At 65.5% G+C, this 42,310-nt stretch carries 33 protein-coding genes, 1 tRNA gene and 1 riboswitch; of the genes, 22 read left to right on the top strand and 12 right to left on the bottom strand.

Annotation, left to right across the window (positions count from 1 at the left end):
• A partial coding sequence (locus AO684_RS12895) for an MBL fold metallo-hydrolase (RefSeq protein ID WP_054303160.1) occupies positions 1–817 on the top strand: 817 nt, incomplete at its 5' end.
• A 76-nt stretch (positions 818–893) separates the two neighbouring features.
• Here AO684_RS12895 and wrbA read toward each other — a convergent pair.
• Both wrbA and AO684_RS12905 read right to left on the bottom strand, forming a co-directional pair.
• Positions 894–1,487: an NAD(P)H:quinone oxidoreductase type IV gene (gene wrbA / locus AO684_RS12900; protein WP_054303161.1), complete on the bottom strand. Its 594-nt coding sequence runs from the start codon at positions 1,485–1,487 to the stop codon at positions 894–896.
• Positions 1,488–1,595: 108 nt separating this feature from the next.
• Complete coding sequence (locus tag AO684_RS12905; protein WP_054303162.1) at positions 1,596–3,257, bottom strand: NAD+ synthase; 1,662 nt, start codon at positions 3,255–3,257, stop codon at positions 1,596–1,598.
• Between the two features lie 112 nt (positions 3,258–3,369).
• Here AO684_RS12905 and AO684_RS12910 point away from each other — a divergent pair, with 112 nt between their 5' ends.
• Positions 3,370–4,842 (top strand): MORN repeat-containing protein, encoded by a 1,473-nt coding sequence (locus tag AO684_RS12910; RefSeq protein ID WP_054303163.1) that lies wholly within the window; start codon positions 3,370–3,372, stop codon positions 4,840–4,842.
• A gap of 37 nt (positions 4,843–4,879) precedes the next feature.
• Here AO684_RS12910 and AO684_RS12915 read toward each other — a convergent pair whose 3' ends face one another.
• Both AO684_RS12915 and AO684_RS12920 read right to left on the bottom strand, forming a co-directional pair.
• Positions 4,880–6,220 carry an ATP-binding protein gene (locus AO684_RS12915; RefSeq protein ID WP_054303164.1) on the bottom strand — a complete coding sequence of 447 codons (1,341 nt, stop codon included), beginning with the start codon at positions 6,218–6,220 and terminating at the stop codon, positions 4,880–4,882.
• Positions 6,217–6,765, bottom strand: a complete 549-nt coding sequence (locus AO684_RS12920; RefSeq protein ID WP_054303165.1) for a heme NO-binding domain-containing protein — start codon at positions 6,763–6,765, stop codon at positions 6,217–6,219. The genes AO684_RS12915 and AO684_RS12920 overlap by 4 nt, the downstream gene beginning before the upstream one ends.
• A gap of 96 nt (positions 6,766–6,861) precedes the next feature.
• Between AO684_RS12920 and AO684_RS12925 the strand changes: the two genes are divergently transcribed.
• The 3 genes from AO684_RS12925 to AO684_RS12935 all read left to right on the top strand — a co-directional run bounded on the left by AO684_RS12925 (position 6,862) and on the right by AO684_RS12935 (position 11,466).
• A complete protein-coding gene (locus AO684_RS12925; RefSeq protein WP_054303166.1) occupies positions 6,862–7,890 on the top strand; it encodes a lysine-2,3-aminomutase-like protein in 1,029 nt (342 codons plus the stop codon).
• Positions 7,891–7,949: 59 nt separating this feature from the next.
• On the top strand, positions 7,950–9,680 hold the full coding sequence (locus AO684_RS12930) for a hypothetical protein (RefSeq protein WP_054303167.1): 1,731 nt from the start codon (positions 7,950–7,952) through the stop codon (positions 9,678–9,680).
• Between the two features lie 208 nt (positions 9,681–9,888).
• Complete coding sequence (locus AO684_RS12935) at positions 9,889–11,466, top strand: 2-isopropylmalate synthase (RefSeq protein ID WP_054303168.1); 1,578 nt, start codon at positions 9,889–9,891, stop codon at positions 11,464–11,466.
• Positions 11,467–11,520: 54 nt separating this feature from the next.
• On the opposite strand, the gene AO684_RS12940 is transcribed toward AO684_RS12935, so the two are convergent.
• Entirely contained in the window at positions 11,521–15,267 is a 3,747-nt protein-coding gene (locus AO684_RS12940; RefSeq protein WP_161806014.1) for a calcium-binding protein, read from the bottom strand.
• Positions 15,268–15,432: 165 nt separating this feature from the next.
• Between AO684_RS12940 and AO684_RS12945 the strand changes: the two genes are divergently transcribed.
• The 12 genes from AO684_RS12945 (at position 15,433) to AO684_RS13000 (ending at position 28,619) form a co-directional block, all read left to right on the top strand.
• Positions 15,433–16,824 (top strand): MATE family efflux transporter, encoded by a 1,392-nt coding sequence (locus tag AO684_RS12945; protein WP_054303170.1) that lies wholly within the window; start codon positions 15,433–15,435, stop codon positions 16,822–16,824.
• 8 nt (positions 16,825–16,832) lie between these two features.
• Positions 16,833–16,935: riboswitch (glycine riboswitch) on the top strand.
• Between the two features lie 165 nt (positions 16,936–17,100).
• Complete coding sequence (gene gcvT / locus AO684_RS12950) at positions 17,101–18,219, top strand: glycine cleavage system aminomethyltransferase GcvT (RefSeq protein WP_054303171.1); 1,119 nt, start codon at positions 17,101–17,103, stop codon at positions 18,217–18,219.
• A 16-nt stretch (positions 18,220–18,235) separates the two neighbouring features.
• On the top strand, positions 18,236–18,595 hold the full coding sequence (gene gcvH, locus AO684_RS12955; RefSeq protein WP_054303172.1) for a glycine cleavage system protein GcvH: 360 nt from the start codon (positions 18,236–18,238) through the stop codon (positions 18,593–18,595).
• Positions 18,596–18,702: 107 nt separating this feature from the next.
• Positions 18,703–21,540, top strand: a complete 2,838-nt coding sequence (gene gcvP / locus AO684_RS12960) for an aminomethyl-transferring glycine dehydrogenase (protein ID WP_054303173.1) — start codon at positions 18,703–18,705, stop codon at positions 21,538–21,540.
• 130 nt (positions 21,541–21,670) lie between these two features.
• Positions 21,671–22,363, top strand: coding sequence for an AzlC family ABC transporter permease (locus tag AO684_RS12965; RefSeq protein WP_054303191.1), 693 nt, complete (start codon positions 21,671–21,673; stop codon positions 22,361–22,363).
• Positions 22,360–22,671: an AzlD domain-containing protein gene (locus AO684_RS12970; RefSeq protein WP_054303174.1), complete on the top strand. Its 312-nt coding sequence runs from the start codon at positions 22,360–22,362 to the stop codon at positions 22,669–22,671. The genes AO684_RS12965 and AO684_RS12970 overlap by 4 nt, the downstream gene beginning before the upstream one ends.
• 65 nt (positions 22,672–22,736) lie before the next feature.
• Positions 22,737–23,174, top strand: coding sequence for a thioredoxin TrxC (gene trxC, locus AO684_RS12975; protein WP_054303175.1), 438 nt, complete (start codon positions 22,737–22,739; stop codon positions 23,172–23,174).
• 93 nt (positions 23,175–23,267) lie between these two features.
• Positions 23,268–25,403 (top strand): calcium-binding protein, encoded by a 2,136-nt coding sequence (locus AO684_RS12980; RefSeq protein WP_054303176.1) that lies wholly within the window; start codon positions 23,268–23,270, stop codon positions 25,401–25,403.
• A 112-nt stretch (positions 25,404–25,515) separates the two neighbouring features.
• Positions 25,516–25,591: transfer RNA gene (locus AO684_RS12985), tRNA-Ala, on the top strand.
• A 135-nt stretch (positions 25,592–25,726) separates the two neighbouring features.
• Entirely contained in the window at positions 25,727–26,839 is a 1,113-nt protein-coding gene (locus AO684_RS12990; protein ID WP_054303177.1) for an NADH:flavin oxidoreductase, read from the top strand.
• Between the two features lie 137 nt (positions 26,840–26,976).
• Positions 26,977–28,137, top strand: a complete 1,161-nt coding sequence (gene rnd, locus AO684_RS12995; RefSeq protein ID WP_054303178.1) for a ribonuclease D — start codon at positions 26,977–26,979, stop codon at positions 28,135–28,137.
• A gap of 5 nt (positions 28,138–28,142) precedes the next feature.
• The gene (locus AO684_RS13000) at positions 28,143–28,619 is read left to right on the top strand and encodes a gluconokinase (protein WP_229825432.1); all 477 of its coding nucleotides are present in this window, start codon (positions 28,143–28,145) and stop codon (positions 28,617–28,619) included.
• A 60-nt stretch (positions 28,620–28,679) separates the two neighbouring features.
• Here the strand turns inward: AO684_RS13000 and AO684_RS13005 are convergent, their stop codons facing one another.
• Positions 28,680–29,135 carry a hypothetical protein gene (locus AO684_RS13005; protein ID WP_054303180.1) on the bottom strand — a complete coding sequence of 152 codons (456 nt, stop codon included), beginning with the start codon at positions 29,133–29,135 and terminating at the stop codon, positions 28,680–28,682.
• Positions 29,136–29,274: 139 nt separating this feature from the next.
• Here AO684_RS13005 and AO684_RS13010 point away from each other — a divergent pair, with 139 nt between their 5' ends.
• On the top strand, positions 29,275–29,694 hold the full coding sequence (locus tag AO684_RS13010; protein WP_054303181.1) for a SufE family protein: 420 nt from the start codon (positions 29,275–29,277) through the stop codon (positions 29,692–29,694).
• Between the two features lie 3 nt (positions 29,695–29,697).
• Here the strand turns inward: AO684_RS13010 and AO684_RS13015 are convergent, their stop codons facing one another.
• On the bottom strand, positions 29,698–29,949 hold the full coding sequence (locus tag AO684_RS13015) for a BolA family transcriptional regulator (RefSeq protein ID WP_054303182.1): 252 nt from the start codon (positions 29,947–29,949) through the stop codon (positions 29,698–29,700).
• Positions 29,950–30,036: 87 nt separating this feature from the next.
• Between AO684_RS13015 and AO684_RS13020 the strand changes: the two genes are divergently transcribed.
• Complete coding sequence (locus AO684_RS13020) at positions 30,037–30,666, top strand: J domain-containing protein (protein WP_054303183.1); 630 nt, start codon at positions 30,037–30,039, stop codon at positions 30,664–30,666.
• Here AO684_RS13020 and AO684_RS13025 read toward each other — a convergent pair.
• From AO684_RS13025 to msrB, 3 genes are all read right to left on the bottom strand, one after another.
• Positions 30,651–32,348, bottom strand: a complete 1,698-nt coding sequence (locus AO684_RS13025) for a glycosyltransferase family 4 protein (protein ID WP_161806015.1) — start codon at positions 32,346–32,348, stop codon at positions 30,651–30,653. The genes AO684_RS13020 and AO684_RS13025 overlap by 16 nt on opposite strands.
• Entirely contained in the window at positions 32,345–33,148 is an 804-nt protein-coding gene (locus AO684_RS13030) for a class I SAM-dependent methyltransferase (RefSeq protein WP_054303185.1), read from the bottom strand. The genes AO684_RS13025 and AO684_RS13030 overlap by 4 nt, the downstream gene beginning before the upstream one ends.
• A gap of 89 nt (positions 33,149–33,237) precedes the next feature.
• On the bottom strand, positions 33,238–33,696 hold the full coding sequence (gene msrB, locus AO684_RS13035; protein ID WP_054303192.1) for a peptide-methionine (R)-S-oxide reductase MsrB: 459 nt from the start codon (positions 33,694–33,696) through the stop codon (positions 33,238–33,240).
• Positions 33,697–33,913: 217 nt separating this feature from the next.
• Between msrB and cobS the strand changes: the two genes are divergently transcribed.
• From cobS to AO684_RS13050, 3 genes are all read left to right on the top strand, one after another.
• The gene (gene cobS / locus AO684_RS13040) at positions 33,914–34,900 is read left to right on the top strand and encodes a cobaltochelatase subunit CobS (protein ID WP_054303193.1); all 987 of its coding nucleotides are present in this window, start codon (positions 33,914–33,916) and stop codon (positions 34,898–34,900) included.
• A 198-nt stretch (positions 34,901–35,098) separates the two neighbouring features.
• Positions 35,099–36,970, top strand: coding sequence for a cobaltochelatase subunit CobT (gene cobT, locus AO684_RS13045; protein WP_054303186.1), 1,872 nt, complete (start codon positions 35,099–35,101; stop codon positions 36,968–36,970).
• Positions 36,971–37,056: 86 nt separating this feature from the next.
• On the top strand, positions 37,057–38,856 hold the full coding sequence (locus AO684_RS13050; RefSeq protein ID WP_054303187.1) for an aminopeptidase P family protein: 1,800 nt from the start codon (positions 37,057–37,059) through the stop codon (positions 38,854–38,856).
• A gap of 160 nt (positions 38,857–39,016) precedes the next feature.
• Here the strand turns inward: AO684_RS13050 and AO684_RS13055 are convergent, their stop codons facing one another.
• On the bottom strand, positions 39,017–41,173 hold the full coding sequence (locus AO684_RS13055; RefSeq protein ID WP_054303188.1) for a malate synthase G: 2,157 nt from the start codon (positions 41,171–41,173) through the stop codon (positions 39,017–39,019).
• A gap of 142 nt (positions 41,174–41,315) precedes the next feature.
• Positions 41,316–42,310, bottom strand: a 995-nt coding sequence (locus AO684_RS13060; protein WP_082400965.1) for an FAD-binding domain-containing protein, incomplete at its 5' end; no start/stop codon positions are given.

Here is a 42,310-nt window from a genome sequence, read left to right on the forward strand (position 1 = left end):
GGGCGCCGCCCAGCCCGGTTTTCATCGTTTTCCCCTTGGCGAGATGGAGGTGACGACGCTGCTGGTCGGCACCCGTCCGATGGAAAATCCCAACGGCACCTTCGGCCTGAACGCCAGCCCCGAAGATTTCGCCGCCCTCGCGCAAGCGAATTTCCTGCCCGCCGACATGTCGGTGAACTTCTTCACCCCGACGCTGGTGAATACCGGGGCGGAACTGGTGCTGTTCGACACCGGCCTTGCGCCCGAAGCCATCACGGCCGCGCTGACGGCGGCGGGCGTCACGCCCGATCAGGTGGACGTCGTGGTGCTGACCCATATGCATGGCGATCACATCGGCGGGCTTGCGGGCGAGGCGCCGACCTTCACCAATGCCCGCTACGTCACCGGCGCGGTGGAGCACAACCATTGGTCCGGCGCGGGTAACGAGGGGTTTGACACCAAGGTCAAACCGCTGAGCGACAAGATGACCATGCTCGATGACGGCGGCAGCGTCGCGCCCGGCATCAGCGCCATCGCGGCCTTCGGCCATTCACCGGGGCATATGGCCTATCGGCTGGAAAGCGGCGGCAAATCGCTGGTCATCACGGCGGATACGGTGAACCACTACGTCTTTTCCATGCAGCGCCCCGACTGGGAGGTGCGGTTCGACATGGACAAGTCGGCGGGCGCGGCGACCCGGCGCAAGCTTTTGGGAATGCTGGCCGCTGACCGCACGCCCTTTATCGGATATCACATGCCGTTTCCGGCTGTGGGCTATGTCGAGGCACAGGGCGAGGGCTTTCGCTTCGTTCCTGCAAGTTACCAGCAGATGCTGTAACGCAAAGGGGCGGCAGCGCCGCCCCCAATTTTCTTGATCAAGGAATTGCAAGAGTTTTCAGGAAAGCTCGTGGCGCTCAGCCCAGCTTTGCGGCCACATCGACCAGACGACGCGCCTGATGGCCGATGGCGGCTTTCGCATTGTCATCGAACTCTTTGCCCTGGGTATGGCTGTAGCCATAGGGGTTGCCGCCCGCCGCGAAGATCGCCTGATCGGTAAAGCCCGGCGGCACGATGATCGACCCCCAATGCGCGAAGGTGGTGTAAAGTCCGAGGATCGTCGCCTCCTGCCCGCCATGCGGGTTCTGCGCCGAGGTCATCGCGGTGACGGGCTTGCCTGCCAGCGCGCCCTTGAACCACAGACCGCCCAGCGTGTCGATGAAGGCGCGCATCTGCGACGGCGCCTGGCCAAAGCGGGTGGGGGCCGAAAACAGATAGGCATTGGCCCATTCCATGTCGTCGGGCGTCGCAACCGGGATGTCCTGCATCTTGTCCAGCGTGGCTTTCCACGCATCCTGCCCGTTCACCACTTCGGCCGGTGCGGTTTCCGCGACACGGCGCAGACGGACCTCGGCGCCCGCAGCCTCAGCTGCTTCGGCGGCGATGCGGGCCATCTGAAGGTTGGTCGAATAGGTCGAGTAAAATACGATTGCGAGCTTGACGGCGGTCATCCTGTCCTCCTGTCGGGTGCAGTTATGCAGCTAACATAGTGCGCAGGCGGCCCTGCGCCCATTCGGTGCGGCGGCAGGGCGGATGTTCGCTGATGCACGGAACCCGGTTCAGCCCGGATCGCGGAAGCGGTTGGCGATGGGGTAGCGGCGGTCCAGCCAGAAGGCGCGGGGGGTCAGTCGCACGCCGGGCGCCGACTGGAAGCGCTTGTATTCGCTGATATACAGCAGATGCTCAACCCGTTTCACCGTGGCGTGGTCATAACCCTGTGCCACAATCTCGGCCACCGAAAGTTCCTGATCGACCAGCCCCTCCAGGATCGCATCCAGCACCTCATAAGGGGGCAGGCTGTCCTGATCCTTCTGGTCAGGGCGCAATTCGGCGCTGGGTGGTTTGGTGATGACCCGTTCGGGGATCACCGCGCCCGCCGGACCCTTCATCCAGGGCCGATGGTTGTCATTGCGCCAGCGGCAGGTTTCGAACACGCGGGTCTTGTACATATCCTTGATCGGATTGTAGCCGCCGTTCATGTCGCCATAGATGGTGCAGTAGCCCACCGCCACTTCGGATTTGTTGCCGGTGGTCAGCAGCATCTCGCCAAACTTGTTCGACAGCGCCATCAGCATCAGCCCGCGCAGCCGGCTTTGCACGTTTTCCTCGGTGATGCCCGGTTCGGTGTCTGCAAACAGGTCGGCCAGCGCCTCGCCGACCGCCGCCTGCGCCCCGCCGATCGGCACGGTATCCAGCCGACAGCCCAGATTGCGCGCGACCTCACCCGCATCTTCCAGCGAATGCTCCGACGTATAGTCCGAGGGCAGCATGACGCAGCGCACATTCTCGGGCCCCAGCGCATCGGCGGCGATGGTGGCAACGATGGCGCTGTCAATGCCCCCCGACAGGCCCAGCACGACCCTGCGGAAGCCGGTTTTCGCCATGTAATCCTGCAAACCCATGACGCAGGCGCGATAATCCGCCTCCCAGATCCGGGGGATTTCGGCGATCATGCCGGGCTCCGCCCGCCAGCCTTCCGGCCCGCGCGTGAAATCCACATGGGTCAGGCAGGTGTCGAATTGCGGCATCTGCACCGCGAGCGCACCGCCGGGATTCAGCACCATGCTCGACCCGTCGAAAACCTGATCGTCCTGGCCACCCACCATATTGAGGTAGACCAGCGGCAGCCCGGTCTCGACCACGCGCGCCACCATCAGGTTCAGCCGCAGGTTCGGCTTGCCCCGGTGATAGGGCGAGCCATTGGGCACCAGCAGGATCTCTGCCCCGGTCTCGGCCAGCGTTTCGGCCACATCGGGGTGCCAGGCATCCTCGCAGATCGGCGTGCCGATGCGGATCGGCCCGATGCGGTAGGGACCGGAGACATCGGCGGGTGAAAAGATGCGTTTTTCGTCGAAGACATCGCTGTTCGGCAGATGGTGCTTCAACACCTTCGCCACCACCTTGCCGCCCTGCAAAACCCACCAGGCATTGTGAAGCCTGTCGCCTACCCGCGCCGGGCCACCGATGCCGATGGCCGGGCCTTCGGCACAATCGGCGGCCAGCGCCAGGATCGCCGCCTCTGCCGCATCGGCAAAAACCCGCTTCAGGATCAGATCCTGAGTCTGATAGCCGGTGATGAACATTTCGGTCAGCGCCAGCATGTCGGCGCCTGCGGCCTTCGCCTCGGCCCAAGCGCTGCGGGCCTTGGCGGCATTGCCCGCGATATCGCCCACAACCGGGTTCAGTTGGGCAAGTGTCAGGCGAAAGCGGTCTGCGGCCATGGGCGGCTCTCCGTCTGGCAGCGGGAGCAGCGTCCCGAGGATTTGTCTTGCTTTCTAGCAGACTGACGGCCAAGGAAAAGGAGGAAGCGGCACAGGGATCCGGGGGGCGAGGATGCGGAAGCGGTTCGGGATGGGCATGGGCGCAGCGGGGCTGGCGATGGCACTGGCCTTGCCGGTCGCGGCGCAGAACACCTCCGATGTGCTGGTCAAGCAATATGATGACGGTTCGGTCTACGAGGGGCAGTTCCTCAACGGGCGGCAGCACGGGCAGGGCACCTACCGGCTGACCAATGGATTCGAATACAGCGGCGAATGGGTCGAAGGTGAGATCCGTGGCCGCGGCACTGCCCGCTATCCCAATGGCTCGGTCTACGAGGGGGATTTTCTCGGGGGCAAGCCCTTTGGCAAGGGCAAGATCACCTATGCCGACAACAGCACCTATGAAGGCGACTGGTCGGACGGCAAGATCACCGGCAAGGGTGTCGCACGCTATGCCGATGGCTCGGTCTACGAGGGCGATTTCGTTGATGCGGTGCATGAGGGGCAGGGCAAGCTGACCTCGGCCGAAGGGGCGGTTTACGAAGGCGGCTGGCTCAGGGGCATGAAGGATGGGCAGGGCAAGCTGACCTACCCGGACGGCACCGTCTATGACGGGGGTATGAAGGCGGGCAACCGCGACGGCAAGGGCAAGCTGACCATGCCCGACGGCCTGACTTATGAGGGCGATTGGGCCAAGGGACAGATCAATGGTCTGGGCAAGCTGACCCAGCCCAATGGCTCGGTCTACGAAGGCGCCTTCGTGGAGGGCGAGCGTCAGGGTCGTGGCAAGATGACCTACAAGGACGGCTCGGTCTACGAAGGTGGTTTCAGGGGCGATCAGCGTGATGGCAAGGGCGTGTTTCGCACCGCTGATGGCTACAGCTATGATGGTGACTGGGTCGCGGGCCGGATGGAAGGTGCGGGGCGCATGACCTATGCCGATGGATCGGTCTATGAGGGTGCGTTCAAGGCCGACAAGCCCGAAGGACGCGGTCGCATCACCTATGCGGATGGTTCGGGCTATGAGGGCGACTGGGTCGCGGGCGAGATTGCGGGGCAGGGCCGGGCGACCTATGCCGATGGCGCAGTCTATGAAGGCGCCTATGCTGATGGGCAGGCGCAGGGCGAGGGTGTGCTGACCCGGCCTGACGGCTATCGCTACGAAGGTGACTGGGTGGCGGGCAAGCGCACCGGCGAGGGCATTGCGACCTATGCGGATGGCGCGACCTATACTGGCGGTTTTGTCGATGGTGCCCGGCAGGGCAAAGGCAAGATGACCATGGCCGATGGTTTCAGCTATGAGGGCGACTGGGTGGCGGGCGAGATGACCGGGCAGGGCATCGCGCGTTATGCCAATGGCGACGTCTATGAAGGCGCTTTCGTCAAAGGGCGGCGCGAGGGGCAAGGAATGTTGCGCTATGCCAATGGCCGTGAAAGCTCGGGCCAGTGGCTGAACGGGATTTTGGTGGCAGCACCGGAGCCCGCCCCGGCCGACGCCTCGACTGAGCCTGCGCCGGGTGACGCTGCCGCGCCAGCGGGCAACTGAGCCGCGCGCTTTCGGACTGGCGTGGGTGAGTGCAGCGTCAGCCATCTCTCGCCGCAATCTGACAAAGAGCAGCCAGAAGCCTTTGCCGTGAAAAGGGTTTTGCCACATGGCCGGCAAAGCCTTGCGCTGCATAAGCCTCGACCTGATGGCGCATGGCATTGGCGGTGATCGCCAGCGCAGGCACGGCGGGCCAGCCCGAGGCGCGCTCCGCCTCGCGGATCGCTCGCAAGGCGGTCACGCCATCTACGACCGGCATCGAAATATCCAGCAGAATCAGATCGAACCGCTTTTCCGATGCGCGGGCGATAGCCTGACGGCCGTCACAGACCAGCTCAACCGATATCCCGCAGGGGGCCAGCATTGCCGCAAGGATCTTGCGGTTGGTGGCATTATCATCCGCGGCAAGCACCTTCAAACCGGGCAGCAGGTCAAGCGGCAGATCTGGTGGTGCAGGCTCCGGCGGCACCATCGGCATATCCTCTGCCTCTGGCAGGGGGAGCGTCACGCGGATTCGGGTGCCGAAGCCGGGTTGCGACTGCGCGCTCACCTCGCCCCCCATCATCCCGACCAGTTTTTTGACGATGGCCATACCCAGCCCGGTGCCCCCGAAGCGGCGGGTGATGGTCGGATCGGCCTGCTGGAAATCCTCGAACATGCGGGCAAGCTGGTCTGCGGTCATACCGATGCCGGTATCAGTGACATCCAGCGTGACGGGTCGCCCCGGCGGGCAGGTCATCAGCACCCGGATCTCGCCGGTTTCGGTAAACTTGATCGCATTCCCCAGCAGGTTGTGCAGGATCTGCGCCATACGATGCGGATCGCCCAGTCGCAGCCGCGTGGCATCGGCGCTGGCGAGGATGGCGAAGGACAGCCCCTTTTCCTGCGCCCGCAGGGAATAGAGTGCCTCGACCCGCGCCACCACATCCGCCGGACGAAAGGCCGAGGTTTCCAGTTCCATATGGCCCGCGTCGATCTTCGACAGGTCCAGAATGTCGTTCAGCACCCGCAGCAGCGTTTCACCGGATTCGCGGATCGTGGCCACCATGGCGCGCTGTTCGGGCGGGTCGATGAGAGGCTCCAGCAGTTCGGCCATGCCCAGAACCCCGTTCAGCGGTGTGCGGATCTCATGGCTCATGTTGGCCAGAAACAGGCTTTTCGCCGCGTTCGCGGCCTCGGCCTGCTGGCGGGCGCGTTCCAGATCGGCGGTGCGCAACCGCACTTCGGTTTCCAGATTGCGGGCCTGGCCTTCCAGCGCACAATTCGCCTCGTAAAGCTCGCGGCTTTTCTGTTCCAGCAGCGCCTCGGCCTCCTCACGCGCGCGTCGTTCCCGGTCATAGCGGCGGCGTGATACTTGATCGGGCGGTGGAAGCACGGTCATGGCATGTCGTGGCGGATGGTGAATTCGGCCCGCGCCTGACCGGGGGTGGAAAGGTCGCGCGTGGTGATGGTGGCGGGTCTGCCAAAATGATCGACACAGCCCTCGATCAGCCCGGCACAGAACGGCACCAGCGGGCGGGTGGAGCTGTAATCCATCCGCAGCGCGCCTGGGCCGAGCCTTTCTGTGGCGAATGTCGGCAATTCGGCGCCGGGATAGATCTTGCGCACCTCCACATGCACCTCGCCCTCGATCGCCTCCAGCATGGCCAACACATCGGGTTTGTCCTCGAAGAAGGCGGGATAATAGGTTTTGAAGGTGTTCATCATCCAGTGGCCGAAGCGGCGTTGCAGTTCCTCGCCCGGCAGGCCGGTCACGCGCGAGAAGGCGCCCACCAGCGCGACCAGATCGGCGCAGGGGTAATCCCCCACGGCGGAAAATGCCCCCCCGGTGGACAGCGGCGTGTCGTCCAGCACCTGATCCACCGCAGCCTCGCCCAGCAGGTTTTCAGCCATCTTCAGCAGTTCGACAAAAACAATTCCCTTCATCGCCGTCACCCTTTCGTGCTTACCGCCCCAGTCCTGCATGGCAGAGGTTGACAAACCTCTAAGCCGCGCGCATTTCGCCGGGCTTTCCAAAGGGCAATGGCGATGAAGGCTCTGACCACTGTGAGCGACCTGACGGCAGCAGGGCTGGCGGCGCCTTCGGCGGCGCTGGATGCCGTGGCGGCGCGGTTTCGCATCCGGCTCAGCCCCGCAATGCGCGCGCAGGCCGGGTCGGCGGGTGTCGCGCGCCAATTCGTGCCGGATGTGGCGGAACTGCTGATCCGCCCGGAGGAGCGCGCCGACCCCATCGGTGACCGTGCCTTCAGCCCAGCGCCGGGCCTGACGCATCGCTACCCCGACCGGGTAATCCTTGCCGTCACCCAGACCTGCGAGGTCTATTGCCGCTTCTGTTTCCGGCGCGAGACGGTGGGCGCGGCGGGCGCATTGCCCGAGGCCGGTCTGAACGCGGCGCTGGCCTATATCGCCGCCACGCCCGCAATCCGCGAGGTCATCCTGACCGGCGGCGATCCGCTGTCCCTGTCAGCGCGGCGGCTGGGGGCCGTGCTCGACCGGCTGGAGGCGGTGCCGCATGTGGAAACCCTGCGCATTCACAGCCGGGTGCCGGTGGTCGCGCCGGAGCGGATGGATGCGGCCATGCTGGCCGTGCTGGACCGCGAGAAGCCCGTGCATCTGGTGATCCATACCAACCACCCCGATGAGTTGGGTGAGCCCGCGCGGGCCGTGCTGCGGCGGCTGAACCGCGCCGGGGTTGCGATGTTCTCGCAATCGGTGCTGCTGCGCGGCGTGAATGATGACGCCGACACCCTGGAAGCGCTGTTCCGCACCCTGATCCGCAACCGGGTAAAGCCCTACTACCTGCACCACTGCGATCTTGCCGAGGGCACCAGCCATTTCCGCACCACCATCGCCGAAGGCCGCGCGCTGATGGCCGAGCTGAAACGCCGCCTCTCGGGCCTCGCGCTGCCGGCCTATGTGCTGGATATTCCGGGCGGCGCGGGCAAGATCGCCCTGACGCCGGGCATGGCGGAGGAGGTCGCGCCGGGCGAATGGCGGGTGACGGACCGGCTGGGCGAGGTGCATCGCTATACCGACCCGGCGCGCGACTGACACCGCTTGCAGGCTGACCCGCGCCGCGCCACAACTATGGGGTGCAAGTGAGATCCACCATGCCCCGTATCCCCTCTGTCGCCGCGTTTCTGGACCCCGAGAAAGGTTTTAAGCCGACCGAAGCGGAACGGCGGCTGATCGCAGCCTGTCAGGAGGGGGAGCCTTGCATCCTCTCCAATGAACGTCCGACTGAGCCGACCGAAGCCAATACCATCCGCGCCGAGCTGATCCGCCTGCTGATCCTCGGCGGCACCAAGGATTGCGGGCTGCATGAGAGCGGGGTTCGGCTGCAAGGTGGGTGGATTACGGGGATGCTGGACCTGCGCTTTGCAAAGGGGCGGGGAGGATTGAGCCTGAACGCCTGCCATTTCGAGAAGGAGCCCTTTCTGGAACATGCCCGGCTAGATCAGTTGAGTTTTAACGGAAGCAAACTGCCGGGCCTGCGGGCCCCGCATCTTGAGCTGTCGGGCGCACTGTTTCTGAATGGGGCTGAAATGACTGGTCCCCTATTTCTGGTTGGGGCGCGGATCGGCGGGCAGTTGTCATGTGTCGGGGCCAAGCTGGATGGCAACGGGGGCGAGGCGCTGGACGGGCAGGGGATGACGGTCGGTCAGGATCTGTTTCTGAGCAGGGTCACGGCGACGGGCTGCATTGACGTCAATGGATCGCAGATCGGCGGGCAGCTATCTTGCGAGAAGGCCAAGCTGGACGGCAAGGGGGGCAAGGCGCTGAACGGGCAGGGGATGACGCTGGGTGAGAGCCTTTTTCTGCGCGAGGTCACGGCGACGGGCTGCATCGGCCTCAATGGATCGCAGATCGGCGGGCAGTTGGCTTGCGAGGGTGCCAAGCTGGACGGTAAAGGCGCTCAGGCGCTGAACGCACAGAGTATGAGCGTGACTGGGGGCCTTCTCTTTCGCGAAGTTGAAGTAATAATGGGCGATCTCATTCTAACCGCGGCGCAGGTTGGGGATCTGGTCGATGATTTCGCAAGCTGGAATAAGATAAACGGATACCTGAACTTGGATGGGTTCACCTATGATCGGCTGTTCGGCTCATTGGATATTCCTGGCCGCCTGCGCTGGCTGAAGCAAGGCGCGTGGTTCGACGGCACCTTCTCCCCCCAGCCCTACACCCAGCTTGCCAAGACCCTCGCTGCAATGGGCCATAACCGGGCGGCGCGGCGGGTGCTTTATGAGCGGGAGGAAATTCTGGGGCAGGAGCAGTTGCGGGAGGATCGCAAAAGGCCGAGCGAACTCTGGCGCGACAGCCGGGGCGAAGGTGCGGCCGCGCAGGAGGTGCGGGCGGATATTGGCGTGCATTGGTGCCGCATGCGGTTTTCGCAGGTGAAGCATTGGCTGGCACGGCGCATCGTCGGGCATGGCTACCTGCCGGAGCGGGCGCTGATCGTCTCGCTCAAGGTGCTGACCGTGGCGACGCTGGGCTATTTCATCGTCTGGCGGGCCGGGGGCATGGTGCCCAATTCGGATGTGGTGATGACCTCGGCGCAATGGGCGCAGGCCATGGCCGAGAACCCCGCCGCCCCCGCCCATGCCTGGGAGCATCTGGGGGCGGGGCAGCATTATGAGACCTTCAACGCCTTCGCCTATGCGGCCGATGTTTTCGTGCCGCTGTTCGATCTGGGGCAGGAAAGTGCATGGGCGGCGACCACCGCCAACTTCCTTGGCACGATGGCATGGGGGGCGAAATGGCTCCTGCAAGGCATGGGCTGGCTGGTCTCGGCGCTGGGGGTGGCGGCGATTACCGGGATCATGCAGAAGGACCGGGACTAGCGCATTTCCTCTTTTCTTTCCCGTCCCGGCCGTTATAGTCCCGCCCCATGAACACGGGCTTCCATATCATTTCCTGCGCGCCGCTGTGCGCCCCGGCCGCCCGTGGCCTGCTTCTCCTTAGCTGCCTCTGAGCGTGCCTTCGGGTGCGACCGCTCGGAGGTGACCAGCACCCAGGGATCGAAGCACCAGAATTTTCAAGGACAAGCACATGACCGACAGCAGCGCACAACCCCGCGTCGTGATTTTTGATACCACCCTGCGCGATGGCGAGCAGTCGCCTGGCGCCACCATGACCCATGAGGAAAAGCTGGAAATTGCCGGCCTCCTGGACGAGATGGGCGTCGATGTGATCGAGGCGGGTTTTCCCATCGCCTCGGAAGGCGATTTCAACGCGGTGACGGAAATCGCGAAACGCGCGAAAAACAGCACGATCTGCGGGCTGAGCCGGGCGAATTTCAAGGACATTGACCGCTGCTGGGAGGCGGTGAAACACGCCGCCTCGCCGCGTATCCATACCTTCATCGGCACCTCGCCGCTGCACCGCGCCATCCCGAACCTGACCATGGATGAAATGGCCGAGCGCATCCATGAAACCGTCACCCATGCCCGTAACCTGTGCGACAATGTGCAATGGTCGGCGATGGATGCGACGCGGACGGAACATGATTACCTGTGCCGGGTGGTGGAGATCGCGATCAAGGCTGGCGCCACCACGATCAACATTCCCGACACCGTGGGCTATACCGCGCCGCGCGAAAGTGCCGACCTGATCCGCATGCTGCTGGAGCGTGTGCCGGGCGCCGACGAGGTGATCTTTTCGACCCACTGCCACAATGATCTGGGCATGGCGACGGCGAATAGTCTGGCCGCTGTGGAAGCGGGTGCGCGGCAGATTGAATGCACGATCAACGGTCTGGGTGAACGCGCCGGCAATGCCGCGCTGGAAGAAGTGGTGATGGCGCTGAAGGTCAGGAATGACATCATGCCCTATGCCACCGGCATCGATACGACCAAGATCATGCATATCTCGCGCCGTGTCTCGACCGTTTCGGGTTTCCCGGTGCAGTTCAACAAGGCGATCGTCGGCAAGAACGCCTTCCTGCACGAAAGCGGCATCCATCAGGATGGCGTGCTGAAGAATGTCGAGACCTTCGAGATCATGCGCCCCGAAAGCATCGGCCTGACCGCGAAGAACATCGCAATGGGCAAGCATTCGGGCCGCGCGGCGCTGCGCGCCAAGATGAAGGAACTGGGCGTCGATCTGGGTGACAACCAGCTGAATGACCTGTTCGTGCGCTTCAAGGCTTTGGCCGACCGCAAGAAAGAGGTCTATGACGACGACCTGCTGGCGTTGGTGAAAGACGCCGATACGCATGAGGCGCATGACACAATTCAGGTGAAACGTCTGCGCGTTGTCTGCGGCACCGACGGCCCGCAGGAGGCGGAGCTGACGCTGGTGATTGACGGGGCGGAGCACAGCATTGACGCCACCGGCGACGGGCCGGTCGATGCGGCGTTCAACGCGGTCAAGATGCTCTACCCTCACAAGGCGCGGTTGCAGCTGTACCAGGTGCATGCGGTGACCGAAGGCACCGATGCGCAGGCCACGGTCAGCGTGCGGATCGAAGAGGAAGGCCGGATCGCCACCGGTCAGTCCGCCGACACCGATACGGTGGTGGCCAGCGTCAAGGCCTATGTCAACGCGATCAACCGCCTGATCGAGCGCCGGAAGAAATCCAACCCCGGCGATGATGTGAAAACGGTGGATTACCGCGACGCCGGCTGATCGTCAGGGCAGAGCAAGAAGGGGCGCCGGTGCAGAACCGGCGCCCTTTTTGCATCAGCCCAGAAGGTCGAAATGCCCGGCGGTCAGGTCCAGCCCTGCGCCGATCATCGCGATCAGTTTGCGTCCGCCCGCGCCGCTGCCGTTGGTATCGAAGAACAATCCACCCGTGCCGCTGTCATAGATCAGCCGGTCGTCGGCATCGACCTTCGCGCCGGGCACGCCGATGATCTTGAAGGCGTTTTCTTGCAGTTGACCGTGGAGAGACCGGAACGCGCTGCCCGCGAGCGCGATACTGTCGGCCCCGGTGTCGAAATCGGTGATGCGGTCGACATTTCCGGGTTTCAGCGCCGTATCGAAGACAAAGACATCCGCCCCGGAGGCGCCGGTCAGCACATCCTTGCCGGTGCCACCTGTCAGCCGGTCATTCCCCGCCCCGCCCGTGAGCGTATCCGCCCCGCCAAGTCCGGACAGATGGTCGCCACGGCCGCCGCCCTCCAGCCGGTTGGCGGCAGCATTGCCGGTAATCCGGTCGGTGCCGCTGCCCCCTGTGACATGCTCGATCCCGCGCAGGATGTCGGTGCCGATGCCCTTGCCGCTGGCCTGCCCGTCCGCAGTGCCCGTGCCGAGGGTGACTGTCACCCCCGCCTTTACCCTGCCATAGGTCACCAGATCAGCCCCGGCGCCGCCGTCGAAAATGTCATTCCTGGCGGAGGAGCGGAAGGTATCCGAGCCGCCCAGACCCATCAGCCGGTCATCGCCCTTGCTGCCCGCCATCACATTGGCACTGCTGTCGCCGCGCGTGACCTTCATGCCGACCAGCGTCGCCATGCCGCCACTGACCTCGACCGCCAGTTCTGTCTTCGACAGGCCCGAAAGGGTGAAACTGCGCAGCCCCGCGCCGGTATCATAGCGGAACAGGCCTTTGGCCGAAAAGGTGAAATCCTCGATCCGGCCATCTGGGCCGAAGGTATGAGCAGAGCCCAGTTCAAGCCGGTCGCCCGTGCCGAAACCGTCGATGCGAAAGCTGATGCCGGTGGCCCAGCCATCGCGGGCGCGCACGGTTTCGCTACCGTTCCCGGTGATGGTGACGCGGTCGTTTGCAGTGCCGTTCAGCAGCAGCGTGCCGCCTGCCGAAACGCCAAGTCGGCCCGCGCCGGTCAGATCGTCGTGCAGGTCGAGCGTGCCGCCGCGCGCGTCGATCGCACCCTCGTTGCGCAACGTGCGGCCTGTGTCGAGCGTCAGGGTCTGGCCGGTGGTGGCGCGGATCGTGCCGCCTGCGGTATTGGCCAGTTTCAACTCGGCGGCGCCTTCCAGCGACCCGATGAAGCCGCCCCCAGTGATGGTATTGCCGTTGGTCAGCAGGGCCACGCTGCCGCTGCTGCCGGTCAGGCTGTCCTGTCCGGTCAGACCGTCCATCACAATGAGACCCTTGCCGGTCAGCGCGGCGCCCTTCGCGTGGATGGCCAGACGGGTGCCGCCCGCCTCGTCAAAGCGGATCTGGCCGGTGCTGCCGATTTCACCGCGCAGGGTGGTGGTGCCCATGACGCGGAACAGGCCCTGTAGCTTCAGCGCCCCGGTGCTGCCGTCCAGCCCCGCGCCGCTGTAACCAAGGATTTCGCCGCCATTAACCGTTGCCAGTGTGCCGCCCTGCACCGTCAGGCTGGCGGTGCCGCCCGTGAGTTCGACCCGCGCACCCGCCGCACGCAGCGTGCCGCCCTGATTGGCGATCACGGCGGCCATGTCGCGCCCGGCGTCATTCACCCCCACCGCAAGCTGCAAAAGGCCACCTTTCAGCGCCTCTGCCAGCCCGTCATTGCGGAAGGCGGTCAGCCCTTCCAGCCGCAGCGTCTGACCTTTCAGATCGGCGCTGATCCGGCCTGCGTCCGCATTGGTCAGCGACAGGCCATAGCGGAAATAGCCGGTCGCACCCGATCCGGCCCAGAGGCTGCCGATGGTGCCCGCGCCGTGCAGCCAGTTGTTGATATTCTCCAGCGTGCCCTCACCGCCCTGCGTCGCCCCCCGGATCTCGCCGCCGGGTGTGCCGGTTTCGGCCAGCCGTACCTCGCCCTTGCCTGCCAGCCGCGCCGTGTCCTCGATCAGCAGGCGCTGGGTGCGGGCGGTGTCGAAATGCAGATCGCCCTTGTTGTCGATCTGGCCGGTGAGTGTGCCGCCGCCCTGCACGCGGATATCGCCCAGCAGGGTCACGGCCCCGCGCGCCGTGCTGCCATCCAGCACTGCATTGGCGTTCATCAGAAGGATTTCGCCGCCCGCGCGCCCCTCCAGCGTGCCGCCCTCGACCGTCATGGTCTGGCCGTTGCCCTGAATCTCTGCCCGCGCTGCGGTGCCGGTGGCGAGAATGCGGCCCCCCCTGTTGTCCAGCACCTGCGCTTCATCGGCATAATCCGTCGCCACATCGCCTGATCCGGCGGCGATGCGCAGGGTCGCCCCGGTCTCGGCTCGCAGCAGCCCGGCATTGCTGAAAGTCTCCAGCCCTTGCAGGGTCAGCGGTGCGCCTGCCACATCCGCCGCGATGATGCCATTGGTGCCGTTTTCCAGCGACAGGCGGATTGCCACAGACTGACCCATGCCGATGGCGGCCTGCTGCCGGCCGATCTGACCCGCGCCGTGGATCAGATTATCCTCGTTCACCAAAAGGCCCGTTTTCGCGCTGTCTGCCCCCTGAACCAGCGCATTGCGATACTGGGTGCCGGACGCCACGTCGAAGGCCAGTTCCACCGCGCCCCCGCCGCGCAGCGTCAGGTCTGTCGCTGCCAGCTGGCCTGAGTAGCCGTCCACCTGGATCGTGCCGCGGTTCACGATCTCGCCCGCGAGTTCCAGCATCTGCGTGGCGCGAACCTGCCCGCCCGCGTCGATGGTCAGCGCGCCCGCGACCGAGCCGCCGTCCAGCGTGGTGTGGAAATTCGCGGTCTCGATCTGCCCGCCGCCGGTCGTTGCCAGATGACCCCCAGCGATGCGTCCGTCATGCAGTCGCAGCACAGAGCCTGCGCCATCGGCCCGCAGTTCTGCCCCGGTGGTCTGTTCCAGCAGCGGCACTTGCAGATACAGTGTGCCGCCCCCGCTGGCCCGCATGATACCGGCATTCGTCGTCGGGTTCGCCCCGGTCACATCGGCGCTGTAAAGATGCAGCCGCACCCCTGCGACATTGGCATCGACCAGGCCGCCGGTGGCATTATGCAGAACCAGATTGCCGCCCGGATCGCCAAGGTTCTTGTTGTAGCCGATGGTGCCCGCGCCTTCGATGGTGCTGAAATTCTCCAGCACCGCGAGACCGTCATCCCCATCCATCCCGGTCAGTTGCGTGGACAGGCTGTTCGAGGTGCCGCCTTCCAGCCGCGACCCCAGCACCAGCCGCCCTGCGCCGGTCAGCGTGGTGGTGCCATCGCCCAGCCTCAGGGCCGAGGAATTGTTGTTCTGCGCGTCATCTGAAAGAATGCGGATGGTGCCCGCATTGTCGATGCTGCCGCCCAGCACCGTCATGTAGTCAGTCAGCAGGGACCAGCTTCCGGCATTGCTGACATCGCCGTGGATGGTCAGGTTCGAACTGTAGCCTTCCAGCGCGGCGCCCGTGAGGATGTCGAGATTGCGGATGTTCAGCGACTCGCCCGCCAGTGTGGTCTCGACAATCTGCGCAAGGCTGCCTGCGCCCGCGCCGCCCAGGCGCACATCTGTTTCGTCATCCGGAACTGTCGCTACATCGAAATTGGTTCCGACGATTTCCTGTTCCTCGTCCAGCAGAACGGCTGTCCAGGACAGTCCGCGCACGCCCGTGAATACAGCCATCCCACCCTCCCGCCGAATGCTGATCATCCGGTAAATTCCGCCGATGCTGACATAGGGCGGGGATTCCGGCAATCGCCGTTTCGGAGGGGCGGGCCGGCCCGTCCGGGCTGGACATTTCCGCTCGGTCGGCGCTGACTGGCGGCGCGAACGGACAGGGACGGGACGATGGCGCAGGCGCGGTTTGTGGAGGGCAATCTGTTTGCCCATGTGGCGGTGATGTCGCTGACCTCGTCGGTCGGGCTGATGGCCATTTTCGTCGTCGATCTGATCAACATGGTCTACATCTCCTGGCTGCGCGATCCCGAGGCGACGGCGGCTGTGGGCTATGGCGGGGCGGTGCTGTTTTTCACCACGGCCTTCGGCATCGGCCTGTCGATCGGTGTCTCGGCGCTGACCGCGCAGGCAGTGGGCGCGCGCGACCCGGTGCTGGCGCGGGACAGGGCGACGCAGGGCCTGGTGCTGGGGGCGCTGTTCGGCATCGTCTTTTCGGCCGTTGTCTGGTTTTTGCTGCCGCAGATCGTGGACCTTCTGGGGGCGACGGGTCGCACGGCGGAGCTGACGCTGTGGTTCCTGCAACTGGTGACACCCGGGCAGCCGCTGCTGATGATCGGGATGATCGGCGCGGCGATCCTGCGCGCGCATGGCGAGGCGCGGGCGTCGATGATGGTCACGGTCTGGGGGGCGGTCGTGCTGGCGGCGCTGGACCCGGTGCTGATCCTCTGGGCCGATCTGGGGCTGACCGGCGCCGCCATTGCGGGCTGGGGATCGCGCATCGCGATGGTGGTCATGGCGCTTTGGCCGATCTGGCGGCGGCATGGTGGCTTCAGCCCGGTTTCGGCGCGCAGCCTGCGCGGGGCGGTCGCGCCGCTGTCGGCCATCTCCGGCCCCGCGATCCTGACCCAGCTTGCCACCCCTGTGGGGCAGGCGCTGGTGACGCGGATGGTCGCGGGCTATGGCGAGGCCGCCGTGGCGGGCATGGCCATCGCGGGGCGGCTGACGCCGGTCGCCTTCGGCACGATCTTTGCTCTTGCGGGGGCCATCGGCCCGATCATCGGCCAGAATCTTGGTGCGCGCCGGATGGACCGCGTGCGTCGTGCCTTCTTTGACGCCATCCGGTTCACTGGCCTTGTGATCCTTGGCATGTCGGCACTGCTGTTTCTGCTGCGCGCGCCCATCGCCGCGTTGTTCCATGCTGAGGGGCTGACCCGCGAACTGGTCTTCCTGTTCTGCGGCCCGTTGAGCCTGCTGTTCTTCTTCAATGGCCTGATCTTCGTGGCGAATGCCGCCTGCAACAATCTGGGCGCTGCGTTTCAGGCGACGCTCATCAACTGGGGGCGGCATACCTTGGGCACGGTGCCTTTTGCCTGGTGGCTGGGGCAGAGCTATGGCCCGCAAGGGGTGCTGATCGGGCAGGCGGTCGGCGGCATCGTTTTCGGGGTGCTGGCTGTCTGGCTTGCTTTGCGCGTGATTGACCGGCGTATGCTGGCCATGTCGGAAATGGTTGGCATACCGTCGGATACGAAATTTCCCTTGCCTCCGACGGGGCGGCTGGGCTAGCAGTGAACTTGTCAGGATCGGGAGAATCCGGCGGGGGTCACTCACCTCGGAGCCGGTGCCGAAGGAGCAACCGCCCCGGTAAACTCTCAGGCGACAGGACCGTCCTGGCAGAAGACTCTGGAGAGTGGCGCGCGACGCGCCCGCCGAAGGGATAACGATCTCAGGCGTCCGAAGCCGGCATGGCAAGGGCAGGGACAGAGGGGGCACCGCACGACAGGGGTTGGCCTGTCGACAGGTGCCGGACCTATGCGATGACCGGCGGAAGAGGAGGCGCGCGTGAGCGACCTTTTGCGGCTGGGTCTCAATGACCTGCATGAGGAACTGGGCGGCAAGATGGTGCCCTTCGCGGGCTATTCCATGCCCGTGCAATACCCGATGGGGGTGCTGAAGGAACATCTTCACACCCGCGCGGCTGCGGGGCTGTTCGATGTCAGCCACATGGGGCAGGTGATCCTGCGGCCCAAAGGCAGCTACGAGGCCACCGCGCTGGATTTCGAGCGGCTGATGCCGGTCGATGTGGCCGGGCTGGCCGAGGGGCGGCAGCGCTATGGCCTGTTCACCAATGACGCGGGCGGCATTCTGGACGACCTGATGTTCGCCAATCGCGGCGATCATCTGTTCGTCGTGGTGAACGCCGCCTGCAAGGCCGCCGACATCGCGCATATGCAGGCGCATCTTTCCGCCACCACCGAGGTTCTGCCGGTGACCGACCGCGCGCTGCTGGCGCTGCAAGGCCCGACGGCGGAGGCCGCGCTGGCGCGGCTGGTGCCGCAGGTGGCTGCGATGCGCTTCATGGATGTGGCGCAGGTGCCGACGGTGTTCGGCGAGCTGTGGATCAGCCGCTCGGGCTATACCGGCGAGGATGGCTATGAAATCTCGGTGCCAGATGGCGGGGCCGAGGGGCTGGCCCGCGCGCTCCTGGCGATGGCGGAGGTTGCGCCCATCGGGCTTGGCGCGCGCGACAGCCTGCGGCTTGAGGCCGGGCTTTGCCTCTATGGCCATGACATTGACGAGACGACTTCGCCCGTCGAGGCCGGTCTGACCTGGGCGATCCAGAAGGCCCGTCGCACGGGCGGTGCCCGCGAAGGCGGTTTCCCCGGTGCCGCGCGCATCCTGCGTGAACTGGCCGAAGGTCCGGCCCGCCGCCGCGTCGGCCTGCGCCCCGAGGGCCGCGCGCCGATGCGCGAGGGGGTCGAGCTTTACGCTGGCGAGACCGCCGTGGGCCGCATCACCTCGGGCGGGTTCGGGCCTTCAGTCGAGGCTCCGATTGCCATGGGCTATGTCACGGTGGAACACGCCGCCACCGGAACCGCCCTCGCGGGCGAATTGCGCGGCAAGCGCCAGCCGGTGACGGTGGCCGACATGCCGTTCCAACCTACCACCTACAAACGCTGAAACAGGGCTTAAAGCGATGAAATATACCAAGGAACACGAGTGGCTGCGCGTCGAGGGCGATGTTGTGGTGGTCGGCATCACTGAACACGCGGCCGAGGCGCTGGGTGATGTGGTTTTTGTCGAACTGCCCGAGCCGGAAACCCAGGTTGGGGCCGGGGATGAGGTTTGTGTGATCGAAAGCGTCAAGGCAGCCTCGGACATCCTCGCCCCGGTCGAGGGCGAGATTGTCGCCGTGAACGAGAAACTCGCCGACAACCCCGGTCTGGTGAACGAAGACCCGCTGGGGGAAGCGTGGTTCTTCAAGATGAAGCTCGATGATCTGAGCGTGCTCGACGATTTCATGGACGAGGACGAATACAAGGAACTGATCGGCTGAGGCCGGTTGGCTGAAGACGGCAAGGGCGGGGGCGCCGCCCCTGCACCACCACGTTATTTCGGACCGAAAATGGGAGCGCGGCGGCATGGTCCGTCGCGGGATGTGACATGACCTTCACACCGACCGACTACAACCCTTACGATTTCGCCAACCGCCGTCATATCGGCCCGTCTCCGGCCGAGATGACGGATATGCTGAAGGCCGTGGGCGTGCCCACGCTGGAGGCGCTGATCGACGAAACCATCCCCGCCTCAATCCGGCAGGAAACGCCCCTGGGCTGGGCGCCCTTGTCCGAGCATGAGCTTCTGGCGAAGCTCCGCGGGGTGGCGGCCAAGAACCGGGTGATGACCAGCCTTATCGGGCAGGGCTATTACGGCACCGTGACCCCGCCCGCGATCCAGCGCAACATTCTGGAAAACCCGGCCTGGTATACCGCCTATACCCCCTATCAGCCCGAAATCGCGCAGGGCAGGCTTGAGGCGCTGCTGAACTATCAGACCATGGTCGCCGATCTGACCGGGCTGCCAGTGGCGAACGCAAGCCTCTTGGACGAGGCGACGGCGGCGGCCGAGGCCATGGCCATGGCCGAGCGCGTGGCGAAATCGAAGGCCCGCGCCTTCTTCGTCGACACGCATTGCCACCCGCAGACCATTGAAGTGATCCGCACCCGCGCGCTGCCGCTCGGGATCGAGGTCATCGTGGCAGACCCCGAGTTCCTTGAGCCGGAAAAGGTGTTCGGCGCGATCTTCCAGTATCCGGGCACCTGGGGCAATGTCCGCGATCTGGAACCCTGGATCGACCGTTTGCACGCCGCGAAGGCGGTGGCCGTGGTGGCGACCGACCTGCTGGCGCTGATGATGCTGAAAGCGCCGGGCGAGATGGGGGCCGACATCGCCGTGGGCTCCGCGCAACGCTTCGGCGTGCCAATGGGCTATGGCGGGCCGCATGCCGCCTTCATGTCCTGTAAGGACGACATGAAACGCGCCATGCCGGGGCGGATCGTCGGTGTCTCCATCGATGCGCGGGGCAACAAGGCCTATCGGTTGAGCCTCCAGACCCGCGAACAGCATATCCGGCGGGAAAAGGCGACGTCGAATGTCTGTACGGCGCAGGCGCTGCTGGCGGTGATGGCCAGCATGTATGCGGTCTTCCACGGGCCGAAGGGCCTGCGCGCCATTGCGGAACGGGTGCATTCCTACACCGTGCGGCTGGCAAGCGCCCTGCGCGAGGCGGGCGCGGTGCTGCCGCAGAAGCACTTCTTCGACACGATCACGGTGAATGTGGGCGTGGGGCAGGCCGGTATTCTGGCCGCCGCGCGGCTGGAGGGGCTGAACTTCCGCAAGGTGGGCAATGACCACGTTGGCATCAGCCTGGACGAGACCACCAACGAGGATGTTCTGGCCCGTGTGCTGCGCGCCTTTGGCATCCATACCGCGCCGCCGGTCAGCGCCGACCTCGGCTTCCCCGAGGCGATGCTGCGGACATCCGAGGTGCTGACCCATCCGGTCTTCCACATGAACCGCGCGGAATCCGAGATGATGCGCTACATGCGGCGTCTCAGCGACCGTGACCTCGCGCTGGATCGGGCGATGATCCCGCTCGGGTCCTGCACCATGAAGCTGAATGCGGCGGCCGAGATGATGCCGATCACCTGGCCCGAGTTTTCCAGCCTGCACCCCTTCGTGCCGGCGGATCAGGCGGCGGGCTATCACGAGGCGATTTCCGACCTGTCGGAGAAGCTGTGCGAGATCACCGGCTATGACGCCTTCTCGATGCAGCCCAACAGCGGTGCGCAGGGCGAATATGCCGGGCTTCTGACCATTCAGGCCTATCACCGCGCGCGGGGCGAAGGGCATCGCGATGTCTGCCTGATCCCGGTATCGGCCCATGGCACCAACCCGGCCTCGGCGCAGATGGCGGGGATGAAGGTGGTGGTGGTGAAATCCTCGGCCAATGGCGACGTGGATGTCGAGGATTTCCGCGCCCGCGCGGCGGAGGCGGGCGACCGTCTGGCGGCCTGCATGATCACCTATCCCTCCACCCATGGCGTGTTCGAGGAAACCGTGCGCGAGATCTGCAAGATCACGCATGAGCACGGCGGGCAGGTCTATATCGACGGCGCCAACATGAATGCCATGGTGGGTCTGGTGAAGCCGGGCGAGGTGGGCGGCGACGTCAGCCACCTGAACCTGCACAAGACCTTTGCCATCCCGCATGGTGGCGGCGGGCCGGGCATGGGGCCGATCGGGGTGAAGGCGCATCTGGCGCCCTATCTGCCGGGGCACCCCGAGACGGGAGGCGCCGAGGGGCCGGTTTCGGCGGCGCCCTACGGCTCAGCAAGCATCCTGCTGATTTCATGGGCCTATTGCCTGATGATGGGCGGTGCTGGGCTGACGCAGGCGACGCGCGTGGCGATCCTGAACGCGAATTACATCGCGGCCCGGCTGAAGGGTGCCTATGAGGTGCTGTTCATGGGCAACCGGGGGCGGGTGGCGCATGAATGCATCCTTGACACCCGGCCTTTCGCGGAAGCGGGCGTGACGGTGGATGACATCGCCAAGCGTCTGATCGATAACGGTTTCCACGCGCCGACGATGAGCTGGCCGGTGGCGGGCACGCTGATGGTGGAGCCGACGGAGAGCGAGACCAAGGCCGAGATCGACCGCTTCATCACCGCGCTGCTGGCGATCCGCGCCGAGATCAAGGCGGTGGAGGCGGGCGAGATTTCCGCCGAGGACAGCCCGCTGCGCCATGCGCCGCATACGGTGGAAGATCTGGTCGCCGACTGGGAACGGAAATACCCGCGCGAGCAGGGCTGCTTCCCGCCCGGCGCCTTCCGGGTGGACAAATACTGGCCGCCGGTCGGGCGGGTGGATAACGTCTATGGTGACCGCAATCTGATCTGCATCTGCCCGCCGGTTGAAAGCTACATGGCGGCGGAATGAAGGCGCCCGGCCGCCCGGCTTTTGCGCGGGGCGACCGGTGTTTTCTGAGTATTTGGGCAAGAAGCAAATGCAGGGCTGGACGCGGAAGCGCCTGGCCTTTAGCTGCATCCGGGTCGGTCTTGGGGGTGTGATGCGGCAGGGGGAAAGCGGGTTCGCGGCGGGGCTGATGGCGGCGCTGCCGATTGTGCTGGGATATTTTCCCATTGCCTTTTCTTTTGGTGTGGCCGGAACGCGGGCGGGGCTTGGCTTTGCCGAGGTGATGGCCTTTTCAGTGATCATGTATTCCGGCGCGGCGCAGTTTCTGGCCGTGGCGCTGGTTTCGGGCGGGGCGCCGCTGCTGGTGTCAGTATTCACGCTGGTGGCGATGGGCTTGCGCCATCTGGCCTATGGTCCGGCCCTTATGGCGGCGGCGGGGCATGAACAGGCGACGCGGCGCGCCTGGGCCTGGGCCTTCGGGCTGACGGACGAGGTGTTTGGCACTGCGCTGGGCGCGCTGTCGCGCGGGCGGCGGTTTTCGGAGCCGTTCATGTTCGGGCTGGGGCTGGCGGCCTATGCCGCTTGGGTTTCGGGCACCGCTGCGGGGGCGGCGGCAGGGGGCGGGGCACTGGCGGCCTATCCGGCGGTCGAGGCGGCGCTGGGCTTCATGTTGCCCGCGCTGTTTCTGGCGCTTCTGCTGTCGATCCTGAGCCGGGCGCAATTGCCGGTGATCGCGGTGGCGGCGGCCGTGACCATCGGGGTGACGCTGCTGTATTCGGCGACCTCAGGGATTCTTTCCGGGATGGTGGCCGGGGCTCTGGCCGGGTTGCCGCGGGGGCGGGCATGAGGGCTGAGGTTCTGGCACTGGTGGTGTCCGTAGGCGCGGCGACATGGGCGTTTCGCTATCTGCCGTTCCGGCTGAACCTGTCGGCGCTGTCTGCGGGGGGCTGGCCGGGGCGGATGCTGGCCGCGATCGGCCCGGCGGCGATTGCGGCGCTGTTTGCCGTTTCGGTTCTGCCCCTGCTGACGGGCGGGGCGCAGGCGGCGTTCTGGGCGGGAACGGTGGCGGTGATCGGCCTGTGGTTCTGGCGCCGCTCGGTCGTGCTGGCGACCCTGGGTGGGGCGCTGGCCTATGGCGTGGTTTTCGCAATCTAGGCCCCTTGCGGGTGTTCGGGGTATCGCCAATATATTCCGCAACGGGAATATGAATGGAGGCTCCGATGGAAGCCGTGAAACTGGCCTGTGCTACCTGCGGGCAGATGAACCGGGTGCCCCGCGACCGTCTGTCGGCCGCGCCGAAATGCGGCAGTTGTGGCGAGCCGCTGGACGATGGCCGCGTGCACGAGCTGGACCGGCTGAGTCATGACAAGGCGGTGCGGGGTGATGACCTGCCGTTGCTGGTGGATTACTGGGCGCCGTGGTGTGGCCCCTGCCGGGCGATGGCGCCCGAATTCGCCAAGGCGGCGAAGGCGCTGGCCCCCGAGGTGCGTCTGGCCAGGCTGAATACCGAAGATCACCCGGATATTGCCGGACGTGCGCGGATTCAGGGTATTCCGGCGCTGGTGCTTTACCATCGCGGGCGCGAGGTCGCCCGGCTGGCGGGGGCACGGCCTGCGGCTCAGATCTCGGATTTCGTGCGGCAGAACCTGCGGCCCTGAGTCGCCGTCGGCATGTAGGCCGATTTGATGCAGGCCAAGGCGGCCCCCTCGAATCAGAAATATAATCATATTCGGATTTGATGGGAGGTTGCTATGGCAGATGTCACGATTACCAACAGGGCGGCCGATCTTGTGACCGGCGGGGTGAACGACCGGCTGACCTATATCTATGATGCCGAGACAAATGATGTCTGGCTCAATACCCTGAGCCCGGCGGGCTCGGGGGCTGAACATCCCGCATCGGGCTACGAGGGCAAGTTCGACGGGATGGGGGGCAATGACGCCTTCTTCGCGGGCTTCGGCCATTTCACCTTCATCGACCGGGCCGGGGGAAATGATTCCATCGTCACGGGAGACGGTGATGACAATCTGATCGGCGGCGCGGGCAATGACAGCCTTTATGGCAATGGCGGGCGCGATACCGTCGATGGTGGCGCGGGCACCGACCGCTGGCAGGCCAATGTCAGCTGGTTCAGCGGCAATGTGACCGTGAACATCAACGCGGTCTCTTCCTTCGCCGACGGGGCCGAGGTGCGCAATGTCGAGGCGCTGGACCTGACGACCGGCGCAGGCAACGACGTCATCACCAACCATGCCAGCGGTGTGGGCTATGATGTCGTCTCCACCGGGGCGGGTAATGACCGTATCCGCATCTACATGGGCGCCACGGATCAGGTGGTCGGCGGCGCGGGCAGTGATGTGCTGGAGGTGATCTATGCCCAGCCCACGAATGATGTCTGGCTGAACAATCTGACAGCGGACGAGGGCGGCGGCTACAGTGGCACCTTCAACGGCATGGGGGGCAATGACCTGATCTTCACCGGCATCGAGCGGTTCCGCTTCGAGGATCGCTCGGGTGGCAATGACAGCATCCATACCGGCGACGGCAATGACACGCTGCTGGGCCGTGCGGGTGACGACACGCTGATGGGCGGCGGCGGGCAGGACCGGATTGATGGCGGGGCCGGCGGGCTTGATTTCTGGCACGGCCGACTGGGCGACGCAACAGCGGCGCTGAAGGTCAACCTGAACGGCACCTCGAAAACCCTTGGCAGCGGTTGGGTCAAGGGGATCGAGGGGATGGATCTTGAAACCGGCGCGGGCAATGACGCGCTGACCGTGCACCGGACCGCGAACATGAGCGATGTCCTGAGTTCGGGCGCGGGCAATGATACGCTGACCTTCTGGGATGGTGGAACGGATCAGGCCAATGGCGGAACCGGCGCCGATCTCCTGCGCTATACGGTGGAGGAGTTCGGGGGCGGTGTCTGGCTGGAGGGGCTGACCGCCGGACGGGACGGCTACAGTGGCCGTCTGAACGGTCTCGGCGGCAATGACCTGTTCTTCACCGGGATCGAGCGTTTCCGCTACGAGGATCGCGTGGGGGGCGATGACATTCTGGTCTTCGGCAAGGGCAACGATACGGTGCTGGCCGGGGCAGGCAACGATCTGGTCGATGTCGGGCGTGGGCGGGATCAGGCGAATGGCGGTGACGGGACCGATTTCTGGACCGCCGATCTGCATACCGCCAGCAAGGCCATCCGCATCGACCTCAACAAGGTCTCCACATACCTGGTCTCGGGCAAGGTGCAGGGCTTCGAGGGGATGAACCTGCAAACAGGCCGTGGCAATGACCGCGTGACCGGCCATGACACCGGCGCAATGGGTGACGTCATCGACACGGGGCGGGGCAGTGATGTGATCGCCCTGCATGCCGGAGGCACCGATCAGGTCAATGGTGGGGCAGGGGTGGATACGCTGATCCTCACCTATGCAATTGCAACCAATGATGTCTGGCTGCGCAACCTGACCGCGACAGAGGGTGGCGGCTGGAGCGGGCAGTACAACGGCATGGGCGGTAATGATGTCAACTTTACCGGCATCGAGAAATTCGCCTTCTACGATCTGTCGGGCGGCAACGACATCATCCAGACGGCGAGCGGCCGCGACACGATCTCGGGCGGGCTGGGCAATGATGACCTTTCGGGCGGCGGCGGGGCGGATCACTTTGTCTATGACCGGCTGGCCGATGAGGGCGACGATGTGATCCGCGATTTCACCGACCGGGTGGACCGTATCGTCCTGTCGGGGGGCAGCATGGCGGATGTGACCATCGAGGCGGTGAATGACGGCGCGGATACCCGCATCACGCTGGACAGCGGCACTACGATCCTGCTGGAGGATGTGGCTGCGGGCAAAATCGGCAGCGCCGATTTCCTGTTCGGCTGAGCCCTTCGCATGGGGCCGCGTCAAAGCGGCGCGGTCCCATATGGCCCCATGAAAAACGCAGCCTGTCCGCTTGACATTCCGCGCATCATCAGCCAGATAGCCCTCAGGTCGAGGGGCAGTAGCTCAGTTGGGAGAGCGCGTCGTTCGCAATGACGAGGTCAGGGGTTCGATCCCCCTCTGCTCCACCAGACCTTCCCCTGAAAGATAATCTGTACCGGCGCAGCCATCTGTGCATCTGCGCGCAGTCAGGTCATGCTGCAGTGCGGCTTGAAAGTGCTGTTAGCGCACATACATCCGCTGCTCAACGATATGGAGTCCGCGAGATGACCGCGACAGAGCCGCTTTTCCGTCCTTTCCGCCTGAAGGGGCTTGAGCTCAGGAACCGCATCGTCATGGCGCCGATGACGCGTGACATGGCCCCCGAAGGTGTGCCCGGCGGGGCCAATGCCGAATACTATCGCCGCCGGGCGGCGGGGGGCGTGGGGCTGATCCTCAGCGAGGGTACGGTGATCGACCGTCCGGCCTCGCGCAATCTGCCGAACATTCCGTTCTTCCACGGGGACAAGGCGCTGCAAGGCTGGCGCGGCGTCGCCGAAGCGGTGCATGGCGCGGGCGGGAAGATCGGGCCGCAGATCTGGCATACCGGCTCGACCAAGGGCGGGGCGTGGAAGCCCGAGGCCGAGGTCGAGAGCCCTTCGGGTCTGCTGGCGCCCGACAAGCCTCGCGGCCGCGCGATGACCGAGGAAGATATTGCCGATACCATCGCGGCCTTTGCCCGTGCGGCGGCGGATGCCAAGCGGATCGGCATGGATCTGGTCGAGGTGCATGGTGCGCATGGCTATCTGATTGACCAGTTCTTCTGGCAGGGCACCAACCTGCGCGACGACCGCTGGGGCGGCGCAACCCTGCCGGAACGCAGCCGCTTCGCTGTGGAGGTGCTGAAGGCTGTCCGTGCCGCCGTCGGTCCCGATTTCCCGGTGCTGCTGCGCGTCAGCCAGTGGAAACAGCAGGATTACGGCGTGAAACTCGCTGCCTCTCCGCAGGAAATGGAAGCCTGGCTTGGCCCGCTGGTCGAGGCCGGGGCGGACGTTCTGCATTGCTCGCAGCGCCGGTTCTGGGACGCAGAATTCCCGGAAATCGACGGGGACACCGGGCTGAATTTCGCAGGCTGGGCCAAGAAGCTGACGGGCGCGCCCACGATCAGCGTGGGGTCGGTGGGGCTTGGCGGGGCCGAATTCCTTGCCGCCTTCCGGGGCGAAGGCGCCGGGGCCGCGCCGCTGGGTCAGCTGATGGATCGCATGGCGCGCGACGAGTTCGACCTGATCGCCGTGGGCCGCGCGCTGATTTCCGACCCCGACTGGGTGCGTCATGTGGAGGCGGGTGACACCGCCGCGCTGCGTGGCTTCGACGCCCGCGATCTGGCCGAACTGGTCTGATCTGCCTGTCCGGAAAGCCACGGGGGCAGCTTCCCGTGGCTTTCCGCCCCACATTTGTGGAAAAAGGTTCACATCGCGGTATCAGGTGCCTATAGCGGAAGGGCGGGACACCCCCGTGAGCCAGACGAAAGACGCCCATGCGCACCATTACGACGACCGAGGAGCTTGCCGAATTCTGTGCGGCAGCCAAGGCACACCCTTATGTGACCATCGACACTGAGTTCCTGCGCGAACGCACCTACTGGTCGAAACTCTGCCTGATCCAGATGGCCCTGCCGGGCGCCGATGGCGAAGCGGTGCTGGTTGACCCGATTGAGGGTGAGGGCATGTCGCTGGAGCCGCTGTATGACCTGTTCCGCCATGAGGCGACGGTCAAGGTGTTCCACGCCGCACGGCAGGATCTGGAAATCTTCTTCGTCGAGGGCGGGGTCTTCCCCGTGCCGCTGTTCGACACCCAGGTCGCCGCCATGGTCTGCGGCTATGGCGAACAGGTGGGCTACGAGACGCTGGTGAAGAAGATCGCCAAGGCGAGTCTCGACAAGACATCGCGCTTCACCGACTGGTCGCGCCGCCCGCTGAGCGCGGCGCAGAAGGAATATGCGCTGGCCGATGTGACGCATCTGCGTGTGGTCTATGAAAGCCTCGCGCGGCAGATCGCCAAATCGGGGCGTGAACGCTGGGTTGCGGAAGAGCTGGGCATGCTCACCGACCCCGAAACCTACACGATCCGCCCGGCCGAAGCCTGGCAGCGGGTCAAGACTCGCACCACCTCGGGGCGGTTCCTGGCGCTGGTGAAGGCGCTGGCCGAGTTCCGCGAAAGTTATGCGCAAACGAACAATGTGCCTCGTTCACGGGTGATGAAGGACGATGCGCTGCTGGAACTGGCCTCGACCCGGCCGCAGACGCATGAGGAGCTGGGCCGCTCGCGCCTTCTGCTGCGCGAGGGGCGGCGGGGCGACATCGCCGACGGAATCATCGCGGCGGTGAAAGCCGGGCTGGAGATGAAGCCCGAGGATATGCCGAAGCCTGATCTTGCGCGCGAACAGTTGCAGGTCAATCCGGCGCTGGCAGATCTGCTGCGTGTGCTGCTGAAAGCGAAGTCGGAAAGCCTTGGCGTTGCGGCCAAGCTGATCGCCTCTGCCGCCGATCTGGATGCCATCGCCGCGGGCGAACGCGATCTGCCCGCGCTGAAGGGCTGGCGGATGGAAGCCTTCGGAGAGGATGCGCTGCGGCTTTGCAAGGGCGAAATTGCCCTGACCGCACGCGGTAACGAGGTCCGGGTGGTGCGGCTGGGGTGACGCCCGTGCGTATTCTCGTCATGGGCGTTTCCGGATGCGGCAAAAGCCGTTTCGGGGCGGCGCTGGCCACGGCGACGGGTCTGGTGTTCCGCGATGCGGATGACCTGCACCCTGAGGCGAATATTGCGAAAATGGCGCGGGGTGAGCCGCTGTCGGATGACGACCGATGGCCATGGCTTGAGGCCTGTGGCGTGGCATTGGAACCGGGTGGTGTTCTGGCCTGTTCGGCCCTGCGCCGGGCCTATCGGAACCGGCTGCGGGATTTTGCTCCTGACCTGCGGGTGATCCATCTGGCGGCGTCGGAGGCCGAGATTTCCGGGCATCTGCAAGCGCGGCAGGGACATTTCATGCCGCCTGCGCTGCTGGCAAGCCAGTGCGCCACGCTGGAGCCGCCGGGTGCGGAGGAAGGGGCACTGGCGCTGCGGGCGTTCCGTCCCGTCGGGCAGATGGTGGCCGAGGCGCGGAACTGGCTGAAGCTCTGAACGGGGGCGCTTCGCCGGGGGCATCGAGCCCCCGTCAAAGCGGCTGCCGCGGTGCGGATGTCAGCGGCGGCTGGTCATGCCGTTGGTCGCGGCCTGCACGGTGATCGACGTGATCTCCTGCAATTGCCGGGTCGTCAGGAACACCGCGGCCGTGATCTGGCGCGAGCGTGGGGTCGAGACGCCGGCCTGCGTCTTGGGGGCAGACATGCGGAAGTCATAGATGCGGGCACCGTTCTGGTCGTCGCCGCGCTTCACCAGCTCTGCATCCCACCAGCCTTGCGTCGGGGGCAGGGCTGTGGCGCGGATGATCGCACCGCCGGGAGCGGGTTCGACCTTCAGGTCGATGATCTGCTGGGCCAGCGGGCGCGGGTCTTCCGGCTTCTGCGTCACCGGATCGACCGCCACCGTTTCGCTGCGCTTGAACCAGTTGAACGGGTTGAGACGCGACTCGCGCACCGCCCCGCAGGCGGAAACGAACATCACCAGCGCCAGCGCGGCAAGCAGCGGTTTTCTCATCCCATCCCCTTTCGCGCCCGTCTGGCGCCTGATCCGGCCTGACCCTTGGCTAACCCAAGCGCGGGCTTTTGAAAAGCACTCCTCTGGACCTTTCGCGCGCTTCGGCCTAGCTGTGGCCCGATACGGTAAGGAGCACACCATGGCCACCCCCGCCTTTGAAGAGATCGTGGAAACCTTCGAATTCCTTGACGACTGGGAGGACCGCTATCGCCATGTGATCGAACTGGGCAAGGCTTTCCCTGATCTGGACGCGGCCTTTCAGGTGCCTGCCTTCAAGGTGGATGGTTGCGCCAGCCAGGTCTGGCTGCGCCCGATGGTCGAAGGGAAGGGCCCTTCGGCGCGGTTCGATTTTCAGGGCACGTCGGATGCGATGATCGTGCGCGGGCTGATCGCGGTGCTGCACGCGCTTTATGCCGGGCTGACTGCGGCGGAGGTCGGCCAGGTTGATGCGCCTGCCGAACTGGCGCGGCTGGGCCTGAACGAGCATCTGTCGTCGCAGCGGTCGAATGGTGTGCGGGCGATGGTCGAGCGTATCCGCAAGACCGCCGCCACCGCCTGAGGCTCAGCCGATATCCAGCGCCAGCGCGTGAATGCGGGTGGTCAGATCGCCAAGCGCGCGATGGACCGCACGATGACGCTCGACCCGGCCCAGGGCCGCCAGCGCAGGTGCGCGGATGGTCACGTTGAAATGGGTCTCGCCGCCTTCACGCCAGCCGCCATGACCGCGATGTTTCTCACTATCATCCTGAATTTCCAGAACTTCCGGCGCAAAGGCAGCGGTCAGCCTTTCCTCGATTTCGTTACGGACAGACATTTTCAGCGCGCTCCCCCTTCAATCCGGCGCGTAAACATCTAAACTCTCGCCTCCGAGTCGGAAAGGCAGTGTCGGAAAGGCCGTGTAATGCAGAAACCCCCGTTCGAATTCGACATCCGCGTTTCCTCGGACAAGAAGCGCCGCAAGACGGGCCGCCGGGGCATGTCGGGGGCGTTTGAGACGTCGCAGAAGAACTGCGAATATCCGGGCTGTCAGGAGGCAGGTCTTTATCGCGCGCCGAAATCGCCGGACCTGCTGGACGAGTTCTTCTGGTTCTGCAAGGATCACGTTCGGGAATACAATCTGAAGTGGAACTTCTTCAACGGCACCTCGGACGAGGAGTTTCAGAAGTTCCTCGACAAGGCGCGCGTATGGGAGCGGGAAACCAAACCCTTCAGCCAGAAGGATGATGGCCGGGCCTGGGCTCGGCTGGGGGTCAATGACCCCATGGCGATCCTGGGCGAGAAGGGCACGCAGAACCCCGGCAAGGTGCAATCTGCCGTAACGCGCAAGCTGCCTTCGACCGAACGCAAGGCGCTGGAGATCCTTGATGCGCGCGACACCTGGACGCGCACGGAAATCCGCAAGCAATACAAGAGCCTCGTCAAGGATCTTCACCCGGACATGAATGGCGGCAACCGCGATGACGAATCGCGTCTGCAAGAAGTCGTCTGGGCGTGGGAGCAGATCCGCGAAAGCCGCTATTTCCGCGACTGAACGGGCGTTACGGCGGGCAGGCGCCGGATATAGCCGTATTTCAGCAGCCAGATCAGCAGACGATCCACCGTCAGCGGGTTGTATTTATGCGCGCTGGCCAGATCGTCGCGGCTGATGCCGGGGGCACCTGCTGCCGCGATGGCCTCGGCCATGGCGGCGAAGGCTTCGGGCCGTTCGGTGGAGCGGCCCATGCCGGTATAGTTGCGCAGCACCAGCATTTCGGCCACCGGCAGCGGCGGTTGTGGCGTCGCGCTGGCGAAACGCACGCCGGCAAACCCGCCTGCGGCACTTGGATAGCTGGCGAAATAGGCGAAGGGCGAGGGGGCTACGGCAAGTCGCCCGGCAGGCGGGAGGGCCGGAGCTGTGGCGGCGCCCCTGCGCGCGGCAAGCTCGCCCCACAAAGCCTGCATCTGCGGCACGATCACCCGCCAGTCGTACAGCGCTGCGGCGCGGGCCTGTCCGGCGGCTCCCAGCCTGCGGCGCAGATCGGGGTTACCTGCGAGCGACAGGATCGCCTCGACAAGCGCACGGATGTCGATTGCCGTCATCTGCGAGGTCAGCGCGCAATATTGCGGATAGGTGTCGGCGCCACCGAAATGGCGCAGCGCCTCGGATATCGCATGGCCTGGCCCCAGCGTCCGGGTCGGAACACGGATGCCCACATCGGGCGTCACCGTATCGCGCATGCCGTCCCAGTCCGACACCAGAACCGGCAGGCCTGCCGCCATCGCCTCGATCGGGGCAAGGCCGAAGGTTTCCTGGATATTGTCGATCGGGAAGGTGAAGACATCGGCACCGGACAGTGCCGCGCGCCGTTCAGCCGCATCGGCCCCGTCGAGCACCAGAAAGCCCACATCGGGCATCAACCGCGCGGCCCCTTCTTCGAACACCTTGCGGGAAAACGCATCGCGGAAGATCCCGCACAGCGCCAGATGCAGCTTCTGCCGGGGGCCCAGCCGTCGCTGCGCCTCGGCCAGCGCGATATAGAGCGGCAGGGGGTCGAACTTCTCATAAGGGGTCAGGCGGGCGATGCAGGTGAACACCGTATCCGCCGCACCCGCGCCAAGCCGCGCACGCAACGCGGCGCCGGCGGCCGCATCCGGGGCAAAGGCGCCACAGTCGATCCCCAGCGGGATGACGGGAAGCTGCGGGCGGGGCGGCGGGTTGGTCATGAACCGTGCCTTCGCATGGGCGTCGATCATGTCCATCTGCGTGAGAACCGCCGACTGCACGGCGCGGGAGGTGCAGATGACCGCATCCCATTCCATCTGCGGCGCCATGCGCAGATCGAAAAAGCCCTGCATCACGCCCCGGGTAGATATGGTATGGGTGATGCCACAGATCGACCAGCTTGCATCCCCATGCGGCGCACGGCGCCAGCATTCGCCAGCGAAATTGGGGCTGGGAAAGAACAGCGTCCCGGGCTCGGCCAGGCGCTGCGGGCTGCGCAGGGGCAGGTGCTGAACCGTCATGCCGGGCCGTTCCTCACCCGCGAGCCGGGTGAACAGCGCCTGATCGGCGGGCTTCGGCGTAAACGACATCAGTGCGGGTGCATCCGCATGGCGGAAAAAGCCCCGAATGAAGCTTTCCCCCGCCACCCGACGGCCATTGATGCCCTTGGCGCCGGGGTCATAGCCGTCGGCGGCAAAATAGATTGCCGCATTGGGCGCAAGATCGGTCATCGGCGGGTCATCCACAGCCAGGGCGTCGGCGAAGACCGCCATTCCCACAGCAGAATCAGCCTGTCCATATCTGACAGCCGCTCCGCCCAGTCCGGCAGAGCGTCATCAGCCAGATGGCGCCCGATCTGCCGGATCTCATGGCTGACGCTGAACCGGCGGTGCAGCAGGTCAAGCGTGCCGGGCTTCATGCCTTCGTGCACCTCGACCAGCAGATCAGCGCCGCGCAGGGCAGGGGCCGACTCGGGGTCCAGCAACTCGGCTTCGGCGCCCTCGATATCGCAGATGATCACGCAATCGCCCGCAGGGAGGTGGCACAGATCGTCATGGGTCAGGACGCCGCCGATCTTCACGCGGTCTGACACGCCGTTCAGGGTCGCAAGCTCGGCGCAAAGGGCCCTTGCGCGCGGATCGCCGTCATGGGCGAGGATCCGGGCGTCGGGCAGGCGCCGGGCCAGCCCGACGGCGTAATAACCCTCCGCCGCACCGATATCGACCACCAGACCATATCGCCGCGCCACGATCTCTTCGATCACCGGGGCAAGCCCGGCTTCGTAAACACCCAGTAACCGCGCGAGACGCGCCCCTTCGGAGGCGCGGACCGTGTAGGTCATGCCCGCAAAGGGGCCTGCGGGAATCTGCTGCGGCAGGCGGCGTGCAAGCGCGCCCTCCAGCCAGCCCGCCCGCCATTTCGCGAGCAGCCGCAGGGCCTGGTTCAACTCGCGGTCTCCGGCGTCAGGGCCAGCAAGCCGCTGTACTTCGGTCGCCACGCGGCGCACCAGATCGTCGTTCCGGGAAGACATGCCCGAACCTCGCCACTCAGGCGGGCTTTTGCCGCCTTTCGGGCCAAGGTTAGCCGTCACCCGCCCGCCGGGCCAGCGTTTTCTGGGCCTTACGCGGGCTGGAAGCGCAGAGCCGCGCCATTGATGCAGTGCCGTTTGCCGGTGGGCGGCGGGCCGTCGTCGAACACATGGCCCAGATGCCCGCCGCAATTGGCGCAATGTTCTTCGATCCGCCGCATAAAGAACCGGCTGTCTTCGCGGTTGCCCACCGCGCCCGGCAGCGCGGCAGTGAACGAGGGCCAGCCGGTGCCGCTGTCGAACTTCGTACTCGATGCATAAAGCTCCTGGTCGCAGCCCGCGCAATGGAAGGTGCCGCGGCGCTTCTCGTCATTCAGCGGCGAGGTGAAGGCACGCTCGGTCGCCTCGTGACGCAGCACGTCATAGGCCAGCGGCGACAGTCGTGCGCGCCATTCCGCATCGGAAAGCGTGAAGGGAAATTCGCCCGCGGCCAATGCCGGGCGTGTGGCGAGCAGCGCCAGCGCGCTGCCGAGAAGGGTTCTGCGGTGCATGATGTCCTCCATGGTCCTGTATGACCATACGCAGGCAGCAGGCCGGATGTTTCACACTTCACGCAAATGCGACCAGGGCGGCCAAAAGCGCCACCCTGTCGCGCCGCCGATGCAGCCGATTGTGTCGGGGACAAGCCTTGCCCTTGCAGCGGGGGGCGATATGTTCCACAAAACCACGGATACGAACCCGCACCCCGCGCCCGGGGTGCCTGATGCGATGGCGGACGGAATGCTGGATCAAGTTGCGAAACCCACCGAAGAAATCTCTGTGCGGGATGTCTTCGGGATCGACACCGACATGAAGGTCAAGGGCTTTGCCGAGCGCTCCGACCGCGTGCCCGAGATTGACCCGACCTATAAATTCGACCCTGACACGACGCTGGCGATCCTCGCGGGCTTTGCCTACAACCGCCGCGTGATGATTCAAGGTTATCACGGCACCGGGAAATCGACCCATATCGAACAGGTGGCGGCGCGGCTGAACTGGCCCTGCGTGCGCGTGAACCTCGACAGCCACATCAGCCGGATCGACCTGATCGGCAAGGATGCGATCAAGCTGCGCGACGGCAAACAGGTGACCGAATTCCACGAGGGCATCCTGCCCTGGGCCTTGCGCAATCCCGTCGCCATCGTTTTCGACGAATATGATGCGGGCCGGGCGGATGTGATGTTCGTCATTCAGCGCGTGCTGGAACATGACGGCAAGCTGACCCTGCTCGATCAGAACGAGATCATCACCCCGCACCCGTCCTTCCGCCTGTTCGCCACCGCGAATACCGTGGGTCTGGGCGATACGACCGGGCTTTACCATGGTGTGCAGCAGATCAACCAGGCGCAGATGGACCGCTGGAGCCTCGTGGCCACGCTGAACTACCTCAGCCATGATGCCGAGGCGGCGATCGTGCTGGCCAAGAATGCGCATTACAACACCGAGAAGGGCCGCAAGACCATCAGCCAGATGGTGACGGTGGCCGACCTGACCCGGACCGCCTTCATGAATGGCGATCTTTCCACCGTCATGTCGCCGCGCACCGTGCTGAACTGGGCCGAAAACGCCCGCATCTTCCACAATGTCGGCTATGCCTTCCGGCTGTCCTTCCTGAACAAATGTGACGAGCTGGAGCGCCAGACCGTCGCCGAATTCTACCAGCGCTGCTTCGGCGAGGAACTGCCGGAAAGCGCCGCCTCGATGGCGATGAAGTGAACCGTCGCAGGGGGGCGCTCGCGCCCCCCTCGGCCTGCGGCCTCACCCCCCCGAGGATATTTCCGGACAGAAAATGAGGCGGTGGCTCGCCGATTTTCTGTCCGGAAATATCCTCGGGGGGAGCTTCCCGAAGGGAAGCGCGGGGGGCAGACAGCCCCCCGTCTTTGGGGGCAACATCCGACCCGGAGCGCGCGCGACATGACCAAACCCGCTGACAACCCCGCCGATCCGTTCAAGAAGGCTCTGGCCGAGGCCACCAAGACCATGGCCGATGACCCGGAGATGACGGTCAGCTATTCCGTCGATCCTTCGGGCATGACCAAGGATGGCATGCGCCTGCCGCAGGTCAGCCGCCGCATGACCCGCGACGAGGTGATGATGGCGCGCGGCACCGCCGATGCGCTGGCGCTGCGGCGGCGTCACCATGATGAAGGGGTGGCCGCGAAATACGCCCCGCCCGGCGGCATCGCGCGCGAGATATATGAGGCAATGGAAACCGCGCGGGCCGAGGCGCTGGGTGCGCGCGCCATGCCCGGCACGGCGGTGAATATTGCCCACAAGCTTGGCCACGAGGCCGAGCGCAAGGGTTATGGCCAGATCACACAGGCCGCCGACGCGCCGCTGTCTGTCGCGGCGGGCTATCTGGTGCGGCATCTGGCAACCGGCCAGCCGCTGCCCGCCGCCGCGGCGAATGTGATGAACCTTTGGCGCGGTTTCATCGAACAGCAGGCGGGCGGGGCGCTGGACGACCTCGACGCCGCGCTGGCGGATCAGTCAGCCTTCGCGCGTCTGGCGCGGCAGGTGATCTCGGATCTTGGTTATGGCGACCAGTTGGGCGACGACCCGGACGCCGATGACATGGATGACGAGGCGCAGGACGAGGCGCAGGAGGACGAGGACAACGCCGAGAGCACTGGCGAGGACAGTCAGGAGGAGGAGGCCGAGGCCGAACCCGAGCGCAGCCAGGAAGACAGCCAGGACCAGAGCCAGGCCCAGGTCTCGATGGATGACAATGCGGACATGGAGCAGTCGGAAGAAGCCGAACTGCCCGAGGGCGAGGCGCCGCAGGAACCGCCGCCGCCGGCGCCCTATTCCGATGCTGACCCGAATTACACTGTCTACACCCAGGAATTCGACGAGGAAATCCGCGCCGAGGATCTGGCCGAGGCGGCAGAGCTGGAACGCCTGCGCGCCTATCTGGACCAGCAGCTTGAACCGCTGAAAGGTGCGGTCAGCCGACTGGCCAACAAGCTTCAACGCCGGCTTCAGGCGCAGCAGAACCGTTCATGGCTGTTCGATCTTGAGGAAGGCACGCTGGATGCAGGCCGTCTGGCGCGGGTGGTGGCGAACCCCACCACGCCGCTGTCGTTCAAGCAGGAGAAGGATACCGAGTTCCGCGATACCTGCGTGACGTTGCTTCTGGACAATTCCGGCTCCATGCGCGGGCGGCCGATCTCGATTGCCGCGATCTGTGCCGATGTGCTGGCCCGCACGCTGGAACGCTGCGGCGTGAAGGTCGAAATCCTCGGCTTCACCACGCGGGCTTGGAAGGGCGGGCAGAGCCGGGAGAAATGGCTGGCGGCGGGACGTCCGCAACAGCCGGGTCGTCTGAACGACCTGCGCCATATCATCTATAAATCTGCCGATGCCCCCTGGCGTCGGGCGCGGCCCAATCTGGGGCTGATGATGAAAGAGGGGCTTCTGAAAGAGAACATTGACGGCGAGGCGCTGGAATGGGCGCACCGTCGCATGGCCTCGCGGCCCGAAGCGCGCAAAATCCTCATGGTGATCTCGGACGGCGCGCCGGTGGATGATTCCACCCTTTCGGTGAACCCTGCCAGCTTCCTTGAAAAGCATCTGCGCGATGTGATCGCCATGGTGGAAAAGCGCAAACAGGTGGAACTGATCGCCATCGGCATCGGCCATGACGTGACGCGCTATTACCAGCGCGCGGTCACGATCACCGATGTGGAACAGCTTGCCGGCGCGATGACCGAACAGCTGGCCGGGTTGTTTGACACCGACCCGCGCAAGCGGGCGCGGGTTCTGGGGATGCGCAAGGTCGGCTGACGGGGCGGTGCGGGGGCTCGCCTCCTTTGCGCCCGTGCCGGGCGCATTCACCCCGAGGATATTTGAGCCAAGGGAAAGAGGCGGGCATGTTTCAGGATTTCACGTCGCAGGCAGACCCGTCTCAGGGGGCGGCGCGGCTGGCGACGCTGCGGAGCAGGCTGGCGGCGGAGGGGCTTTCTGGCTTTCTGGTGCCGCGCGCCGACGCCCACCAAGGCGAATATGTCGCGGCGCGGGATGAGCGGCTGTCCTGGCTCACCGGCTTTACCGGCTCGGCCGGCTTCTGCATTGTGCTGCCCGATCTGGCGGGTGTTTTCGTTGACGGCCGCTACCGCACGCAGGTCCGCGCGCAGGTCGATCTGGCGGTGTTCACGCCGGTGAACTGGCCTGAGGTGAAGCCGGGCGAATGGATCGTTGAAAATCTGACTGAAGGCGTGATCGGCTTCGACCCCTGGCTGCATGCGGCAGACGAGATTGCGAAGCTTGAAACCGCACTGGCAGGCAGCGGAGTTATCCTGCGGCCCTGCGCCAATATGGTCGATGCGATCTGGCCCGATCAGCCTGAGCCACCGCAGGGGCGTGCCTTCCTGCATCCCGAGGCTTTGGCCGGGGAAAGCAGCGCCTCGAAACGGGCGCGGCTGGCGGAGGGGTTGCGTGCGGCGGGCCAGCGCGCGGCCGTCATTACTCTGCCCGACAGCCTGTGCTGGCTTCTGAACCTGCGCGGGGCCGATGTGCCGCGCAATCCGGTGCTACATGGCTTTGCGGTGCTGCATGACGACGGGCGGGTGACGCTTTATGCCGATCCGGCGAAGTTCGACGCGGAAACCCGCGCGGGTCTGGGTGATCATGTGACCCTGCGCCCGGTCGCGGCCTTTGTGCCGGGCCTGCACAGCCTGCCCGGCCCGGTGCGGATCGACCCGGCCAGCGCGCCGGTCGCGGTGGCGCAGGAACTGGAGGATGCGGGCGTTGCGGTGGCGACCGGCGACGACCCCTGCGCGCTGCCGAAAGCCTGCAAGAACCCGGTTGAAATCGCGGCGACCCGTGCCGCCCATCTGCGCGATGGCGCTGCCATGGTGCGTTTTCTCGCTTGGCTGGATGCCACTGCGCCGCAGGGCGGGCTGACCGAGATTGCTGCGGTCGAGGCGCTGGAAGGTTTCCGGCGCGAAAGCAACCAGCTGCATGACCTGTCGTTCGACACGATCAGCGGGACGGGGCCGAATGGTGCCATCATTCATTACCGGGTGACCGAGGCCACCAATCGTGCAGTGGCACCCGGCGATCTGCTGCTGGTCGACAGCGGCGGGCAATATCTGGACGGCACGACCGACATCACCCGGACTATCGCCATCGGCGCGCCGTCAGAACCTGACGCGCGCGACTGCTATACCCGCGTGTTGCAAGGTATGATCGCCGTGGCGCGCACGCGGTTCCCGAAGGGGTTGGCCGGGCGTGATCTGGATGCGCTGGCCCGTGCGCCGCTCTGGCTTGCGGGCTACGACTATGACCACGGCACGGGGCATGGCGTCGGCGCCTTCCTCTCAGTCCACGAGGGGCCGCAGCGGATTTCGCGGCTCTCCACCGTGCCGCTGGTGCCCGGCATGATCCTGTCGGACGAGCCGGGCTATTATCGTGAGGGTGCCTTTGGCATCCGGCTCGAAAACCTGATCGTGGTGCGGGAGGCGCCGCCGCTGGGTGACCACCGCGCGCAATATGATTTCGAGACGCTGACCTTCGTGCCCTTCGACCGGCGGCTGATCCTGCCGGACATGCTGTCAGCAAGTGAACGCGGCTGGCTAGACAGCTATCATGCCGGGGTTCTGGCGAAGATCGGGCCGCTGGTTGAGGGGGCCACGCTGGAGTGGCTGAAAGCCGCCTGCGCACCGCTCTGACCGCCGCGCTTCTGTCAGAGCTTGCCTGAGTATTTGGGCAAGGAGCAAACAGCAGAGCTTTTGCGGGAGCGGCAAAACGGCGCGCGACCGGCTCTCTTGCTTCTTGTACAAATACTCAAAAAGACGTCCCTGCCGGGAGCGCGGCAGGGACGGTGCGCCCTCAGCGGGCCTTGGCCTCCAGTCGGCGGCCATGCAGTACGGGTTCGGTATAGCCCGAAGGCTGGCCGCAGCCTTCGAATACCAGATCGCAGGCGGCCTTGAAGGCCGGGCCATCGAATCCGGGCGCCATCGGGCGATAGGCAGGGTCGGTGGCGTTCTGGCGGTCTACCACGGCGGCCATCTTGCGCATCGCCTCCATCACCTGCGCCTGCGAGATGACGCCGTGATGCAGCCAGTTGGCAAGCGCCTGGCTGGAGATACGACAGGTGGCGCGGTCTTCCATCAGGCCGACATCATGGATGTCGGGCACCTTGGAGCAGCCCACCCCCTGATCAACCCAGCGCACGACATAGCCCAGGATACCCTGCGCGTTGTTCTCGATCTCGGCCGTGATTTCGGCTTCGGACCAGTTGGCGCCTTGCGCGAGCGGGATGGTCAGCAGGTCGCGCAAGGTGCCGCGCGGGCCGCCTTTGGCAATCGCATCCTGCCGGGCCAGCACATTGACGCGATGGTAATGGGTTGCGTGCAGCGTGGCAGCGGTGGGCGAGGGCACCCAGGCGCAATTTGCCCCGGCCTGAGGATGGGCGATCTTCTGTTCCAGCATGGCGGCCATCAGATCGGGTGCCGCCCACATGCCCTTGCCGATCTGCGCGCGGCCACGCAGCCCGCAGGCAAGACCGATATCGACATTGCGGTCCTCATAGCTTTTGATCCAGGCGGTGTGTTTCATCTCGCCCTTGCGGACCATTGGCCCGGCCTCCATCGAGGTGTGGATCTCGTCGCCGGTGCGGTCCAGAAAGCCGGTATTGATGAAGGCCACGCGGGATTTCGCGGCGCGGATACATTCCTTCAGGTTCGCACTGGTGCGGCGCTCTTCGTCCATGATCCCGAGCTTCACGGTATTGCGTGGAAGGCCCAGCGTATCTTCCACAAGGTCAAAGATTTCCGAGGCGAAGGCCACTTCTCCGGGGCCATGCATCTTGGGTTTCACCACATAGACCGAGCCGGTGACGGAGTTGCGCACGCCCGTGGTCTTCTTCAGGTCGTGCATCGCGCAAAGCGTGGTGACGAAGGCATCCATGATGCCCTCGGGCACTTCGGCGCCTTCGGCATCAAGGATGGCGGGGTTGGTCATCAGATGGCCGACGTTGCGCACCAGCATCAGGGCGCGGCCCTTCACCGCCAGCGGCGTGCCATCCGCGCCGGTCCAGTTGGCATCGGGGCGCAGGCTGCGGGTGAAGGTCTGGCCGCCCTTGCTGACCTCTTCGGTCAGCGTGCCGGTCATCAGGCCCAGCCAGTTAGCGTAGGCCACCACCTTGTCGGCGGCATCCACCGCCGCCACGCTGTCCTCGCAATCCATGATCGCGGAGAGGGCGCTTTCCAGCCAGATGTCGGAAATATGTGCGGCATCCGAAGCGCCGATGGCGGAACGGTCATCCATGACCACTTCGATCAGCAACCCATTGTTGCGCAGCAGAAATTGTTGCGGTGCGCGGGCATCGCCCATATGGGCCGCGAATTGTGCCGGGTCTGCCAGCGCCCTGTCGCCCTGAGCGGTCCGGACCACCAGCGCGCCACTCTCAACGGCGAATCCGCGCGCATCCTTCCAGCTGGCGCCAGCCAGCGGCACAGCGCTGTCGAGGAAATCGCGGGCCCAGGCAATGACGCGGGCGCCGCGTGCGGGGTCATAGCCTTTACCGGAGGGCAGATCCCCCAACGCATCGGTGCCGTAAAGCGCGTCGTAAAGGCTGCCCCACCGGGCATTGGCGGCATTCAGCGCGTAGCGCGCGTTCATCACCGGCACCACCAGTTGCGGGCCGGGAATCCTGGCAATCTCGGGGTCGACATTGGCGGTTTCAATGCTGAAATCCGGGCCTTCGGGCACCAGATAGCCGATCTCGCGCAGGAAGGTTTCATAAGCGTCGGCATCAAAGGGCTGGCCGCGCCGGCTCTTGTGCCAGTCGTCGATACTGGCTTGCAGCGCGGCGCGTTTGTCCAGCAGGGCGCGGTTCTTCGGGCCAAGCGAGGCTATCGCGGCGGCAAGGCCGCTCCAGAAGGTATCGGCGCTGACGCCGGTGCCGGGCAGGGCGCGGGTTTCGATGAAATCCGCCAGTTCGCGATCCACCTGAAGTCCGTTCTTGGTCATCCGTCCGATCATTTCCGACTCCCCGCTCTGTTCGGTCGCGAGGATGCGGAAAAACCGCCGTCCGGGCAACCGAAGCCGACACTGGATTTGAAAGCTCAGGCGAAAAACACTTGTCGGGCTTTCTTGATAAACGGATTCCGGGGGCACTGCCTGCTCAAAGATCGAAGCAAAGCTGACCGCCTTGTGGTGAGCGGCTGCCTTCGATCAGGGCGGAGAGAGTGGGGCGGAGGCGGCGGGGCGGTGGGGTTCCGCAAGCGCGGCGGCTGGCCGTCAGCCGGTCGCGGGCGTCACGGGCGGCGCTGACGGGGTCGACCACCGGCTCGGGGTAGCGACGGCCCAGCAGACCGGGGGCACCGGACCATTTCCATGGCTCTTGCAGCAACGCATCGGGGACGGGGGCGAGTTCGGGCAGCCAACGCCGGGTGAAACTGCCGTCGGGGTCCAGAGTCTGACCCAGCCGCACCGGGTTGCAGATGCGTGGCGGAACCTCCGCCAGCCCGGCGTGGCGCCGGACCTGCGCCCAATGGATTGAGGGGGTATAATCGGTCAACCGCCGGGCCAGCGCCTCGCCCGCTGATCTGGAATCCAGCGACAGGTGGTGCAGGGCGCAACCCAAAACCATCGACCGCGCGGCATGAGGCAGCCAGCCGGTCGCGTTCAGATAGCGCAGGCAGGCATCCAGATAGGGCAGGCCGGTTTCTCCGGCCCCCCATGCCGCCAGCCGCGCAGCATCGCTTTCGGCGCTGCGACGGGGAAAAGCCTCGGCGCTGCGCATCGCAGTCGCGCGCGCCAGCAGCCGGCACTGCGTGGCCCGCAGGCCGGATGCCATCTGCGGCAGCGGGCGATCTGTCAGCCGCGCGTCGATAGCGGTGATGACTTCGGACGCCGACAGGGTGCCGAAGGCCAGATGGGCCGAAAGACGCGGGCTCGCCCGCTCGGCCCCGGCGGGCGTCACCTGCGCCGGGAGTCCTGGCGCGGCCCGGCTGGTCAGAAAACTTTCCAGGACTGCCAGCGCCGCGCTGCGCCCGCCGGGTTGTCGGTGCGGGCAGGGGTCATCCGCCAGCCGCAACGCGCGGGCCAAGGGGAGTGCGCCGGTTGACACGCCGTCGATCCCGCGCGCGGTCAGCGGCGCTGCCGGGGTATCGGCGG

The organism is Gemmobacter sp. LW-1 (assembly GCF_001303875.1).
Lineage (GTDB): Bacteria > Pseudomonadota > Alphaproteobacteria > Rhodobacterales > Rhodobacteraceae > Gemmobacter > Gemmobacter caeni.

Coding starts and splice junctions, on each gene's coding strand:
- wrbA (WP_054303161.1), bottom strand. CDS start 1,487: ATGACCGCCGTCAAGCTCGCAATCGTATTTTACTCGACCTATTCGACC.
- AO684_RS12905 (WP_054303162.1), bottom strand. CDS start 3,257: ATGGCCGCAGACCGCTTTCGCCTGACACTTGCCCAACTGAACCCGGTT.
- AO684_RS12910 (WP_054303163.1), top strand. CDS start 3,370: ATGCGGAAGCGGTTCGGGATGGGCATGGGCGCAGCGGGGCTGGCGATG.
- AO684_RS12915 (WP_054303164.1), bottom strand. CDS start 6,220: ATGACCGTGCTTCCACCGCCCGATCAAGTATCACGCCGCCGCTATGAC.
- AO684_RS12920 (WP_054303165.1), bottom strand. CDS start 6,765: ATGAAGGGAATTGTTTTTGTCGAACTGCTGAAGATGGCTGAAAACCTG.
- AO684_RS12925 (WP_054303166.1), top strand. CDS start 6,862: ATGGCGATGAAGGCTCTGACCACTGTGAGCGACCTGACGGCAGCAGGG.
- AO684_RS12930 (WP_054303167.1), top strand. CDS start 7,950: ATGCCCCGTATCCCCTCTGTCGCCGCGTTTCTGGACCCCGAGAAAGGT.
- AO684_RS12935 (WP_054303168.1), top strand. CDS start 9,889: ATGACCGACAGCAGCGCACAACCCCGCGTCGTGATTTTTGATACCACC.
- AO684_RS12940 (WP_161806014.1), bottom strand. CDS start 15,267: ATGGCTGTATTCACGGGCGTGCGCGGACTGTCCTGGACAGCCGTTCTG.
- AO684_RS12945 (WP_054303170.1), top strand. CDS start 15,433: ATGGCGCAGGCGCGGTTTGTGGAGGGCAATCTGTTTGCCCATGTGGCG.
- gcvH (WP_054303172.1), top strand. CDS start 18,236: ATGAAATATACCAAGGAACACGAGTGGCTGCGCGTCGAGGGCGATGTT.
- gcvP (WP_054303173.1), top strand. CDS start 18,703: ATGACCTTCACACCGACCGACTACAACCCTTACGATTTCGCCAACCGC.
- AO684_RS12965 (WP_054303191.1), top strand. CDS start 21,671: ATGCGGCAGGGGGAAAGCGGGTTCGCGGCGGGGCTGATGGCGGCGCTG.
- AO684_RS12970 (WP_054303174.1), top strand. CDS start 22,360: ATGAGGGCTGAGGTTCTGGCACTGGTGGTGTCCGTAGGCGCGGCGACA.
- trxC (WP_054303175.1), top strand. CDS start 22,737: ATGGAAGCCGTGAAACTGGCCTGTGCTACCTGCGGGCAGATGAACCGG.
- AO684_RS12980 (WP_054303176.1), top strand. CDS start 23,268: ATGGCAGATGTCACGATTACCAACAGGGCGGCCGATCTTGTGACCGGC.
- AO684_RS12990 (WP_054303177.1), top strand. CDS start 25,727: ATGACCGCGACAGAGCCGCTTTTCCGTCCTTTCCGCCTGAAGGGGCTT.
- rnd (WP_054303178.1), top strand. CDS start 26,977: ATGCGCACCATTACGACGACCGAGGAGCTTGCCGAATTCTGTGCGGCA.
- AO684_RS13005 (WP_054303180.1), bottom strand. CDS start 29,135: ATGAGAAAACCGCTGCTTGCCGCGCTGGCGCTGGTGATGTTCGTTTCC.
- AO684_RS13010 (WP_054303181.1), top strand. CDS start 29,275: ATGGCCACCCCCGCCTTTGAAGAGATCGTGGAAACCTTCGAATTCCTT.
- AO684_RS13015 (WP_054303182.1), bottom strand. CDS start 29,949: ATGTCTGTCCGTAACGAAATCGAGGAAAGGCTGACCGCTGCCTTTGCG.
- AO684_RS13020 (WP_054303183.1), top strand. CDS start 30,037: ATGCAGAAACCCCCGTTCGAATTCGACATCCGCGTTTCCTCGGACAAG.
- AO684_RS13025 (WP_161806015.1), bottom strand. CDS start 32,348: ATGACCGATCTTGCGCCCAATGCGGCAATCTATTTTGCCGCCGACGGC.
- AO684_RS13030 (WP_054303185.1), bottom strand. CDS start 33,148: ATGTCTTCCCGGAACGACGATCTGGTGCGCCGCGTGGCGACCGAAGTA.
- msrB (WP_054303192.1), bottom strand. CDS start 33,696: ATGCACCGCAGAACCCTTCTCGGCAGCGCGCTGGCGCTGCTCGCCACA.
- cobS (WP_054303193.1), top strand. CDS start 33,914: ATGGCGGACGGAATGCTGGATCAAGTTGCGAAACCCACCGAAGAAATC.
- cobT (WP_054303186.1), top strand. CDS start 35,099: ATGACCAAACCCGCTGACAACCCCGCCGATCCGTTCAAGAAGGCTCTG.
- AO684_RS13050 (WP_054303187.1), top strand. CDS start 37,057: ATGTTTCAGGATTTCACGTCGCAGGCAGACCCGTCTCAGGGGGCGGCG.
- AO684_RS13055 (WP_054303188.1), bottom strand. CDS start 41,173: ATGATCGGACGGATGACCAAGAACGGACTTCAGGTGGATCGCGAACTG.